The organism is Bacteroides sp. AM37-9 (assembly GCF_003603455.1).
In the GTDB taxonomy this organism is placed as follows: domain Bacteria; phylum Bacteroidota; class Bacteroidia; order Bacteroidales; family Bacteroidaceae; genus Bacteroides; species Bacteroides xylanisolvens.
This window is the reverse complement of sequence record NZ_QTNF01000010.1, coordinates 57672-115342: the sequence shown is the minus strand read 5'-3', so window position 1 is coordinate 115342 and position 57671 is coordinate 57672. Positions and strand designations below refer to the sequence as shown.

At 40.4% G+C, this 57671-nt stretch carries 51 protein-coding genes (2 of these 51 cut by a window edge); 26 read left to right on the top strand and 25 right to left on the bottom strand.

The genetic code is table 11. From position 1 onward, the window contains the following. From DW862_RS09135 to DW862_RS09110, 6 genes are all read left to right on the top strand, one after another. A protein-coding gene (locus tag DW862_RS09135; RefSeq protein WP_117683272.1) for a FecR family protein crosses the window boundary here: on the top strand, window positions 1–384 show its final stretch. The gene continues 495 nt to the left of window position 1, outside the view; 384 of the gene's 879 nt are visible here — the last part of the coding sequence; the start codon falls outside the window, past its left edge; it ends in the stop codon at window positions 382–384. A 1-nt stretch (window position 385) separates the two neighbouring features. Next, window positions 386–3088, top strand: a complete 2703-nt coding sequence (locus tag DW862_RS09130) for a TonB-dependent receptor (protein WP_120067904.1) — start codon at window positions 386–388, stop codon at window positions 3086–3088. Window positions 3089–3095: 7 nt separating this feature from the next. Further along, entirely contained in the window at window positions 3096–4094 is a 999-nt protein-coding gene (locus DW862_RS09125; protein ID WP_004307958.1) for a DUF4249 domain-containing protein, read from the top strand. 188 nt (window positions 4095–4282) lie between these two features. Beyond that, window positions 4283–4564 (top strand): LysO family transporter, encoded by a 282-nt coding sequence (locus tag DW862_RS09120; protein WP_004321999.1) that lies wholly within the window; start codon window positions 4283–4285, stop codon window positions 4562–4564. Beyond that, the gene (locus tag DW862_RS09115; RefSeq protein WP_004307956.1) at window positions 4561–5169 is read left to right on the top strand and encodes a lysine exporter LysO family protein; all 609 of its coding nucleotides are present in this window, start codon (window positions 4561–4563) and stop codon (window positions 5167–5169) included. The genes DW862_RS09120 and DW862_RS09115 overlap by 4 nt, the downstream gene beginning before the upstream one ends. 293 nt (window positions 5170–5462) lie before the next feature. Next, window positions 5463–5819, top strand: a complete 357-nt coding sequence (locus DW862_RS09110) for a hypothetical protein (protein WP_004316265.1) — start codon at window positions 5463–5465, stop codon at window positions 5817–5819. Window positions 5820–5894: 75 nt separating this feature from the next. On the opposite strand, the gene DW862_RS09105 is transcribed toward DW862_RS09110, so the two are convergent. The 11 genes from DW862_RS09105 to DW862_RS26155 form a co-directional block, all read right to left on the bottom strand. Further along, window positions 5895–7901, bottom strand: coding sequence for a glycoside hydrolase family 97 protein (locus DW862_RS09105; RefSeq protein WP_120067902.1), 2007 nt, complete (start codon window positions 7899–7901; stop codon window positions 5895–5897). 23 nt (window positions 7902–7924) lie between these two features. After that, window positions 7925–10033: a glutaminase family protein gene (locus DW862_RS09100; protein ID WP_120067900.1), complete on the bottom strand. Its 2109-nt coding sequence runs from the start codon at window positions 10031–10033 to the stop codon at window positions 7925–7927. 33 nt (window positions 10034–10066) lie between these two features. Continuing rightward, window positions 10067–11536 carry an endo-alpha-N-acetylgalactosaminidase family protein gene (locus tag DW862_RS09095; protein WP_120067898.1) on the bottom strand — a complete coding sequence of 490 codons (1470 nt, stop codon included), beginning with the start codon at window positions 11534–11536 and terminating at the stop codon, window positions 10067–10069. 27 nt (window positions 11537–11563) lie between these two features. Continuing rightward, window positions 11564–13603, bottom strand: a complete 2040-nt coding sequence (locus DW862_RS09090; RefSeq protein ID WP_120067920.1) for a hypothetical protein — start codon at window positions 13601–13603, stop codon at window positions 11564–11566. 92 nt (window positions 13604–13695) lie between these two features. Next, window positions 13696–15213 carry a DUF1735 domain-containing protein gene (locus tag DW862_RS09085; protein WP_120067896.1) on the bottom strand — a complete coding sequence of 506 codons (1518 nt, stop codon included), beginning with the start codon at window positions 15211–15213 and terminating at the stop codon, window positions 13696–13698. An 18-nt stretch (window positions 15214–15231) separates the two neighbouring features. Next, window positions 15232–17163 (bottom strand): RagB/SusD family nutrient uptake outer membrane protein, encoded by a 1932-nt coding sequence (locus tag DW862_RS09080; protein ID WP_120067894.1) that lies wholly within the window; start codon window positions 17161–17163, stop codon window positions 15232–15234. Window positions 17164–17196: 33 nt separating this feature from the next. Then, a complete protein-coding gene (locus tag DW862_RS09075; protein WP_371414106.1) occupies window positions 17197–20445 on the bottom strand; it encodes a TonB-dependent receptor in 3249 nt (1082 codons plus the stop codon). A gap of 280 nt (window positions 20446–20725) precedes the next feature. Beyond that, window positions 20726–21706 (bottom strand): FecR family protein, encoded by a 981-nt coding sequence (locus tag DW862_RS09070; RefSeq protein WP_120067890.1) that lies wholly within the window; start codon window positions 21704–21706, stop codon window positions 20726–20728. 73 nt (window positions 21707–21779) lie between these two features. After that, window positions 21780–22349 carry an RNA polymerase sigma factor gene (locus tag DW862_RS09065; RefSeq protein WP_120067888.1) on the bottom strand — a complete coding sequence of 190 codons (570 nt, stop codon included), beginning with the start codon at window positions 22347–22349 and terminating at the stop codon, window positions 21780–21782. Window positions 22350–22377: 28 nt separating this feature from the next. After that, the gene (locus DW862_RS09060) at window positions 22378–23445 is read right to left on the bottom strand and encodes a DUF2027 domain-containing protein (RefSeq protein ID WP_120067886.1); all 1068 of its coding nucleotides are present in this window, start codon (window positions 23443–23445) and stop codon (window positions 22378–22380) included. Window positions 23446–23959: 514 nt separating this feature from the next. After that, window positions 23960–24208 carry a hypothetical protein gene (locus tag DW862_RS26155; protein ID WP_207895143.1) on the bottom strand — a complete coding sequence of 83 codons (249 nt, stop codon included), beginning with the start codon at window positions 24206–24208 and terminating at the stop codon, window positions 23960–23962. A 377-nt stretch (window positions 24209–24585) separates the two neighbouring features. On the opposite strand from DW862_RS26155, the gene DW862_RS09045 reads away from it, so the two are divergent. Continuing rightward, window positions 24586–24801, top strand: coding sequence for a hypothetical protein (locus tag DW862_RS09045; protein ID WP_120067884.1), 216 nt, complete (start codon window positions 24586–24588; stop codon window positions 24799–24801). Window positions 24802–24815: 14 nt separating this feature from the next. On the opposite strand, the gene DW862_RS09040 is transcribed toward DW862_RS09045, so the two are convergent. Next, on the bottom strand, window positions 24816–25595 hold the full coding sequence (locus DW862_RS09040; RefSeq protein WP_022199913.1) for a response regulator transcription factor: 780 nt from the start codon (window positions 25593–25595) through the stop codon (window positions 24816–24818). Window positions 25596–25682: 87 nt separating this feature from the next. Between DW862_RS09040 and DW862_RS09035 the strand changes: the two genes are divergently transcribed. Continuing rightward, window positions 25683–26354, top strand: coding sequence for a DUF1349 domain-containing protein (locus tag DW862_RS09035; RefSeq protein WP_225472708.1), 672 nt, complete (start codon window positions 25683–25685; stop codon window positions 26352–26354). Window positions 26355–26942: 588 nt separating this feature from the next. Here DW862_RS09035 and DW862_RS09030 read toward each other — a convergent pair. Continuing rightward, on the bottom strand, window positions 26943–27995 hold the full coding sequence (locus DW862_RS09030; protein ID WP_007757852.1) for a winged helix DNA-binding domain-containing protein: 1053 nt from the start codon (window positions 27993–27995) through the stop codon (window positions 26943–26945). Window positions 27996–28242: 247 nt separating this feature from the next. Between DW862_RS09030 and aroA the strand changes: the two genes are divergently transcribed. The 6 genes from aroA (at window position 28243) to DW862_RS09000 (ending at window position 37829) form a co-directional block, all read left to right on the top strand. Continuing rightward, complete coding sequence (aroA, locus tag DW862_RS09025) at window positions 28243–29472, top strand: 3-phosphoshikimate 1-carboxyvinyltransferase (protein ID WP_165861903.1); 1230 nt, start codon at window positions 28243–28245, stop codon at window positions 29470–29472. Window positions 29473–29484: 12 nt separating this feature from the next. Continuing rightward, entirely contained in the window at window positions 29485–30054 is a 570-nt protein-coding gene (locus tag DW862_RS09020; protein WP_120067880.1) for a Crp/Fnr family transcriptional regulator, read from the top strand. A gap of 74 nt (window positions 30055–30128) precedes the next feature. Then, window positions 30129–30845, top strand: coding sequence for an SDR family NAD(P)-dependent oxidoreductase (locus DW862_RS09015; RefSeq protein WP_015531366.1), 717 nt, complete (start codon window positions 30129–30131; stop codon window positions 30843–30845). Window positions 30846–31473: 628 nt separating this feature from the next. After that, a complete protein-coding gene (locus DW862_RS09010) occupies window positions 31474–34707 on the top strand; it encodes a TonB-dependent receptor (RefSeq protein ID WP_120067878.1) in 3234 nt (1077 codons plus the stop codon). A gap of 13 nt (window positions 34708–34720) precedes the next feature. Beyond that, the gene (locus DW862_RS09005; protein WP_120067876.1) at window positions 34721–36733 is read left to right on the top strand and encodes a RagB/SusD family nutrient uptake outer membrane protein; all 2013 of its coding nucleotides are present in this window, start codon (window positions 34721–34723) and stop codon (window positions 36731–36733) included. Between the two features lie 346 nt (window positions 36734–37079). Further along, window positions 37080–37829: an N-acetyltransferase gene (locus DW862_RS09000; RefSeq protein ID WP_004299279.1), complete on the top strand. Its 750-nt coding sequence runs from the start codon at window positions 37080–37082 to the stop codon at window positions 37827–37829. Window positions 37830–37885: 56 nt separating this feature from the next. Here DW862_RS09000 and DW862_RS08995 read toward each other — a convergent pair whose 3' ends face one another. Continuing rightward, complete coding sequence (locus DW862_RS08995; RefSeq protein WP_061447771.1) at window positions 37886–38884, bottom strand: M28 family metallopeptidase; 999 nt, start codon at window positions 38882–38884, stop codon at window positions 37886–37888. Window positions 38885–39056: 172 nt separating this feature from the next. Between DW862_RS08995 and DW862_RS08990 the strand changes: the two genes are divergently transcribed. From DW862_RS08990 to DW862_RS08975, 4 genes are read left to right on the top strand one after another with little or no spacing between them, the layout of a single operon-like run. Next, complete coding sequence (locus DW862_RS08990) at window positions 39057–39500, top strand: phospholipase (protein WP_120067874.1); 444 nt, start codon at window positions 39057–39059, stop codon at window positions 39498–39500. A gap of 4 nt (window positions 39501–39504) precedes the next feature. Beyond that, window positions 39505–40314 carry a metal ABC transporter permease gene (locus DW862_RS08985; protein WP_120067918.1) on the top strand — a complete coding sequence of 270 codons (810 nt, stop codon included), beginning with the start codon at window positions 39505–39507 and terminating at the stop codon, window positions 40312–40314. 13 nt (window positions 40315–40327) lie between these two features. After that, window positions 40328–40741, top strand: a complete 414-nt coding sequence (gene tsaE / locus DW862_RS08980; protein ID WP_004307943.1) for a tRNA (adenosine(37)-N6)-threonylcarbamoyltransferase complex ATPase subunit type 1 TsaE — start codon at window positions 40328–40330, stop codon at window positions 40739–40741. Next, window positions 40738–40965 (top strand): immunity 17 family protein, encoded by a 228-nt coding sequence (locus DW862_RS08975; RefSeq protein WP_004307942.1) that lies wholly within the window; start codon window positions 40738–40740, stop codon window positions 40963–40965. The genes tsaE and DW862_RS08975 overlap by 4 nt, the downstream gene beginning before the upstream one ends. 67 nt (window positions 40966–41032) lie before the next feature. Here the strand turns inward: DW862_RS08975 and DW862_RS08970 are convergent, their stop codons facing one another. The 6 genes from DW862_RS08970 to DW862_RS08945 form a co-directional block, all read right to left on the bottom strand. Further along, window positions 41033–42343: a DUF58 domain-containing protein gene (locus DW862_RS08970; RefSeq protein WP_120067872.1), complete on the bottom strand. Its 1311-nt coding sequence runs from the start codon at window positions 42341–42343 to the stop codon at window positions 41033–41035. Window positions 42344–42524: 181 nt separating this feature from the next. Next, complete coding sequence (locus tag DW862_RS08965; protein ID WP_004306583.1) at window positions 42525–43499, bottom strand: MoxR family ATPase; 975 nt, start codon at window positions 43497–43499, stop codon at window positions 42525–42527. 11 nt (window positions 43500–43510) lie between these two features. Next, window positions 43511–44782, bottom strand: a complete 1272-nt coding sequence (locus DW862_RS08960; protein WP_120067869.1) for a DUF4350 domain-containing protein — start codon at window positions 44780–44782, stop codon at window positions 43511–43513. Beyond that, window positions 44779–45396 (bottom strand): DUF4129 domain-containing protein, encoded by a 618-nt coding sequence (locus tag DW862_RS08955; RefSeq protein ID WP_008640840.1) that lies wholly within the window; start codon window positions 45394–45396, stop codon window positions 44779–44781. Before DW862_RS08955 ends, DW862_RS08960 begins: the two co-directional genes overlap by 4 nt. A 16-nt stretch (window positions 45397–45412) precedes the next feature. Next, window positions 45413–46351: a hypothetical protein gene (locus DW862_RS08950; RefSeq protein WP_004316290.1), complete on the bottom strand. Its 939-nt coding sequence runs from the start codon at window positions 46349–46351 to the stop codon at window positions 45413–45415. Next, entirely contained in the window at window positions 46332–47294 is a 963-nt protein-coding gene (locus tag DW862_RS08945) for a stage II sporulation protein M (protein ID WP_004306579.1), read from the bottom strand. The genes DW862_RS08950 and DW862_RS08945 overlap by 20 nt, the downstream gene beginning before the upstream one ends. Window positions 47295–47395: 101 nt before the next feature. Here DW862_RS08945 and DW862_RS08940 point away from each other — a divergent pair, with 101 nt between their 5' ends. Next, window positions 47396–48121 (top strand): RDD family protein, encoded by a 726-nt coding sequence (locus tag DW862_RS08940; RefSeq protein WP_008025064.1) that lies wholly within the window; start codon window positions 47396–47398, stop codon window positions 48119–48121. A gap of 212 nt (window positions 48122–48333) precedes the next feature. On the opposite strand, the gene DW862_RS08935 is transcribed toward DW862_RS08940, so the two are convergent. From DW862_RS08935 to dnaE, 3 genes are read right to left on the bottom strand one after another with little or no spacing between them, the layout of a single operon-like run. Beyond that, the gene (locus tag DW862_RS08935) at window positions 48334–48669 is read right to left on the bottom strand and encodes a hypothetical protein (protein WP_004306577.1); all 336 of its coding nucleotides are present in this window, start codon (window positions 48667–48669) and stop codon (window positions 48334–48336) included. Between the two features lie 39 nt (window positions 48670–48708). Continuing rightward, window positions 48709–49023: a thioredoxin gene (trxA, locus tag DW862_RS08930; protein WP_004306576.1), complete on the bottom strand. Its 315-nt coding sequence runs from the start codon at window positions 49021–49023 to the stop codon at window positions 48709–48711. A gap of 59 nt (window positions 49024–49082) precedes the next feature. Next, a complete protein-coding gene (gene dnaE, locus DW862_RS08925; protein WP_008025066.1) occupies window positions 49083–52889 on the bottom strand; it encodes a DNA polymerase III subunit alpha in 3807 nt (1268 codons plus the stop codon). A 161-nt stretch (window positions 52890–53050) separates the two neighbouring features. Between dnaE and DW862_RS08920 the strand changes: the two genes are divergently transcribed. The 3 genes from DW862_RS08920 (at window position 53051) to DW862_RS08910 (ending at window position 54813) form a co-directional block, all read left to right on the top strand. Further along, the gene (locus tag DW862_RS08920; RefSeq protein WP_004316298.1) at window positions 53051–53737 is read left to right on the top strand and encodes a phosphatidylserine decarboxylase family protein; all 687 of its coding nucleotides are present in this window, start codon (window positions 53051–53053) and stop codon (window positions 53735–53737) included. Between the two features lie 10 nt (window positions 53738–53747). Further along, the gene (pssA, locus tag DW862_RS08915) at window positions 53748–54455 is read left to right on the top strand and encodes a CDP-diacylglycerol--serine O-phosphatidyltransferase (protein ID WP_004316300.1); all 708 of its coding nucleotides are present in this window, start codon (window positions 53748–53750) and stop codon (window positions 54453–54455) included. Between the two features lie 67 nt (window positions 54456–54522). Further along, window positions 54523–54813 carry a DUF4834 family protein gene (locus DW862_RS08910; protein ID WP_120067867.1) on the top strand — a complete coding sequence of 97 codons (291 nt, stop codon included), beginning with the start codon at window positions 54523–54525 and terminating at the stop codon, window positions 54811–54813. Between the two features lie 14 nt (window positions 54814–54827). Here the strand turns inward: DW862_RS08910 and DW862_RS08905 are convergent, their stop codons facing one another. Both DW862_RS08905 and DW862_RS08900 read right to left on the bottom strand, forming a co-directional pair. Then, complete coding sequence (locus tag DW862_RS08905; protein ID WP_008640836.1) at window positions 54828–55265, bottom strand: nucleoside deaminase; 438 nt, start codon at window positions 55263–55265, stop codon at window positions 54828–54830. Window positions 55266–55291: 26 nt separating this feature from the next. Continuing rightward, complete coding sequence (locus DW862_RS08900) at window positions 55292–55525, bottom strand: hypothetical protein (RefSeq protein ID WP_004299215.1); 234 nt, start codon at window positions 55523–55525, stop codon at window positions 55292–55294. A 67-nt stretch (window positions 55526–55592) separates the two neighbouring features. Between DW862_RS08900 and DW862_RS08895 the strand changes: the two genes are divergently transcribed. The 4 genes from DW862_RS08895 to DW862_RS08880 all read left to right on the top strand — a co-directional run. Further along, a complete protein-coding gene (locus DW862_RS08895; protein WP_008025070.1) occupies window positions 55593–55958 on the top strand; it encodes a YraN family protein in 366 nt (121 codons plus the stop codon). A 115-nt stretch (window positions 55959–56073) separates the two neighbouring features. Further along, window positions 56074–56430: an MmcQ/YjbR family DNA-binding protein gene (locus tag DW862_RS08890; RefSeq protein ID WP_004316305.1), complete on the top strand. Its 357-nt coding sequence runs from the start codon at window positions 56074–56076 to the stop codon at window positions 56428–56430. After that, on the top strand, window positions 56414–57172 hold the full coding sequence (locus tag DW862_RS08885) for a biotin--[acetyl-CoA-carboxylase] ligase (protein WP_120067865.1): 759 nt from the start codon (window positions 56414–56416) through the stop codon (window positions 57170–57172). Before DW862_RS08890 ends, DW862_RS08885 begins: the two co-directional genes overlap by 17 nt. A 66-nt stretch (window positions 57173–57238) precedes the next feature. Then, window positions 57239–57671 carry the beginning of a zinc-dependent metalloproteinase lipoprotein gene (locus DW862_RS08880; protein WP_008770697.1) on the top strand. 860 nt of this gene lie beyond the right edge of the window, so the window shows 433 of its 1293 coding nt (coding positions 1–433); the start codon lies at window positions 57239–57241; the stop codon falls past the right edge of the window.

The following is a 57671-nucleotide window of genomic DNA, read 5'->3' as shown; positions in this document are numbered from 1 at the left end:
ACGTTATTGACAGGTTCGGTGGCAGTCAGCAATAAAAGCAAGTCAGTTCGTATGATTTTGAAACCGAATGAGATTGCTATATATAATAAGGTGGAAGAAAAACTCACCCGCAAGGTTTTAGAAAACGTAGAAGATGAAATTTCCTGGCGGCAGGGAGAGTTTATATTCGACGACCTACCTTTGCAGGAGATTGCCCGCGAACTGTCCAACTCATTCGGAGCAACGATTCACATAGCCGACACGGCTTTGCAAAATTACCGGATCACAGCACGCTTCCGCAATGGAGAAGACCTGACAACTATTTTATCTGTATTACATAATGCCGGTTATTTCGACTACTCACAAAACAATAAACAGATTATTATCACTGCTAAACCAGACTAAAATGAATATTATATTCCAAGATCGCTTCCCTATCAGAACCATTGTTCTGATAGGGGTAGCACTCCTTATCACCACACAAATATACGCGCAAAATGCGGACGCCCGACTTTCGCTGACACTACGAAACGCCACATTGAAAGAATTCGTCAAACGGATTGAGAATTCAACCGGATATTCTTTTATCTACAGTGAGGAAATTACCATAAAACATAAAATCAATTTGCAGGTAAAGGATAAGCCTTTGCGTGAGATACTTGACCTTGCGTTCAAAAATGAGCAGATCAGTTATCAGTTCACCGGCCGACATATCCTTCTGCAAAAGAAAAAAGAATCAAAAACTGTAAGCCGCAAGTTCACTATCAGCGGATATGTCACTGATGGGACGTCTTCCGAGACGTTGATTGGAACCAACATCATTGAGAGTCATCAAAATCAAGGAACAACCACCAATCCTTACGGTTTTTACAGCATCACCCTGCCCGAAGGAGAAACCGAACTGCGTTTCTCCTATCTGGGCTATGCCACAGAAGTGCATCATTTTACGCTCTCACAAGATACATTATTAAATATCCGCATGCAGGGTAACACGCAATTGCAGGAAGTAGTCATCGTTTCCGACAAAACCGAGACAGGAACTATAGCCACCCAGATGGGATCTATCGAGATTCCAATGACGCAAATAAAAAATACTCCGAGCATACTGGGAGAAGCAGATGTAATGAAAGCCATCCAACTGATGCCCGGCGTACAGGCTGGAGTAGATGGATCTGCCGGACTGTATATACGTGGTGGAAGCCCGGATCAAAATCTAATCTTACTTGACGGGATTCCTGTATATAACGTAGACCATATGTTCGGATTCTTTTCGGTTTTTACTCCGGAAGCCGTCAAAAAAGTAACACTATTCAAAAGTTCTTTTCCGGCACGTTTCGGCGGACGACTTTCTTCTGTCATCGACGTCCGTACCAATGACGGAGATATGCAGAAATACCACGGCACACTTAGTATCGGACTACTAACTAGCAAAATCAACCTGGAAGGTCCGATTGTGAAAGGGAAAACGTCTTTCAATATTTCCGCCAGACGTTCGTATGTCGACCTCATCGCTAAACCATTCATGCCGGATGACGAGGAATACAGTTATTATTTTTATGACATCAATGCCAAAATCAATCATAAGTTCTCCGACCGGAGCCGCGTCTATCTATCTGCCTACAATGGAAAGGATCATTTTGCTGCCAATTATGATGGAAATACAGATTTCAAAGACGGAAGCAAAATGAATTGGGGAAACACGATTCTTTCTGCCAGATGGAACTATGTATTCAACAACCGTTTATTCTGCAATACGACAGTCTCCTACAGCAACTATTTATTCGACATCAACTCATATACCAACAATCAATATTTCGGCAGTAGCGGTACATCATTTACCAACCGGTATTCAGCCGATTACCGTTCGGGAATCAATGATTGGAATTACCAGATCGACTTCGATTATAATCCATCTCCCAAACACCACCTCAAATTTGGAACAGGATATATCTATCATCGTTTCCGCCCGGAAGTTATGACCTCTAAAATCTCCAATAAGACAGGAGATAAAATAGACCTGGACACAACCTACCACAGCATAGCCAACAACCGGATTTACGGACATGAGTTATCCGCTTACCTGGAAGACAACATCAAGATGAATGATCGTCTGCGCCTGAATCTCGGACTGCATTTCTCATTGTTTCATGTGCAAAAACAAAGTTACTTTTCCTTGCAACCACGTGTTTCCGCACGCTATCAATTGGGAAAAGATGTAACCCTGAAAGCATCTTATACCCAAATGAGCCAATATGTACATTTACTATCGTCAATGCCCATTGCCATGCCTACGGATTTATGGGTTCCGGTCACTAAAAAGATCAAGCCAATGCGCTCCCACCAATATTCATTGGGCGGATACTATACGGGAATCAAAGGATGGGAATTCTCGGTAGAAGGGTATTATAAGGATATGTATAATGTGCTGGAATATAAGGAAGGCGTCAGTTTCTTCGGTTCTTCCTCCGGTTGGGAAAACAAAGTGGAAATGGGCAAAGGACGTTCGGCCGGCATTGAGTTTATGGCACAGAAAACCCTTGGAAGAACAACGGGATGGTTGTCCTACACTTTATCCAAAAGTGATCGTCAGTTTGCCAAAGGCGGTATCAACAACGGTGAACGGTTCCCATATAAATATGACCGAAGACACAATATCAACCTGACAATCAACCATAAGTTCAGCGACCGTATCGACATCGGTGCTTCCTGGGTGTTCTATACAGGTGGAACAAGTACAATCCCTGAAGAGAAAACCGCTGTCATCCGTCCTAGTGACGGCACAAACAACGGATTTGGAGGAGGATATGGATATGGAGGTTATTTTGATTCAAACATAACTTCACCCACCATCGGAGAAGCTTCATATGTGGAGCATCGTAATAATTACCGGTTACCAGCCAGTCACCGGTTGAATGTGGGAGTCAATTTCAACAAAAAGACCAAACATGGTATGCGTACCTGGAATATCAGTCTGTATAATGCATATAATGCGATGAATCCTACTTTTGTATATCGCAGCACCAGCAAAAACGATCCCAACAAACCGATTATCAAGAAGTATACTATACTTCCATTAATTCCGTCATTCACTTACACTTATAAATTCTAAACCCATTATGAGAACTCGTATATGTTATCCATTTATCCTGTTAATAGCATTGCTGACAACAGTTTCTTGCGAAAACGAACTCCCTTTTAGTGTAAAGGACAATCCCCCCAAACTAGTGATGAACGCACTAATCAACGCAGACAGTCTGACCAACGTTCTCTATCTCAATTTCACGGGAAGAGGATACGCCACTCATGTAGAAAATGCCACGGTGGAAGTACGTGTTAACGGACAGTTATCAGAAAGTTTACGTCCGCTCCCACCCCAAACGGAAGGAGATATGCAATGCCGTTTCCATATTTCCAGCAAATTTACTCCCGGAGATGTAGTTCGTATTGACGCCCTCACAGACGACGGACAATATCACGCATGGGCTGAAGTGACCGTACCACAGCGTCCACATGAAATAGCTGATATCGATACGGTCACCATTCCAATGACAAAGTATTATTATACGCAGAATTTTCTCCGATACAAAATCAATATCAAAGATCGATCCAACGAAGATAATTACTACCGGCTTATCATGGATAAGCAAATGACAGTGAAAGACTATAATGAAGAAACAGGGGAATTTGTCAGCCGGACAATACATCGCTATCATTTTATATCCCGCGAGGATATTGTGCTGACAGACGGACAGCCCACCAACAGCGATGACGAAGACAACGGCATGTTCGACACCGTAAAGAATATATATGGTGTATTCGACGACTCACGATTCAAAAATACATCTTACACAATGACGGTTTACAACCAGACAGATATTGACGGATTTCCTGAATACGGCACCAATGTAAAGATGGATATTATTGTACGTCTTTTAAGCATCACGGAAACAGAATATTACTATCTGAAAGCACTTAACCTGGTAGATTCCGACGCTTACGATGAAACAATAAATGAACCAATCAAGTACCCCAGCAATGTACATGGAGGAATTGGGATGATTGGAATCAGTACGGAGACAAGTAAGATCATTCATATAGAAAAACCACAACGATGAAAACAAATCATAAATTATGGATAGCAGACTGCGATAAACCGTAGTTTTGAAGATTCACCGTCTGTCAATGCCGCTTGCGTGGATGATATGGTCGAATGTCTGTCAATAGCCATGAAAGAAATCGTGGAAGAGATTAGCCAAGATTTACATTTAATACTATCTTTGCAGCCAAAAAGCAGGCACTAACTATGTTTATCATTATTGGAATTATGCTGACAGGCATGCTTCTTGGCTACTTGTTACGCAGTAAAAGACTATCATGGATACACAAGATAATCACTCTCCTTATATGGATTCTTCTCTTTCTTCTCGGAATAGATGTAGGGGGTAATGAATCTATCATCAAAGGATTACACACTCTTGGACTGGAAGCTGTTGTCATCACGGTAGCTGCAGTCATAGGAAGTACTTTATGTGCATGGGGCTTGTGGTACCTATTATATAGTAAAGGAAAGGAGACAAAAGCATGAAAGGTAGTTTGATTATTGTCTCTTTTTTCATTATCGGCACTCTTTGTGGAGTTTACCATCTTATCCCATACGACTTCACCGACAGTAAACTTAGTTACTATGCCCTCTGCGGACTCATGTTCTGCGTAGGTATCAGCATCGGTAACGATCCGAACACCCTGAAGAGTTTTCGGTCCCTGAATCCCCGGCTTGTATTCCTTCCTATCATGACGATACTCGGCACATTAGCAGGCTGCGCCATAGCGGGAGCTTTTATGAGCCAGCGAAGTCCTTTAGACTGTATGGCAGTTGGAGCCGGATTTGGTTATTACTCGCTCTCCAGCATATTTATCACCGAATATAAAGGTCCCGAATTGGGAACTATCGCATTACTTTCCAATATCATGCGTGAAATTATCGCTTTGCTGTGTGCACCCTTATTAGTGAAATATTTTGGAAAGCTAGCTCCTATTTCTGTTGGTGGAGCCACAACGATGGATACCACTCTTCCTATCATTACCCGATATTCGGGAAAGGAATTTGTAATCATTTCCATCTTCCATGGCTTTGTTGTCGATTTCAGCGTTCCGTTCCTAGTCACATTCCTTTGCTCAATATCATTTTAACAGCAATAAATCCTAAAATAGAGAAATACTCTACTATCGTTTTCGCACACGTATTACAAAAATGTTTCATAAAAAGGTATTTTTATATCAAAAAGCAGATCATCTCTTGACTTACATCAAGAAATCAGCCTAAAAAGAATCTTTTCCTTTTCTTTATTTTTATGCTATAAAACATATTCTTATATTTGCATAGGTAAAAAGAAAAAACTAAGCGCTTAGACAGTATTTTCAATAGGTATTAGATTTGTTTTTAGGAATAGTTTTTAGGTATAACAATTAAAAAAGTAGGTATTATGAAACGTTTAGGATTAACATTAGTGGCAGCGCTCTGCCTTGCTGCTTCAACATTTGCAGCCGGAAATCAGCCTACAACTGCAAAATGGGAAGGTAACATCAATGTAAGTAAACTAGGCAAATATTTAAAGTTAAACTCCGATCAGAGTGAAGAAGTAGCCAATATTTGCGATTATTTCTCCACACAGATGTCAAGAGCTACAACAGCGAAGAAAGATAAAGAAGCAAAATTGCGCAACGCTGTTTATGGTAACTTGAAACTGATGAGAAAGACTCTTAGTGCTGAACAGTACGCCAAGTATGCAGCATTGATGAATATCACTTTACAGAATAAAGGTATTGAACTGAATAAGTAAAATGATTAATATGTAAAAGAGAGAGAGGGTGGAAGCCGGTTGGCTTCCACTTTTTTTATATCTCTTTATCCTCATCTATTCACATGGTTTTATCTTCATCGCATATCCGCCCCCCGGATACATTACAATTTTAAGCTTCTTATCAACTGGCAACTTTTTCATTATTTTACGATAGTCAGAAGCGTTTCTATCCGAATTCAAACCATCACAAAAGATTTCTACATAATAATCTGCATTCGGCAAAAAAGACAAATCAACCAGAGTCTTACGAATCGACCAATCATTCATACCTCCTACATACCATACATCTCCTTTACGACGAGCAATGTGAATATAGTGAGAAAGTTTACAATCCAGCGAACGAGTCTCATCCCAAACAGTAGGAACAGATGATATAAAATCAGTGCATTCTTGTTCTTTCATGTACCGGGTAGGTGAATCACATAACATATTCAAGGGAGAATTAAAGACTACATACCCCGCCATTTGACGGCATCGTGTACCTTGACTCATAGGGTTACTATAAACCGGATGATAACTTCCCTGAACTGTATTCTGCATCGCTCCTTGTGTATAATCCACAGGTCCTGCCATCATTCGTATAAACGGAAATTGCAAATCATAAGTAACCTGATCACATTCTACCGGCCTCCATTTCATTTGCTCCAATCCATGTACCCCTTCAAAATTCATCACATTCGGATAAGTCCGTTGAATCCCAAAAGGCTTACAAGCACCATGATAATTAAGAATCATGTGATATCTGGAACATAATTCCGCTGCTTCCCACATAAAGCGAATCATATCCTGATCATCCCTATCCAGAAAGTCTACTTTAAAACCTTTCACTCCCATTTCTGCATAGTGCTTCACCACTTTTTCCATATCCCGGTGAAATGCCCAATAACCAGCCCATAAAATAATATCTACATTCCTACTTTTAGCATAAGAGACCAACTCTGTCAAATCAATTTCAGGAATAACCTGCAACATATCCGCCTGCTGATTTACTGCCCAACCTTCATCCAAAATGACATACTCAATCTGATTTTTAGCAGCAAAATCAATATAATACTTGTAAGTCTCATTATTTATTCCTGCCCGAAAATCCACTCCGGAAATATTCCAATCATTCCACCAATCCCAAGCGACCTTGCCTGGTTTAATCCATGAAATATCTTTCAGTAAGGAAGGTGCCGCTGTCAAGTAAACCAAATCATTATCCAGCAATTCCCTATCCTGCTCGGTTATCGTAAATATTCTCCAGGGAAACGTACGCTTTCCATTAGTGCGGGCAATATAATCATAACGTTTCATCACTATTTGCTGTAGTTGATTATGTCCTCCCTGCTCTGTTTTCTCTGGCAAAGGCGCCCAAACACCTTTCATTGAAAAGCTATCAGGATTACTTTGCAGAAACATACCGGGATAATCCCAAAGGTCACTTTCTGTAATACATACCTTTTCAACATTATCCGGTAGCTCCACTAAAAAAGGATAAAAAATTAACCGTCTATTATTCAGTTGGGGTAACAGTTGATTATCATAAGTATTCTCAAAAGAATTTAAATACTGACTAAACAAATTGTTATCATCTCCATAATTACTGTAAGCGGCATAACCTTTAGTTCCTGATGGAAAATGAAAAACTGCTTTCTCATTATTAATAACAATCTCCTTTTCCTTGAAATCTGTTACAAAACGATAAGCGACTCCCTGATTATAACAACGGAAAACAACTGAATAGTTACCTTTAAAACTAGCAGTCAATTCATTATAAATATTACTAACTTCCTCTTTTATATATATGGGAGATGAAATTTTCTCTGCCACCGAACGCCTGTTTATACTCTTTATTTTTGGATTTTCTCCTAATATACCAATAAAACGGACATCCATGCCAATTGCAGACGGTTGAAGCACTGTCGTTCCATTCCGCGTAATGGCGATCTCCAATTCTTTACCTATCATAACCTGAAGTTCGGTTTTCATATCCGGTGATTGTACATGTAATACTTTTTGTCCCCAACTTACTACAGGTGACAACAAAATACATAACAACAGTTGATACTTGATTTTCATTTTATCAATCGAATTATTTATTTTTATTCACCCTTCAGACGTCTCTCCAGCATTTTCATGAAATAACCACCGACTACTGAGCGCGCGCGAAACACCTTCACTTCGGGGCGGTCCGTATACATCCAGTCAGTCATCGGTACACGATCAGGGGTTGTAGCCATAAACAAATAAACAGGATCTATAAACTTCTCGAATGTTTCCATATCCGGAGCTAAAGTGGCTGTCCATATAATCCAATCAGTCTTGGTATAAGTTTCACGATTATCCAACGGCAGACCATATTTATTCTGCACTGAAAGATAATAAGGTATTTCTGTCTGTACTACTTTGTCTGGAAATATCCGCCAATCCATCAGTTTATCCCATACCAAATTATATTTCTGACTCCATGTTCCCGGTTTGTCAAACGCCAATCGATAATGATCTCCGTCATCAGCCATCTTCATCCATTCCAAAGCCATCTCTTTTGCTTTTTGCATATAGCTTTCACTTAGTTCTTTATTACCCAGATTACCAGCCAGATACCCATAAGATGCTACCCCTAAGATTGCTTTAATGGAAAGATTAGCATTATGGGCCAAATGCCCGGCAAAATCATCTGTACAGAGTTGGTTTGCAGGATCAAGACCATTATTAAGTAAATAATCCGCCCAAGCAGTCAATGTTTTCCAATGTTTTCGGGCATAATCTGCATTTCCTTCTACAGCGGCAATCGACGCTGTTAAAATCAACATATTACCAGATTCTTCTATTGGCATTTCTCCAACATATGTTTCACCATTAGCAAGCGGGTAAGTTCCAACATCATGGGCTGCAAACGGTTTAGTCCATCTGCCACTCTCATTATAATAAAAAATAGGATTCAACATACCTTTAACCAGTTCCGGATTATAAAGCAGAAACAAAGGAGCTGAAGGATAAGTAATATCCACTGTACCAATAGATCCATTACTGGAATTTTCTTTTGAAAGGAACAGTAAATCTTTATTAGGAGCTTCTACCAGTTTATGTGCCGCAATTGCCTGACGATATGCTAAAGCACAAAGTTCGGCATATTTACGTCCTCCTGTTTCAGCCGCCTCTTTCATTAACTGATAATCGAAAGCCATACATCTCTTCATTAATTTCTCATAATCCGAATTCGCCTTATGAAATTGAGATAGGATTGTTTCTGTTCCCTTCCGATTCCAGTAAGGGCGCAAGTTCTCCCCAAAATACTGAATTGAGAATATATCATCATATCCAATTAAGAAACGCCCTTCCGACTTTCTAATAGCTCCCAAAGAACAAACTAAAGCCATTCGCTGGTTTTCTCCTTTAGTGTTGGCTACACCACTATAAAAATCGGTATCTCCCTTTAAAAAACTTTCGCGAAGCTCATTAGGATTTCCAACAGCAGCAAGAGTATTATGACCGTCTGCACCTAAATAGAAATATCCCCAATCAATACGAACATCATCGCCTTTCGTACCAAGGATATTCTGTTGCTGCGTACCACTTTTGAGAAAAACAAAACCATCTTTAGTAAAAGTCTCTGAAACAGACAACTGGTTTGGAAGATTCATAGCCCAACGCGGAGACACTTCTATATAAAGTTCCACATTGTGTGTGTTACCATCATCAGCTTTCATTTCATAAGAAAGATAATTTACCGGGCGGGCTACTAACTCAAGATCATCCATCAAAAAAGGGGCGGTAAAGGTCAAATCCAATTGAACCGGGCCACAAGCAAACTGATAAATCGTTCTTGTCGGCTGTACATCGACAGAGAGTTGACGAGCCGTCTGTGTGAAATAAGATACCCTATCCTCTTCAACAGACAAACTTGAAGTATCGCCATTCATACTCACCATCAGATCATCATCTTCTATTCCCATAAAACGATATGGTACTCCATCTACTTTCACAACACCTATCAAAGGAAAATTTTGCCCTGTCCAATGTTTCAAAGAAGAATCATACAGATTATCCCCAAAGGACCAAACACTAGTGTAAGGATCTATCGTCACTAAAGGATAAGCAGGAGCACGCAACTCATTCTTATCAATATGATATGCCTCTTTATTATTGCAACTTAACAATAATAAAACCATTAATACTCCCGGAAAAATCCAGGATTTTATAATCTTCATATAGAGTTTAAATATTAAATGATGATTTTATTTTTATTCCACAGGTTGGATTGAATACATTTCGTTTGCATTCAGTGTCAGAGTGATCTGTCCATTGCTAACCGCTAAAATTTGGGCACTCCCTAACCCATTCTCGGTTACAGGATATATTGTCACCTGTTTTATTCCAGTCCAATCAGAAGGCAATGTCCATTTCATAGCAGAGTAGCCTTTCTCTGAAAAAGCGATAATCTCCTTGTGGTCTTTTATCCATGTCACAGGAATAAACAAATTATTATCCCGACGTACCAGGTTTCCGTCTTTTATAAGCGTTTTATTTTGTCCGTTTACAACTAATCCATCAGAATAGATTACGGTTTTAGTATCAGCATTATAACTTTCTACTTTATATTTATTCAAGTAAGCCCATTGCAAAGTAGTGATACAGAATTGCTTTTTAAATTCCGTAAAATTCGTATTTGTACTTATTATTTCTTCGCCATGCATATTATCACCAAACAGGAAAGCTGTATCCCATATAGTTCCATACAAACCACTACGTCCTCCACAAGCCAGTTCCGGACTAATTGTACAACGTTCTTCAGCCGTCAGATCGCTATACCACGCTGCCGGTTGTAAACCATAAAAAGCATCAGTACGTTGATACCCCTTATAAAACTCACTTGTTACATCTATCCCCTTATCGCGCCAATAACGAAAAATCTTCCTCATTACTTCAGTCGTCATTTCTTTCGAATACCCGTGATAAGGACTTTCGCGCGGTTCAAATGCATCAATATGCACAGTCTTTGAGGAAGTCAGATCCAGCAGTTCTATCACTTCGTCTATACGTTTCTTGGTATATCCTTTCTTCCATTCATTAACCAGGCATACTTGAAAGTTAGGCATATTATTATAAGATCCCCATTGTAAAAAAGTGCCGTCCGCATTTCGACAAAGCAAATCTTGTTTCACATACGTATGCCATAACGGACTATTCGTATAAGCATCCGTCAAATTGATGTGAACAGAAATTATTGTATTATACTTGGCAGCCTCTTTTTTCAACCAAAGATAACTATCACGCGCAGTCTTATCTTCCGGTCTTTTTAGTGCTTCATTAAATACATTAAAGGCTGGATATTTGTCATCATGTCCATTAAATTGCCACCCCACGAGATATAGTATTTTTGTAATACCACGCGTTAGATTATCAATCTTCTTCACATTATCTAATACATCATTATATCCCAATTTCTTAATAGTACCTCCTTGAAGGTCAGGTTGCGCAAGAAACATTTTCATCAACATAGAAGTATGATAAGAAAGCATATAGGGACGTTCCGGTTTCCCGGTTTTTGTATAGTCATATTTCTCTCCCGAAATATTATCAACAAACTCCTCATCTTCTTCATTCTTTACTACTGAAGTTCGTTCTTCATTGCTACAAGCACTACTAACTGTTGATACCATAACAAACAGCAAGAAATATATAAGGCATAGACGATAACTAAAATTCTTCATTATAATATTTATTAGATGGTTATTATATTATTTTAATCGTACTTGGACGGATTTTCCAACCGTTGAAGAGTATGATTTCCAAATCTTACCTTCTCTCTTTATTAATATCTTAATCCCATTACCATTCCGAATGACACGAATATCAAAAGGTTTTGTATCAAACGCGTACACATTTTTGAGTTCCATAAAATCCCATTCATCCGGTAGTTGGGGGGTCAACACAAATGTATGTAACCCCGTCGGACGGATGCCAAACATACCCTCTATGATAATTCGACAATAAAGACCGCTTTCTGCAGACAAATGGCGCTGATTACCTTCCGGCCAGGCTTCTATCGGATAAGGTACATGATTACCTAATAATCGTTGTGCGGAATAACGTTGTAAATACCGGGTTGCTTTCTCACGCTCACCAGCAGCATAAATACCCCTTAAAGCATATAAAGCAGGCCGATCCCAATAAGTAGAAGTGCCCGTTTGCGACAATAAACCATTCTCCGTCCATAGATGTGGAGAGAGCAATGCATTGACAGTCCCTTCCTTACGGTCAAAGATACCAGCCACCAATGGCACGCATATCCAAGAACGAAGTAGATCGTTACCTTTATAATAACGGTATGTTTCATACCCTTCTATATTCGCTTCAAAATAGCGGGCTATATTCTTTCTTAGTATTTTTGCTTCTTTCCGGTATCCATTAGATAGTGACACAGGCTTTCCCAGTTCTTCACTTAAATAGCTGGCAGAAAGAAGAGCGTCATAGTACAAAGTAGATGTATTAAGATTTGCATCTCCTGCCGGGAAGCGATTCTCCATCTCATCGGTATCTGAAATTACCACACCTTCATCATTAAGTTTTCGTTTACAATACATCAGACACCATTCTATCAAAGGCCACAATTCATTTGCAACGTTAATGTCTCCTAACTCCAAAGCAAAACGTGCTGCACCATAAGCAATCATCGCCGCATCTCCACGATCACCGGCACCATTCCAAATATCTTTTCCTTCTGCTATTATTGAACTCGGAATCGGATTATATTCAGGATTCATAAAACGTGCAAAATGCCGATAAGAATTGATAGCCGCCTCATTACCCGTTTCATACCCAAGAAAAGGAAAAAAAGGATTAACATATTCCGCCTGATCGTTTGCCCAAATAGCTGCATAATAAGCTTCACCGCCCGGCCCATGCATCAACCCGCCACTTGTACGATAAATGCTTTCCGATGCACGGATTTTAGCAAAAGCAAAAGCCGTATTCAAGGTTGTATCAGGAGAACAAAAATCCAGATTATTCCACACTTGTTTTATAAAGTTATCTCGTGAACTAAATTCTGCATCTATATTCGGCAATAGTTCCGTCTGACCTCTTTTATAAGCCTGAATCGATGCCCCAAAAGTGATGGATTCACCACTTCCAAGCAAAAATACGTCCTCTTTACCTACAACAGTAGAAGCCACTAATGTATAACTTCCATCCACTCCCTGATCCGACTTTGTCTGATACACAACACGAGAATGAGGAAGCAATACTTCCACCTTTTCATTTCCCATATTCTTAACAGTATATCGCTCGCACAACATCGGCTTGTCAACAGAAGGAAAAAAGACGCGAGTTAATTCTATCGCAGGAACAAGCTCTCCGCCTGCCTTGGTTCCTCTTGTATGTCCGACTGTAAACTCACTGACTACCGTCAACTTTCCATCCAATCGTATTGACTTTACCTGCTCATTATTCAAGGTTAATCCATTTACCTGTAACATAGCCAAAAAATCAACAGAAAAACGACGGGTCAAGCTAGCATGAGTATCATTAGGAATCGTACGCAACATAGGCCATACCACCGAACGTTCCAAGGAAAAAGTACCATCAGCATTCACACCATAACGAAGCACGGTAGCGACCATTTCACCCCCCATTTCTATATGATCATAGTGGGGAATATTCTGTCCTATACTCCATTCTATCGATTGGTCCGGTTGAATCTGCCAACGAGACTGTCCATCCATTTCACAGAATAGTAATAACCCCACAAATAAAAAAACTAGTTTAGCAATTTTCATTCTTTGTATATTTAAATGCAAGAACATAAAATGTATATTTATAAATCCCATCATCGTAATCATCATATCCATACAATGATGGGAATATTATTTTAATCGATTGGTTGTCCGTCAACAGAAGTCACTTTCTTCATAGAAAACTCCCAAATAGCCGTACGATCAGCATTTCCACTTGGAATAGCTTCCATCTTCACATATCTAGTTTTCAACTGATTATCAAGCATATCATTCGGTATTTCTCCCCAATACAGACCATCTTCCGGGAAACTAATAGAAGCAACTTTGATCCAGTTGACAGTAGCGTCATACTCTTTCAGGCGATTATGCAGTCCCCGATATTCTTCTCCTTCTCCCTGATACCCCGAAAGTATATTCCAGTCATTATCAGACAGGGCAGCATTTACATCATCGGTAGTAATATAGAAGTTAGCACCACCAGCTTTTACATCCCATTTGGAGAACGCACCTAATTGTGCTATGAAATAAGGATATCCAAGATCAATTACAACATACGGATTTCCATAATTTCCACCATGACTATCATTCACATATCCCATCCAACCGAAATTATTAGAGGCATTACCATCGAACAGATAAGAATAAGCATGTCCCCATGGTTCATAAGTCAATGTTCCATAAGCAACTTTCCACTTCGATTTATCCGTCACTTCTGCATTGGTATAAGTATGGAAACCACAAATCAATAACATTTCATCTTTATCTGTATTTGCAGTTTCAGAAAGAGCTAATAATCTGATAGGCAGCACATAAATCACTCCACTATTATTCTTCTTAGCTTCATAAATCTTATCCGGATAAAAAGTTATATTAGCAACAATACTTGTGGCAGATTCCCCCATTGAAATAAGACTATTCGGCAATTCATACATATCAGATTCCAAAACTTTATATGGTATTCCTTCAGGAATACCATATTTTTCATCCAAATCAGCTTGAGAAATTAAATCCAATTGTATATCAGTAGCCAATGCACCTTTCTTCACAATACTAACCGGTACTACATGATAAGTTTCAGCACTGTTTAATATCAGTTGTTCTCTACTCTCTCCAAACGATACGACTACAGGAGACACATTGCATCGAAGTAATACTTTATTTTTATCAGCATTAACTGAATCGCTAGCACTAACTAAATGTACCGGCAACACATATTCGACATTAGCTCCTCCCTCTTTAATAGCACCATAGATTTTCTTAGGTTTAAAAGTAACACGAATTGTTTTTCCTGTTTCATCCCCCAAAATAGATACAGCCTCATCTACTATCACATACATATCCTTGGACAAGACCCGATAATTAGTCCCTTGTTTATCATTATACTCCACATCTACTTCATCCTGTGTTAGTACTTCCAAAAAAGCATTTGCTTCCAAATCTTTGCGCAAACCACCTTTTATCACTGTCAACTGATACTCGTATGTCTCTTCTTCCACAGACATGATAACCTCTTGCGAACCAGTTTCCTTTATTGATAAAATCTTATGATATTCATCCGGAACCAGTTCGTCATACTTTCCATCCAGATCATTACAAGATAGAAACAGACCCAGACATCCTAACAACCAGATATTCAGAATATATTTTTTCATACTTCAGCATTTTTCAAATTAATATTTAGGAGCTTGTTTCAAATGCGGATTATTATAAATTTCGCTAGCATTGACAGGAAGCAAATACATACGATCATCCCATTGAAATGGCTGATCCACTTTCGTCCGTCGATTAAACTCTTCAAAAGTAGGATTCTCCTTTTCTATTGCATTCAATCCTTCACGAACTCCCGCCTTAAATAATTGTGGAGCAATCATCCAGCGACGTGCATCGTAATAACGGTGCCCTTCAGCAAACAATTCAACAAAACGCTCATTACGTATCCAATCCATCAACGGCATTTCATTTAAATCTTTTGCTCCTATTGCAGAAATACCTGCACGTTCCCGCACTTCATTCAAATTATCCAACGCAGGCTGTTGCTCGCCTAAAGCAGCATGACATTCAGCCAAACTCAAATATAACTCTGCCAGCCGAATGAAAGGAGTAGGTACTGAACGATAATTATACCCACCATCCTTCCGAAATGTCAAATCAGGAGCTGCCCATTTCTTCAGGAAATATCCAGTTGTACAATTATCCCGGTTAAACTTACTCGGATTATATCCCTGCTTTAAAGAATTTCTCACTTGTACAATGAGGGGAGAACCATCACATATCTTCTGTCCAAATTCATCACCATCAAACGATAGCCATGCATAAAAACGAGGTTCACGTTTCGTATTCAATTTTATAATATCTTCTCTACCTGCATATCCGGCAGATTCGAACCAGCTATCTTTTGACAATTGCGAATCATTTTCCGGTAGTTTTCCGTCAGCCGTATAAAAATGCTCCACAGCATAAAGTAATGGAGACATCGCACATACACCTCCCCAAGCAGAACCATCATTCTTTGTTACTACCCAATGAGGAACAGCTTCTACTGCATTAGTACTTAACCTATCAGTCACTATTCCCCAAATCACTTCCCGATTTCCTTCCGTTTCTGCAGAACACATCATATAGCGCATTTGCATAACCTTTTTCTTAAAATCATCACTCGTACCCGGGATATTGGGTAGATTCAATTGATGCATAGTTCGAAGGCTCTCTGAAGTCTGCAGATCAAACAAAGCCCTTCCTCCTTCAGCCAGTGCTAGATCCAATGCCTCCTGACATGCCGTTTTGGCACGTACCCATTTATCACGGCTATAGTTCAAGCTCACCAATTCCTTTCCATACCCCGGTGTTTCATAGTTTGTATTTTTCCATCCTGTAAAAGGAAAGCCACCATTCCATAAAGGAGAAGCTGCATATAAAAGTACCCTAGCCTTCAAAGCCTTACTGGCAACGGAAGTAGCACGTCCCAAATCATTGACATCCACTGTTGCAGGTAAAACTTTAGCGGCTTCATCCAACCAACCCACTATCTTATCGACACAATAATCAAAATGAGAGCGCCCGGGAAATTCGTACTTAGGTGTATTCGGCAAATAGTAATGTTCGATTATAGGAATAGGACCATATGCTTCCAACAAACGGAAATGATAATATGCCTGTAAAAACAAAATTTCAGCTTTCCAACGCTGCCTGTCATTCTGAGAAACACCAACCGGATTCAGTTCATCCAATGTCTTTAAAAACAAATGACAATGCCCCAGATAATCATAACAAGAATTCCAAGGTAAAGCAGCCGGGCCCCAATTTGAAACATAAGTAGACGAAAGTTGGTCCCAACTAACTTGTTGTCCCAGATACCCCCACAATAATGGATTCACAAATTCATCTGTAGAACTCTCCAATGCGCCCAAATTATTACAGGGTGCACTATAATTTGTACCTGAATAGCATGAATAAAGAAAGCCGATAGCATCATCTTTATCACGCATCGTATCATCAAAATCAGCCGTTTCAGGAGGTACCACATCCAAATAATTACAAGCTGTAAAACAACAGACCGGCAATATTATTTTTGCCCAATATAACATGTGTTGAATGATCTTCATAGTCTATATTATTATTGAAGTATTTCTAACTGATTAAAAAGTAAACTGAGCCCCGATATTAATAGCACGCTGTAGTGGATAAGCACTATAGGACAATTCCGGATCCCAAAGTTTAAACGGACTCCATACCGCCAGATTATCTCCACTAAGATAGATGCGGCAAAACGAAAAAGAATATCCTAATTCCAACGTTTTGAAACGTAAAAAATTACCATTACGCATCCAGAAACTACTAGGTTTCATATTATTAGCTACTTGAGAATTATTGACTCCCAATCTGGGATAAGCAGCCTCCGGATTAGGACTGGCTTCCGACCAATAATTATCGGCTATAAATTTCATCAGATTCCGGTCCTGATTCCCTACGTCTGAACAGAACGGAGCAATGTTGTCTATCATTAGTGTACGTTGGGCGGAACCATTGAAGAAAACACCGAAATCAATGTTCTTATATGTCCAGTTCAAACCAAACCCATATTGAATACGAGGTATACCTCCATAACGAGATAACATAACTTGGTCCTCTGTCGTAATAGCACCATCACCATTCACATCCCTGTATTTTATATCACCAGGCATTACTGTACTCCCCAAATTCTTTTGTGAAGGACTATTCCGTATATCATCCTCATCTTCAAATAACCCATCTGCAATATAGCCATATGTACATGACAGAGGTTTACCTGTTTTCGTTTGCCATACATAAGGGTAATCCGGTTCGTCATTATACACATATTTATTTTGTGTATACGTAAAATTACCACGTAAATCTACAAACATATCCTTTATTATTTCTTTCTTCCAGTTCACGCTTAATTCAAAGCCTTTATTATCCACTTTCCCAATATTGCTCCATGGAGTAGCATGAGCATATCCCATAATAACCGGCCATGAACCACGCTTCTGCAAAATACGGTCGCGACGGTCATGGAAATAATCGAAAGTGATACTCACCTGATCAAAAAGATTTAGATCTACTCCAATATCAAATTTTTTAGCACGTTCCCACGAAGCATTCTCCACTGCATATCCTTCTATTCCCGGACCTTTTTTAGATATATAAACTCCATCATAAGGACCGGTAGAGAATATTCCGCTTCCATCGATATTGACATTATTAATATACAAAAAATGAGCGGCACCAGCCAAAAGTCCTGTTTCATCACTTCCTACAAGACCATAAGAGCCACGAATTTTGAAGTGAGTTACAGCTGTTGAAAGGGGCTCCCAGAAACTTTCATTACTCACCGCCCAACCCAATGACATTGCTGGAAAAAACTCGAATCGATGTCCGCTAGCCAAACGTTCCGTTCCATTATAACCAAAATTAAATTCAGCAAAATATTTATTCTGATAATCGTAGGTAAAACGTCCGGATAATCCTTGATTCCTCTGTGGCAATACATCACTGCGATACTCACGCTGCATATACATTAACATACCGGAAACTGTATGGTCTTCACCAAAACGTCGATTATAATTAACACGTGCATCAAAATAAAAGGTTCTGTCAGAATAACGATTGATCGTCCCCTGTTTAATATAATCTGTTCCTTTCTGTAATAACTCAAGATAGAAAAACTCCGGATCAGAGGGATCCCAGGTATAATCCATCACTTTATAAAAATAAGGGGAAAGTGTATTTGTGTATGAAGAACTACTGTGGCTTTTCATATTTACAAGTACCGTTGCGCTCAACCCCTTAGTAATAAAATCAAGCTCTTGGCTGATACGCAAAGAAGCATTTATAGTAGAATAGTTACTCTCACTAAATGAACTCATCATAGCAGCATAGGGATTTACATTCACAGTCGACCCGGTAAGTATCGAGTTACCAAACCGAATATGATTATCGCCTTCTTCTGTCGGATAGGTGGCAGGAAAAGCCACCGGATTGGCATTATAAACAGCATTAAATATGTCAGTGGTAGAAATACCAGGACCTTTCTGGTTTCCAAACTGTGCATTCAGGTGCAAATCTATCTTTGTGGTAGAAGTAGGTTTATAAGATATGTTATTTTGAAAAATATAATTCCAATCGTTGATGTTACTATCAAAAGAATAGGTGCTCGGTACATCCAGTAAACCTGTATCATGATTTGCCTGAATTCCCATATAATAAGTTACTTTAGAACCACCACCCTGCATATTGATATTTGCACGCTGATTCATATTAAAATCCTTAAACATCAGACCATACCAGTCTACATTCGGATAAACATAGGGATTGATTCCATTCCGAGTATACTCTATAACTTCATCAGAATACTTAGGAGTAGCCGATGGAGTACGTGTAGTCAGAGCTTCATTATACAAATTCATCCACGTAGGCCCATCCACATACTCAACCCGGTTCATCGGTTTCACAAAAGAATTCTCTACTGTTACGTTAATTCTTGTACGAGTATTCTCCATTCCCTTTTTAGTAGTAATCAACATAACTCCATTTGCACCACGTGCACCATAAATAGCAGTGGCAGAGGCATCCTTCAAAATTGAGAAACTCTCGATTGATTCAGCGGGAATACGGTCCAAATCACCAGCTGATATTTCCACATCATCCATAAGAATCAATGGAGTGGCCCGTCCACCAAAAGTTCCAACTCCACGAATATAAAATTCGGATACAGAACCTGGTTCTCCACTAGTAGTAGATGAAATAACTCCCGCTAATTTTCCAGCAAAATTACTTGTTAAAGAAGAACTGGGGGCTCGTAGTTCTAACCCTTTTACAGTAGCAATAGAACCTGTCACAGACACTTTCTTTTGAGTTCCGGCACCCACAACAATCACTTCCTCCAATTCATTGGAGGATCCCATTTTCACTTCAATAAATCCCAAATCTCCTACAGGGAGCAAACGCTTATCGTAACCAATATAAGAAACTTCTAATACACTTTTATTCGTACATTCCGGAAGAGAGAACTTTCCGTCCAAATCTGTTATTACGCCTACGTCTTTCCCCCTAATCTTAACACTGGCTCCAATCAATGGTGTATTATCGGAACCATCCGTCACTATTCCGCTGATTATTCTTACGTCGTCTTTCTTATTATCTTTCCTGCTTTCTCTGATAATAGCAAATGAATTTCCATTTCTTCGATATGTCAACCCTGTAGATAAAAGTATCTTTTTCAGGAAAGTTTCAACAGGCATTTGTTTTACAGAAATAGTTATTTTTCCAACCTTTGCTAAATCAGTATCACGATAAGTAAACCTGTATACAGTCTCCTTTTCAACTTGATTTAAAACATGCTGTATACTTGTATTTTTCACAGACAATGTTATATATTCTTTTTCATTCTGTTGTTGCGCAAACAAACTCAATGGAATAAAAAATAAAAAGATATAAAACAGAATCAAATAATTATTGCTACTTTTGTAAAAGTTGCATTTAGAAGAGTTATACTCTTTCTTGACATTTTTCATTATATTATCATATAAGGTTAATACTATAATAGTACTCACAATTGTATTAACTAGAGGGGAACCGTTAGTCTGCCAACTTTTCGGTTCCTTTTTTTATGGTGCTCTTTCTTTCATCCTATTTTATTTAAAGTTATTACTCTGATTGAATCACTATTTTACCATCCTTCTCCATATAGGTAAAATCATAATGCATTTGAAGGATCTTCAATACATCATAAATATTATCTTCTTTAAAACTTCCGGTAAACAAGTCCGAATTATACTCATTCTCTAATATTTCAATTTTCATTCCATAACGTTTTTCCAGTTTATTCATGATGTCTGAGAAACAAGTTGACCGAAATACTAATTCTCCTCTCATCCAAGCAGTTTCAAACTCACCAGATGTCGGTGAAACATACAATGAATCACTCAATTTACTATAAACTACCTTTTCATGCGGCTTCATAACAATTGCATGAGCACGATCACCTGTAGTGGTCAGTTTGACGCTCCCTTCTATCAGCATCGTTTCCACATGTTCTTGTTCAGGATAAGCACAGATATTGAACTTTGTACCTAACACTTCAATATTCACATTCTCCGTGTGTACATAAAATGGTTTCTTCGCATCTTTGGCAACTTCCAAATAAGCTTCTCCTGAAAGATATACACTTCTATTTTTTAATCCGAAATCAGAGGGGTATGAAAAAGAAGTAGTAGCATTCAGATAAACTTTCGTACCGTCCGGCAATATCAGCTCCGTTTTGTCTCCACTCTCTACCTGTACTGTCAACTGCGAATTTAACAGACTATTTAGTTTTTCATTATTATAATAGAAATATATTTGAGTTCCTAGCAAAACCGGTATGATAACCGCAGCCGCAACTTTGAGAAAAGTATATAAGAAATGAGGCTGATGGGAATGGGCTGCCGGGCTTAATTTTTTCATAAAATGACTAACACCATCCGGCACGGTAACCGATGTTCCATAATTTTCCCAAACATCTGACAATGTTTGCGTTAATTCTTCGTCAGACATCTTTGCAACAGAGTCCTTTAATTCTTTACCTTCTTGAGAAGTGATAGAATTACGCACAAATTTTTCTAATAAAGTATGTGTCTTTCTTTCCATATATTAGCTGTTTCTATATAGTTAATACGAAACCGCTAATATAATCTACTATGAAAAAATTAGTTTTTTTCGATCAATAAAAAAAAAGAGTGAAAAAGAAGAGAAGAGTACCTTTTATTTCCTTCTTTAGAAGCCGTAAGGCTGTAGAAAGTTGATTATAGACAGTTTGTTCACTTATTCCCAATTTGCTAGCTATCTCTGAAGAGGTTAATCCTTCCTCCTTACTCATCTCAAAGATTTCTCGTTGCCTCGAAGTCAATTTCTCCTTTGCCCGATTTAATTCTTCTACAAAAAGATCAAAATCCAGTTTTCTTTCAATCTCGGTAGGAGTACTTAATACAGCCTCATCACAATAATTCAGATAGTCTTCAAAAAGGGGTTCACTAAGTCGCTTGCGGAATTCATCAATAATCAGATTCCGGGATATTTTGAACAAATATGATTTAAAAGAAAGATCCGGATCAATAAGCTCTCTATTGATCCAGACCTTTATAAAAGTGTCCTGGACAATACTACCAGCCAAATCAGCAGAACGTGTCATTCCTAACACAAAGCCATACAGATTCCCTGCATACATTTTATATAATGCATCAAAATCACGATATGAACCTAAACGTAGCCTTTTTAGCTGTTCTTTATCCATGTGTTTGTATCCTTGGAGACAGTGATATTTATTTAATAGTCACCATCGTAGCCCCAAACCCATATTCCTGGAAAGAAGCATCCTGATAACGGCAATTACTATATTTCCGTTTCAATTCATCAATGACAGCCTTTCGAAGTACCCCATCTCCCTTGCCGTGAATAAAGACAATCTTCTGTTCACGCTTATTCTTATAAGTTTCCATCACTTCGCGAAACTTATCCAATTGATAATTCAGTATTTCAGCATTGCCCATCCCTTGAGTATCATCCAGCAAAGAATCAATATGAAGATCTATTTCAATAATTCCGCTCTTTCCGCCATGAGTAGTATGGTTTGGTTTCACAATAGGTTGTGACTTCGGTTTATCTACAGATTTCTTCTGCAGCAGAGCCTCTTGAATCTCCTCCGCCGAAACATATACTTGTTTGGCAGGCATATCATCTTTCACAATGTCATAAATCAAAGCCGGTTCTTCAAAGAAATCAGAATCGCTAAAGGTATGAAGTTTATAGAACTTCACGGTATCGATCCGTATCTCCACACTAACAGCCGGTTTGATAGCCGCAGGCTTACCGTCCTTGAAAGCGATCAACTGAACAGCCACCCGCTCCATATCATTCAATACATCTTTGGTGAACTCTTCCAACAGCAATTTTGTATTAGGCTCCACCAAACCATGCGAACGGTTCTTCCATGCTTTTCCTTCTGCACTCAAATAAGTGTAATACAAATAATAATTGCTATCATTTACCAGATAAGTTTCAAAAGGAGTAGTCATCATCGCTTTTGCGTCTTCGGGCACATAAGCCAGAAATACATTCAAAGTATCTCCTCCACGCACCTCCGGCTGACGTTGAATAACAGGCATCTCCGGTTTTACCGGTTTAACAGGTTCTTCCGGTTTCGGCGCAGACGAACCGGGTTTACGCCTCATATTATAGTCATCTGTTTCAATCACGACACACTCGCGTATCGGCATCGGAATATCAAACCCATCTACATCTTCTACCAACACAAAATCCTTTCCCTGGAATCCAGTTACGATTCCACCGCCTACCTCACTAAGAAAGCGTACTTTATCTCCTATTTTCATTATTGTATATCCAATTAAAATTCAAACTCAAAAAAACGAGTAACAAAGATAGAGATTTCTATGAAATTAAATGGAGATTCGGTTCTAAAAACAAACCGTCTGCCTTTATTCCTCTTTTTATTGTAACTTTGCCTCTGGAAGTTACGAAAAGAGTGTAATTTATTGGAAATGAGCGTAGGTTAATTGCTCATGATAGTAATAGGTTACGAATTAGTTAGTTATCTACTGCATTATCCTTCTGCGCGTTGCGTAACCTTCAAAGAACTCTTCGTATGCAAAAATAGAAATTAAACGGGAGATTTAGAAATAAATCTCCTGATTTTTTATCCTCACATATAAGTTTTTCCGTAAAAGCGGTTTTGTCCGTCGGCACACCATCGCCCAAAGAGATTTTGGACGAACGTATGCCGACTACCGCATAAGCGGAGAAAAGGGCTTTGCCTCACGCCTAAACAGAAGTTTAGACTGATGATGCAAGGCCCATTTCTTTTGCGCTTATGCCAGAGAGGTGCTTTTACGGATTTCGGACGGTTTTTCTTTTTCGCTGTCCATTTGAGCCGGAAGCGGAAAGCCGTGCATGACCGCCCGCTCCATGAATGGAACAAGCCGTCACCCACGGCAGGCAAACCTGAAAGAATGATTTTATATCTCCGACCGGACACGTCCTGCCGGATATATAAAACCATACTTTCCACACGGTGGTTTGCCCGGTTTCACGCTTCCGGCTATCTCCCTTTTTCTTTTGTGGACTTCTTTTTTTCACGGATTTCTCTTTTGAAATTTTCTGTCTAATCTGCCTCCACTTCCGTTTACCTCCATTTCCGCGCCTTTCAGTGAGCCGCATCAGGCAGTCATTTCCGTTCTGGGCGCAAAGGTAATTCCGGGATTGGACGGGAAAGCAAGGTCAAGCCTCCTGTTTTCAGGAAAAATCTCCAGCACTGCGGGTAGTATTTTTCCCGAAAAACCTTGCATTCCCTAATCCCTACCTTTTTAAGCACCCGAAACGAAAACGACCGATGCGACAGAAAGACGCATTAAAAAAAGTGTCGGATAAACGAGAGGCAGATAAGATAGTTTGAAACTCAACTCCCTCAGCTCTTGAATCCGCATTAAAAACAAAAAAATCAAAACAGCGAAGATATGATGGCAACGGCAAATTTCAGACAAGTGGCGCAATACATAGGACTTGCGATATGCGGTTTAATCGTGCGCACCGCCTTCGGGATATTGGGCATCCTTTGGGGCGTCATCACGGAGATAGTAAACGGAGTGTTCCGAGTGGCGATAGGCGTAATCGTGGCTATCCTCTCAACCATCGCATTCTTCGGCTTCATCCTTTGGTTATTCACCCTTTAACCCATCTTATTGGATTACAAATCCAACAGTTTCATCAATTCAGCAGCCCGACACGCTTCTATCGAATTACTGACAGAGAGTTTCTCCAAAATATTCTGCCGGTGTCGATTGACTGTATTCACACTAATATAAAGGGCAGCTGCTATTTCTTTACTAGATAGTCCTTTACGTATACAGCGAAGTATTTCCTTTTCGCGTTCGGATAGGATATTGCGATGTTCTTCCGAAAAAAAGAGCGTTTCGACCTCTCCACGTTCCATATGGGTAATAGTGGGACATATCCCCTGCTCCGTTCGTTGATCTGCAGACAAGGTATAAAGACAAAAAATCAACCATACACTTCCGGAAGGAGTATTTTCCATTATCTGCACTAGGTTATCAATATACTGATAGACTCCTTTCTCATTCATCATACGTATTCTGCATCTTCCCCGGTACTTCAACCGTTCTTCGGAAGACATCGAAAAGGTCTTCTGAAAAAACTGATACTCCAATAACCGCTTTTCTACCAAGTCTTCAGGATGAATACGCCGATAAATACAATCTTCATCCATAGAATCAATCACACTCAAAGCAGCTTCTTCGGGAGTTAAGCCTAGAAAATGCGCCCAAGGATGAACGGCAATGTAACTTTTCCTATTCGAAAGATCTGAAATAACAGCACATCCACCATTAATCTCCGTCAATGAATGAATAAAGCGTTGATGTTGCTCTACAACTCCATTGTCCAATATTTCATCGGCTATCAGTTGTGTCGCATAAACTTCATCTATTTCCTTTTGTAATACGTCCATCTTATAAAATGGTTATTATTCAGTATTGTTGCACACGGAGGTATGACCTATCTTTGCACCACAAAGATAAAGATAATCAAATAAGAAATGATCATGAAACATTTAAAAATCAAAATGATGTCAATAGCCTTTATGGCAGTAACAACTTCTTCTATGGCACAAAGTTTGAATAAAATGAATTGGCTGAACGAGCCTCAACAATGGGAAATAAAAGATGGCAAAACCTTAGTGATGGATGTTCCTGCAAAAACAGACTTTTGGAGGATTTCTCATTATGGGTTCACAGTGGACGACGGACCTTTCTATTATGCGACTTATGGTGGAGAATTTGAAGCCAAAGTAAAGATAACCGGCAACTATGTCACCACCTTTGACCAAATGGGATTAATGCTGCGCATCGACCATGAAAACTGGATAAAAGCAGGTGTGGAATACGTTGATGGCAAACAGAATGTAAGTGCCGTAGTTACGCATCGGACTAGCGACTGGAGTGTAGTACAATTGCCGGATGCTCCCCGTTCGATATGGATAAAAGCAGTCCGTCGCCTGGATGCAGTAGAAATATTTTTCTCACGTGACGACAAAGAATATATTATGATGCGCACGTGTTGGTTGCAAGATAATTGTCCTGTCATGGTAGGATTAATGGGAGCTTGTCCGGACGGGAAAGGGTTCACCGCTACATTCGAAGAGTTTAAAGTGACTCCATTAGCCGATCAACGAAGGCTGGAATGGGCAAAAAGGCAAATGAACAAATAAAAATCAGTCCTGATGCTATTTATTTAAATAGAGAGAAAGCTCTTTATAATATAAATATGGTAGTATATCTTACTTTAAATGTTCTATTTTTAATATGATGAGTATAAATAGCATCACACGGATTTCCTCTTCCAGCAGTTCTGTTGTATAAAATAATGCAAGAATATACAGTTTCAGAGGAGTTTTTTATTCAAAAACAGTCAAAAGATACACTATAAATAAACTTATTGACAATCGTTTCTTTAAAAGGAATAACCAGTTCCTTTTAAAGGAACGACTCATTGATCGGTGAGAAACACTTTATTCCTTTAAAAGGAGCATATAAAACTTTATTTTAAGTGCTATCCCAGAGCTAACCTACACCTGAAACAGCCAACACTCCACATATCAAATTGAGACAAAACAAAGGCAAGTTCTATACATCTATTCTATAAAAGACGCAGACTAAAACAAATTGTCCCAAAACGCAATCGATTTATTTCTTTTCTAAATTCGAAAACAGCAAATCCTTCTCATTTTCAACTCATGCCTAAATATATACTGCATATATAGAATTATACAACGATAAAATATACGTTTTTTCATATATTATCGCCAAAACCGTATATACTTATCTTTCTCACGGTCCAACGCACCTTCATCAACACAATCATCCAACCGGAACCATGAATGTTCTATCAATGAGCCTCTCTTTTTAACAGACTTATCCCAGTTTCCTATCACTTGTCCTTCATGAAGAACAATCGGATAAAACAGACCATTATTGGTAAATGCTTTCGAGTAATGCTCTTTAGGTAAAACGTCTGTCCGGTCTTTATAGCCAAGCAAATATTCATCATAAGAAGGAAGAAGATGCAAACTGCCGGTAACTTTTCCACGAGTCCGGCAATCTTCATGAATATACCATGTCTGTCCATTCCATTCTTCTGCCGTTAATTCCGAATCAATCAAATAAATAGCTTGACGTGCATCTGTAATAGGCAGCCCCGACCACCAGACAAAATCTTGCAAAACAGCAGGAGCATGACTACGAAAATAGCTTCTAGCCAAACGAGCCAAAGATTCATCTTTGGTCAATTCCGGCACCGGTGGAACACGCTCTTCCAAAAGCGCATACGTACATTTACTTCCTTTATCTTCCCCACTACATACAATCCCCACCTGCTCCGCACGAGCCATAAAGCGGGTCATACGATGATTATCCGCTACAATCCCCGAACGGTTAAAATGCTCGGCAATCTCCTGCCTCGTCAGGCTTTTCTTCCCACAAAGAATTTTCTCCAACAGATTATGACTTTTCGTATAGAGTTCTTCAGAAATTTCCAAGTCATGCCCTTTCGCATAAGACTCATTAGCAGATATAATACGCCCGGCGGAAAGTTTCAACATCCACCGGATATCTTCTGCTGCTACGAGATGCCATGTCGGACGCATTACATGAGTCCGCAGGATTTCACCATCACGGAGCGCTTTTTCCACTGTCTGAATCGTTGCTGACTTCAAACGCATTCCTACTGCCCATTTAACCATGGAATAATTCTGTGCCTGCATAGCTCCCATCCAGGACACAAGTTCCTTGGGTTGAGAGAAAAGAGGACTTAATAACTGCTGGTTGAGTAAACGTATATTCGGTATTTTCATTTTAATTTATTGCTATTTTATCAATATAAAACAATAAGGCACACAACGATTTTAGTTTCGTGAGCTTATTATTAGTATATTGCAAATATAAAATTTCTTTCCATACAAATCATTGTTAATGGTAAAAAGAATAAATAAGAAGATACAGATATTGACTCAACTCCCTAGCCAAGAGTCAAAACCAGTTGGAAGTCTCCGAATAAATCTCTACTTTTGTACACCATAACAAAGAATAGATCAAGAAATGATGCTCTATAAACTCATCCCTCCTTCAGTAGTAACAGCAACTATCCAGTTGCCGGCTTCTAAAAGTATCAGTAATCGTGCATTAATCATCAATGCGCTGGGCAAAGGTATTTATCCTCCTGAAAACCTGTCCGATTGTGACGATACACAGGTGATGATAAAAGCTCTCACCGAAGGGAAAGAGACGATTGACATCATGGCTGCGGGCACTGCTATGCGTTTCCTTACCGCCTATTTAAGTGTGACCCCGGGGGAACGGACAATCACAGGAACAGCCCGTATGCAGCAACGTCCGATACAGATATTAGTCAATGCGCTTCGGGAATTAGGAGCTGAAATAGAGTATACCCGCAATGAAGGATATCCTCCCCTCCGCATCAAAGGTGCAGAATTGAAAGGAAACGAAATAACACTGAAAGGAAATGTCAGTTCCCAATATATATCTGCTCTATTGATGATAGGTCCGGCACTCAAAGACGGTTTGACTTTGCATTTAAGCGGTGAGATAATTTCCCGTCCTTATATCAATCTTACATTGCAACTGATGCAGGACTTTGGAGCCAAAGCCGCATGGACTTCTCCCAGTAGCATTTCCGTTGCTCCACAACTCTATCAGAGCATTCCTTTCAAAGTGGAAAATGACTGGAGCGCAGCTTCCTATTGGTATCAGATTGCCGCCCTATCTCCCAAAGCAGAAATTGAATTATTGGGGTTGTTTCATAACAGTTATCAGGGAGATAGCCGGGGAGCAGAAGTTTTCTCACGCTTAGGTATAACTACCGAATTTACATCGCAAGGTGTGAAACTGAAAAAAACAGGCAAAGCGCCGGAAAGACTGGAAGAAGACTTTGTCGACATTCCGGATTTGGCACAGACATTCGTTGTTACCTGTGCCTTGCTGAATATCCCTTTCCGTTTCACCGGATTACAAAGCCTGAAAATAAAAGAGACTGACCGTATTGCCGCCCTGCGAGCCGAGCTTAAAAAGCTGGGATATATGATCAAGGAAGAAAATGACAGTATATTAATGTGGAATGGCGAACGATGTGAACCGGAAGAAACTCCGGTGATTGAAACCTACGAAGACCATCGGATGGCAATGGCATTTGCACCGGCAATTATCCGCCATCCCAATTTACTTATTGCCAATCCGCAAGTCGTTACCAAATCATATCCCGGATATTGGGAAGATTTGAAACAGGCCGGATTTCAGGTTATAAACGAAGGCTAATTTTCATACGCTGTGGAAGATTTCAACAAATATACTTCCCACATCAACTACTCCCCTATTGTAGATTTTGTATTACAACAGGGGAAGCAGACCTATTATAAGAAAGGAGACTACTTTTCCCGCCAGGGAGAAGTATGCAAAACAATGGGGTTCGTCAGTTCCGGTTCTTTCCGGTACTGTTGTACCAACAGTGTAGGCGAAAACAGCATTGTAGGCTATACTTTCGATCATTCTTTTGTTGGCAACTATCCGGCTTTTCAGTTACAGGACAAATCAAATGTAGATATACAAGCCTTGTGTGACTGCTCGGTATACGTAATCAATTATCAGCAAATGGCAGACTTCTACGATACCAACGACGCTCACCAAAAATTGGGGCGTCGCATCGCAGAAACGTTATTGTGGGAAGTCTACGACCGGATGATTTCAATGTACAGCCTGACACCGGAAGAACGCTATCTTGAAATTATCAACTGTTGTCCCGACTTACTGAAACTGATAACTTTAAAAGAACTGGCTTCCTATCTTCTGATTCGTCCCGAAACATTAAGTCGTATCCGAAGAAAAGTCGTACAAAAATAAATTCTTGATTTCAATCAAGAGTTTATTTATTCCCTACCCTTACTTTTGCGGGCAAACAAAGTATATTGTATTTCATGAAAAAAATTATAATTATAGGTGCAACTTCCGGCATCGGTCGCGGATTGGCAGAAGTCTATTCTCAAGAAGATTATCTTATCGGCATTACCGGTCGCAGGGAAAATCTATTAGAAGAGGTATGCGCCCGGGACAAAGACAAACTATTCTATCAAGTGTGCGACATCACCGATACACAAGCTACCATTTCATCCCTCAAAACTCTCACTCAAAAGATGGGTGGAATGGATATATTGATTATCTGTGCCGGGACCGGAGAACTAAATCCCGAACTCTCCTACCAATTGGAAGAACCTACCTTACTAACGAACGTGATAGGATTCACCAACATCGCAGACTGGGGTTTCCGATATTTCGAACAGCAAAAAAGCGGGCATCTGGTTACTATTTCCTCTGTTGGAGGTACACGCGGCAGTGGCATCGCTCCCGCCTACAATGCGTCGAAAGCCTATCAAATCAACTATATGGAAGGATTACGACAAAAAGCAACTAAATCTCCTTATTCTATTTACACTACCGATATTCGTCCCGGATTTGTAGACACCGCTATGGCAAAAGGAGAAGGATTGTTTTGGGTTACTCCCGTTGATAAAGCTGTGAAACAAATTAAAAAGGCTATTTCTAAAAAGAAAAAAGTAGCTTTCATTTCCAAAAGATGGAGATATGTAACTATCCTGTTTCGTCTGTTGCCATCTGCTATTTATTGCCGGATGTAATGATAGATACTCCATAGCCAACACATATTTGTCTAAGTAAATCTAATAAAAAAACACCTGCCCCAACTGTTTATACAGATATTGGTATCTACCAAATTCTAGTTATGTATATAAGTCTATACGGGAATCATATTAATGATAATAGCTAACTCACAAATAAACAGCTCTCTTACAATTGGAGGACACTTTTAGGGTTCAGTAATCAATGATGAAAAAATAAGTTCTTTCAGAACTAGGATGGTTTATAAAATTAGAATTAACGGCACAAATATATAATATATTTTAATACATAGCATGTATTTTCAAAAATAATATCAAATTCTCATTCATTTTTTCTTTTTAAGAATACCCAAAGCCGTATTTTATCTTCATATTGAAATGAAACTACTTGTTTATTTCATCATCCTTGTTATTTCATCTAACACAAACAGGTACGAAATAGATATAAAATGGGTATAAAACAAGTAGAAAAGATCGCTTAAAAGATGACTCTTTTTTTGAATTTAAGGCTTTGAATCCAACGTTTTACGCACGGAATAAGTTCTGAAAGAACTTATTAAAAGTAATTCCGGATTCTAGGAAAAACTCTAAATTCAATGCTATGTTAAAACAACTAAAGTCAGTTAGTATGTTGTTGTTCCTACTGACAATGTCAGTAGAAGCAGCTTATCCGGAAACTGGTGAAAGCACTCTAAAAGTTTCCGTTGTACAACAGGGTACTACTTGTAAGGGTGTAGTAAAAGATGCAGCAGGTGAAACCATCATCGGTGCATCCGTCGTAGCCAAAGGTACGACGAACGGTACAATCACCGGAATCAACGGTGACTTCTCTTTAAACAATGTAAAAACCGGAGATATTATTGTAGTCTCTTTTGTTGGTTATCAGACTCAAGAAATCAAATTCACAGGACAATCATTGAATATCATCCTTAAAGACAATACACAAACATTGGATGAAGTTGTTGTGGTTGCTTTTGGTACACAAAAGAAAGTGAATGTAACAGGATCTGTATCTACGGTAGGAGCAAAAGAAATTTCGGCACGTCCCGTTAACTCTACCATAGAAGCTTTGCAAGGTATGGTTCCGGGTATGAATATCTCTACTGGTGATGGTGGTGGCTCCTTAGGTTCAGACAAAAAATTCAATATTCGTGGTGTTGGAACAATTGGAGCTGGTTCAAAGGTAGAACCATTGGTGCTCATTGACGGTATGGAGGGAGACATGAACGCCATCAATCCACAGGATATTGAGAATATTTCTGTACTGAAAGATGCAGCCGCTTCCTCCATTTATGGCTCGCGGGCACCAGGTGGAGTCATCCTGATTACAACAAAGAAAGGTAAATCGGGAAAAACGGTAGTTAACTATAATAACAACTTCCGTTTTGTATCTCCCTTGAATATGCCTGAAATGGCGGATTCATACAATTTTGCTCTGGCAGTCAATGACCAGTTAACTAATGGTGGACAGACTCCCATGTATAGCGCCACCAAACTTCAACAAATTCTGGATTTTCAGGCAGGAAAAAGCACACAATATATGTGGCCGACCGATGCGGGAAGATGGAATTCATTCGATGATCCCCAACGGCAAGACGTGATGCCTACCGGCAATACCGACTGGTTAAAAACGTTATTTGGCAATAGCTTTACCCACGAGCATTCATTGAGCGTAAATGGTGGAACGGATAAAATACAATATTATCTTTCTGCGAATTATCTGGACCAAGGAGGTCTCTTGAAGTTTGGAGATGATAACAAACAACGCTACTCCTTTACTGCAAAAATCAATGCGGACTTAACCAAATGGTTGAAAATAAGTTATAGTATGCGTTTTAACCGGACGGATTATGAAGCTCCTTCATTTGCCGGAGGCGATATCAAAAGTAATGTATTCTATTTCGATGTATGTCGCTACTGGCCTGTCATTCCGGTAGTAGACCCAAACGGATTCTATACTGTCGAATCCAAGATTTACCAATTAACAGAAGGAGGCCGATATAAATCACAAAAAGACGTGATGGCACACCAGCTTGCTTTCATCGTGGAACCCATCAAAGACTGGAAAATTAACGTAGAATTGAACTACCGTTCCAACTATAATTTCGACCATACCGATTATCAAACCGTTTATGGTTATGATGTGAGTAAAAATCCCTACATTATTGCCAATCAAACTTCCAGCGTTACAGAATATGCTTATAAGAGTAATTTCTTCAATCCGAACATCTTTACCGAATACGGCAAATCATTAGAAAGCGGGCACAACTTTAAAGTGATGCTGGGTTTTCAGAGCGAACTATTCAAACAACGTGATATTACCGCTTCCCAAGACGGTATCATGTCGGAAGTGGCTACCTTGAACACCACGCAGACAAATGCACAAAACAGAGGAGGGTACTCCGAATGGGCTACAGCCGGCTTCTTCGGACGTGTTAATTACGACTACAAAGGACGTTATCTGGCTGAAGTAAATATGAGATATGACGGCACTTCACGTTTCCTTCGAGATAACCGCTGGAATCTATTCCCATCATTCTCCTTAGGATGGAACATGGCCCGTGAAGCATTTTTTGAAGATCTGACCGATTTAATCAGCACATTCAAGATACGTGGTTCATGGGGTGAATTGGGCAACCAAAACACAGATAACTGGTATCCATTCTATCGAACTATTGATATTAACAAAGACCAATGGGGCAATTACGCACTAGGCAGTTGGCTAGTAAATGGCGTAAAACCAAATATTTCCAAAGAATCCGCGCTGGTATCTTCCTTACTGACATGGGAAAAGACACAAACACTGGATTTAGGTTTCGACTTATCTATGCTCAACAATCGTTTGAATGTAACATTCGACTATTTCCAGCGTAAATCTAAAAACATGGTAGGCCCCGCCCCCGAACTACCCAATCTCTTAGGCATTGCCGTTCCCAAAGTAAACAACCTCGATATGACTTCCAAAGGTTGGGAAATACAGGTGAACTGGCGCGACCAGATACGCGACTTTAAGTATGGAGTTACCTTATCTTTGTCAGACAATCAAGTGGTTATTGATAAATACCCCAATCCGTCAAACACAATTTTAGATAAAGACAATAATAATACGTATTATGCAGGCGCTCACGTAGGTGATATATGGGGATTCCAAACAATCGGCATCGCAAAGACCGATCAAGAGATGAAAGATCATTTGGCCGGTATGCCCAATGGCGCACAGGATGTACTCGGTTCCGGCTGGGGAGCAGGTGACATCATGTATGCGGATTTGAACGGTGACGGCCAGATCAGCAGAGGTAACAAAACACTGGCTGATCATGGTGATTTGAAGAAAATAGGCAACAGTACACCACGCTACAACTTTGGTTTGAATCTGGATGCCGCCTGGAAAGGGTTCGACCTTAAATTATTTTTCCAAGGAACGATGAAACGTGATTATATGCCGGGGAGTGGTTCTACAATGTTCTGGGGAGCAGTAGGCTACTGGCAAACCAACTTTTTCAAACCTCATCTGGACTATTTCCGCGGAGAAGATACGACTAATCCGCTAGGAGCTAACCTGGGTGGTTATTATCCGCGTCCTCTCGAGAATGATAGAAACCGTAATCCACAGACCCGATATTTGCAAAATGCGGCTTACTGCCGTCTGAAAAACGTTACTTTAGGTTATACATTACCTAAATCTTTGACAGAAAAATTCTGCGTAAACAATCTGCGATTCTTTGTTTCAGCAGAGAATTTATTTACTATTACCAGTCTGGCCGATACGTTTGACCCCGAAACTGTTGGCATCGGTAACTGGGACGGATGTACCTATCCGCTATCCAAGACTGTATCATTCGGTTTAAGTGCAACATTTTAAATGATAAACGATTATGAAAAAACATATTAAACTTTTGACAATAGGAACATTGCTATTGGGCGGACTGACCGGTTGCAATGATTTTCTCGACAGGGAACCACTGGATAAAGTAATTCCCGAAAAATATTTTGCATCCGAAAGTGATCTGGCTGCATACACAATCAATGCTTACCCATTTGAAACAGTGACCGATGCGTATGGCATCAATTTCTTCGGCAAAGATAATGATACTGATAACCAAGCCAGTGGTGACTCACCGGCCTTCTGGATACCCGGGCAAAAGAAGGTGCCGTCTGGTGAAGGCGAATGGGACTGGAGCAAAATACGAACCTGCAACTATTTCTTTGATAATACTTTACCGAAATTCGAAGCAGGCACTATTACCGGCAATCAGGATAATGTGAAGCATTATATCGGAGAAATGTACGTGATCCGGGCATACAATTATTATAAATTATTGGTTTCTTTAGGAGATCTACCTATTATCACTACTGCATTGCCCGACATAGAAGAGACTTTGGTGGAATCCAGCAAGCGCCAGCCGCGTAATAAGGTGGCACGCTTCATTCTGGACGATTTGCAAAAAGCAACAGAATTGTTGCTTGATAAAAGTCCCGGTGGCAAGAATCGCATCAGCAAAAACGTAGCTCACTTGCTACGTGCACGCGTTGCCCTCTTCGAAGCAACTTGGGAAAAGTATCACAAAGGAACAGCTTTTGTACCCGGTGGAAAAGGATGGCCGGGTAATCCCGCAGATGTAAGCGGTTTTAATAGTGATGCAGAAGTGGCTTATTTTCTTGATGAAGCAATGAAGTCATCAAAAGTGGTAGGCGACTATATCGTCGGAAAACTGGCAGACAATACCGATACCCCCGAAGGTATGAACGCCAGTCTGGTTTCCATCAATCCTTACTACACCATGTTCTGCGATGAAAACATGGAAGGATATGATGAAATACTGATGTGGAAACAGTTCAAGGAAGGATTGGTAACCAGCAACTTGCAAATGGAGTTGGCACGCAATGGCGGTGGTTCCGGATGGACTCGTGGCATGGTCAATTCGTTCCTGATGCGCAATGGACTTCCCATCTATGCAGCCGGTTCCGGTTATAATCCCGATTGGGAGAAAGAAGGAGTAAATTCCACTTTACAGAATCGTGATTCACGCATTGTTATCTTTACCAAAAAGCCGGGTGATGCCAACACCGAAAATAAAGGTGATGTGAATTATTACGGTGATGACGGAACTCCCAGTTATTGCTCAATCCGTTTCATTTATGGCGATAAAGGAAGTTTGGCAACAACCGGATTCATCATCAAAAAAGGCAAACACTACTCCAGTCACATGGCAAATGACCATAGTGCGGGAACATCAGGTGGTATTGTTTTCCGTGCGGCAGAAGCCATGTTGATTTACATGGAAGCTTCGTATGAAAAAAATGATAGAATCGACGGAACAGCCGACGGATATTGGAAAGCTTTACGCCGACGCGCCAAAGTGGACGAAGACTATAATAAGACAATCGCTGCAACACAGATGAGCGAAGAGGCTAAAGGCGATTTCGGTGCTTATTCTCATGGCCAATTGATAGACGCGACGTTATATAATATCCGCCGTGAACGCCGTAACGAACTTTGTGCAGAAGCTTTGCGCTGGGAAGACTTGAAACGCTGGCGTGCATGCGACCAGTTAATATCCAAACCTTACCGTGTAGAAGGTATGCTATACTGGGGAAGCAACTATGAAACGCAACTGGCAGATTTATGTAAAGTAGATCCGGCAGAAGGTAATATGTCCTCACCTGATTTAAGTAAATATATTCTTCCATACGAAAAAATCACGAAGAATAATCTGATTGCCGGGCAGAAGGGATTCCTCTTTACACCTGCTCATTATCTGAATCCGATAGGTATGGCTGTATTTCGTCAGACAGCCTCGGATAAGAATGATTTTACAAGTTCAGTCGTTTATCAGAACCCGGGATGGAAGATTGAAGGCGACACTGGCGCACAACCTGTAGAATAATAAAAAGATAAAAGAACAACTCTTTGAGTTTACAAATATATCGACCTTAATATTATATATCTGTTATCTTTTTATTTTTATAAACTTCATTGTCTCGCTCCAGATTAGGTAGAACTGCGGTCAATCTAATCCTAAGTTAGGCAATGAAGTTTTACATTCGCATGAGTTCTCGTTCAACATCCTCTGTAGATGTATAAAAAGTCTTTGTGATTTCCATAGTCACCCAACAGAGATTATCCGCAAAATTCACTACATTTGTATTTGCTTATCTGTCAACCGGGCTAATCAAGTATTACAATTACTACACTATCCGATTGATAATATCTAACTTGAAACAAAGGTGTATATGAATACTGACTTTACAAACTTAACAACAGAAAATCTTTCTAATGAGCATTTATGCTGCATCATCCGCAGCAAAAAGTCTCATCCTGGTATTGAAGCAAAACGGCAATGGCTTTCCGACCGGCTGAATGAAGGCCATGTCTTTAGAAAGTTAAACGCCAAAGCTACTGTTTTTATTGAATATGCCCCTCTTGAAACAGCTTGGGTTCCCGTCATCGGCGACAACTATTATTATCTGTATTGTTTATGGGTGCTAGGTAGCCCCCGAGGAAACGGATATGGGAAAGCATTAATAGAGTACTGTATAGCTGATGCCAAAGAAAAAGGTAGATCCGGCATTTGTATGCTTGGGGCAAAAAAACAGAAGAGCTGGCTTTCCGACCAATCATTTGCAAAGAAATTTGGTTTTGAGGTGGTTGACACTACTGATAACGGATATGAATTGCTTGCTCTTTCTTTCGACGGAACAGTACCGCAATTTGCGCCAAATGCCAAAAATCTGAAAATAGAAAGTGAGGAACTGACGATTTATTATGATATGCAATGCCCCTACATCTATAAATACATTGAAATGATCAAACAATATTGTGAAACAAATGATGTCCCTGTTTCTTTTATTCAAGTAGATACGCTACAGAAAGCAAAAGAGTTACCGTGTGTTTTTAATAATTTTGCTGTATTTTATAAAGGAAGTTTTGAGACTGTGAATTTGCCACCTATCGACTATTTAAAAAGAATACTCAAAAAATAAGGAATACAATCCTGACTTTTCCCGCTAATTATCAGGATTGTATTTTATCTGCTTCATTAAAAAGACTTCTCATTTGCCATCTTCCACATATTGAGAAAAGAGGCTTTGGTGATTTCTACGACCTTATCCCAATTCAATCGGTCGGCATGATCGGAAGGCTGGTGATAATCAGGATGCCCGTCCGTATGATACCAGATGATCGGAATACCTACTTTGGCAAACGAACCGTTATCACTTCCTCCTATCGGATTTTCCCAGGCGCGGTAATCCGGTTCCAATTGCAAACCGTATTTTCTGATATCCTCTTTCAACCAATCCCCAAAGACCGGATGGGCGGCTGTGTAGAAATAAACGACTTGTTTGGGTTGTTGAGGTTTGTTGTTACGACCAATCATGTCAAAGTTCAGATAGCCTTTGATTTGAGATAGGAAAGGACAAGTTTGTACAAAATATTTAGAGCCTAGCAGTCCTTTTTCTTCTCCATCCCAAAAAGCAAAGATTACATTTCTTTCGGGTTGCTGTCCACTGGCTAAAAAGGCTCTTGCAATTTGCAGCACTGCCGATACACCGGAAGCATTATCGTCAGCACCATTGTATATTTGGTCGCCATCAAGTACAGGATCAATACCTAAATGGTCGAAATGAGCCCCCACAATCACATATTCTTTGGTATTTTTACCGGGAATCATTCCCAATACATTCCTCATGGTAAGCTTCTGATGAACTTCCTGTTTCAGTTTTGCTATGGAATCAGGATGTACTTCCAGACGTCCTTTTTTCTGACGTTCTTTACGGTAAGCATCAAAAGGCTGGAAATAGCTGTCAGCCAAAGGCGATACTCCCATCCATTGCAACAAAGAAACAATATATTCCGAAGTCACACGCGAACCGTGAAACCCCGCCTCACGCCCTTGCAATTCATCACTAGCCAAAAAATTGATAGTAGCTTCGGCAGAGGAACGGTTGATTGTATTCAAGGCCCTCTCAATAGGAGATTGGGCAAAAGTAATGTTTCCAACCAACAGTAACGCTAATAGTAAATAATCTCTCTTCATTGTACTTCAAATATCTTAAGTCATTTTCATTGATTGGTGAAATTTAATTCACCCGCCAATGTTTATTTTGTAGGTAACATACAAAAGTACGAAAGAAATAGATAGCATACATGATAGAATGCAAATTTATAAGTAACTTTGCACAAAATTGATTGGTAACTGTTATATTGTCATGTGGATACTTATTATAAGTCTGGTGTTGCTGGGTGTCATTGCGCTGATAGCCGGAATTATCCGCAACAAAAGACTGCAAAAGAAAATAGAAAAGGGCGAACTGGACCGTATGCCGGAAGTGAAGGAAGTAGATGTGGAATGCTGCGGACAACACGAAGTATGCGAACGGGATAGCCTGCTGGCAGCTGTCAGCAAAAAAATAGAATATTACGATGACGAAGAACTGGATCAGTTCATTGGCAGGGCAGGAGATGCGTATACAGAAGAAGAAACAGAAATGTTTCGGGATGTATTGTATACGACACTGGATGTAGAAGTGGCCGGATGGATACGTAGCCTTCAGCTCCGTGGCATTGAATTACCGGATGATCTCAAAGACGAAGTTTTTCTGATTATCGGAGAAAGAAGAAACGTAGAAGTAAAAAAGGCAGATGACAGGTGATGTGATGGATTTACTACAATATACATTCTTTCAACACGCCCTATTGGGAAGTCTGCTGGCAAGCATTGCCTGTGGGATTATCGGTACATATATCGTAACCCGCCGCCTGGTATTTATCAGCGGAGGAATCACTCATGCTTCTTTCGGAGGGATCGGATTAGGATTGTTTGCCGGAATTTCCCCGATACTCTCGGCAGCCGTTTTCTCGGTATTATCGGCTTTTGGTGTCGAGTGGCTTAGCAGACGGAAAGATATGCGCGAAGATTCTGCCATTGCAGTATTCTGGACGTTAGGGATGGCACTCGGAATTATGTTCAGCTTCCTGTCGCCGGGATTTGCGCCTGACCTGTCGGCTTACCTCTTTGGCAATATCCTGACCATCAACCAAATCGATTTATGGATGCTCGGCATATTGGCACTAATACTGACCGGATTCTTTTATCTGTTTATCCGCCCTATCCTATATATTGCTTTTGACCGTGAGTTTGCACGTTCGCAAAAGATTCCGGTAGAGATATTTGAATATGTGTTGATGATGTTCATTGCGCTGACAATTGTAGCCTGCCTGCGAATGGTAGGCATCGTATTGGCCATTTCTCTTCTCACCATTCCACAGATGACAGCCAACTTGTTCACCTATAGTTTCAAGAAGATTATCTGGTTATCAATCGGCATCGGTTTCTTGGGCTGCTTGGGTGGATTATTTATTTCTTATCACTGGAAAGTCCCTTCGGGAGCTTCCATCATATTCTTCTCTATCCTGATTTACGCTGTTTGTAAAATCGGAAAGAGTTGTTGCAGGAAAAAGTCATAATAATAGATAGTATATGGAAATCAAAATTCAATCACTGGAAAGTATCCATGAAGCAGCCCGTGAATTTATCGCTGCTATGGGCGACAACACTGTATTTGCTTTATACGGAAAGATGGGTGCCGGCAAAACGACATTTGTCAAAGCGCTCTGCGAAGAATTGGGCGTAACGGATGTTATCACTTCTCCTACTTTTGCCATTGTCAACGAATACCGTTCGGACGAAACCGGAGAATTAATCTATCACTTCGATTTTTACCGCATCAAGAAACTAAGTGAAGTGTACGACATGGGCTACGAAGACTATTTCTACAGTGGTGCTCTCTGCTTTATCGAATGGCCGGAACTGGTAGAAGAACTACTTCCGGGAAATGCCGTAAAAGTAACGATTGAAGAACTGGAAGACGGAAATAGAGTGATCAGACTATGACCGGACAATATATCGTACAAGGAATCTTTGCGCTGGCAGGAATCGTCTCCCTGCTGGCGTCATTGCTGAACTGGGACTGGTTCTTTACAACGCGCAACGCACAAACCATTGTCCGGAATGTAGGACGCAACCGGGCAAGACTCTTCTATGGGATACTGGGAATTATCATCATTGGAATGGCTATATTCTTCTTTGTGGAAACACGGAAAGCCATCACTCTTTGAGACATTTTTTCAGACAAAAGAACATAAGTACAAAAGACTACAAAAATATGTTCTTTTGTTCTTATGTCTAAAGCAACTGTCGTGACTTCATCTCCAGATACTTATTAATCACATCAATCGAAAGATTCTCCGGTGTAGTTAATAAAGAATAGATGCCATGTTGTTTCAAAGTAGATACAATCAGCCGCTTCTCGTAAGCGAACTTTTCTGCAATCACGTGCCGATAGTAGCTTTCCGTATCTTTTGCCGGTTGGGCGATATATTCCTTCAAATCGACATCTTCAAAAAAGACTACGAGCAAACGGTGCTGGCGGTTTAGTTGTTTCAGGTAAGATAATTGACGGTTCATTCCTCCTATGCTCGAGAAGTTAGTATATAGTACCAGCAGGCTACGCTTACTGACATGTTTGTTCAAATGAACGCAAAGAGCCGAGAAGTCTGTCTCCCCGAAAGTGGTCTGCTGACTATAAAGACTTTCCAGCAATGTCTGCATATATCCCGATTGCTTGGAAGCAGGCACAAAAGTATCGAAGTGTTCATCGAAAGTCACTAATCCGGCTTTATCTTCTTTCTGCATAGCAACATACGAAAGCACCAGCGAAGCATTAATTGCATAATCCAGCAAGGTCATTCCACGGAAAGCTTGCTGCATCACTCTACCTTTATCGATCACATTATAAATCTGCTGTGAGCGTTCGTCCTGATACACATTCACCATAAGTTCATGCCGGCGGGCACTTGCTTTCCAGTTAATCGTACGGTAATCATCCCCCTTTACATACTCTTTAATCTGCTCAAACTCCGTATGATGCCCAACCCGGCGAATACGCTTTATTCCCAATTCAGTCAGATTATCACTTATTGCCAACAATTCATATTGATGCAGCATCAGATATGACGGGTACACTTTGATATCCAAAGGTTCTGCACAAGTATAGCGCCGGGATATAAAGCCGATTTTTCCGGTCACAAAAACTCTAATATGACCGAAAGAGTAAACACCACGATGAGTAGGTCGAAGACGATAGGTAACTGTTTTTCCCTCGTTTGCTCCAAGCTTCACCTGAAAGTCGACATCACGTTTCTGAAAGATAAAAGGGATCTCATCTATGATTTCTAAAGATACAGGATGTGGATAACTACTTTCTACCCGAATACTTACTTCATTTTCGTCGCCATTAGAGAAACGGTCGGCACACTGGCGGAAAGCACGGATTCCACGAATACGATAAAGAGAATATACGTCTGCCAGTACCACCAAAAACAAGACAAAGAGTGCCCACTGCCCGATAACAAAGAACGGGGCAAAAACATATCCGCTACCCAACAACAGGATAACTATGACAAGGGCAATATAGAAACGACGAGTTAGAAACAAATGATTTATGATTTATGATTTATAATTTCTTGGGTTTACGATTTCTTCAACTTACAATTTACGTACAGTTTATAATTTACGATTTATGATTTTTTCGATTTATGTTATGAATAGTGTCAGACATCCAACGCGCAGCCCAAATCATAAATCATAAATCAGAACTCATAAATCATAAATCTTTTCATTTTGGTACTTCCACTTTATCAATTAAGCGTTGTGTCACTTTCACCGGTGAATAGCCTTCCATTTCAGCTTCCGCAGTCAGGATCAGACGGTGCTGAAGTACATAAGGAGCTACAAACTTGATATCTTCCGGTGTCACAAAATCACGTCCCTGCAAAAGAGCATACGCTTTCGACGATTGCAGCATGGCTACAGATGCACGTGGAGAAGCTCCCAAATATACAGCTTTACTGGTACGGGTCTGCTGTACAATCAATGCGATATATTGGAGCAACGTGCGGTCTACAAATACCTGATTCATAAAAGCACGAAGCGACAACAGTTCTTCTTTGGTAATAGCGGGAGTGATGTCGTCCAACTTCACCAATGCGGCATTGGTATGATGACGTTCCAGGATATTCACTTCCTCTTCCAATGAAGGATAATCCATCGTTATCTTCATCAGAAAACGGTCGAGCTGTGCTTCGGGAAGTTTGTATGTTCCCTCCTGCTCTACCGGATTTTGGGTAGCCAAAATCGTATAAAGATCTCCCATCCGGTGAGTCGTTCCATCAATACTGATCTGGCGCTCTTCCATTACCTCAAACAAGGCAGCCTGTGTTTTGGCAGGAGCACGGTTGATTTCATCGACCAATACAATATCCGCAAAAATCGGTCCCTGATGAAAATCAAAACCGTTGGTTTTCATATTAAACACAGTCGTACCTAATACGTCACTCGGCATTAAGTCCGGAGTGAACTGAACACGACTGAAGTCTGCATCAATCAGACGAGCTGTCAAACGGGCCAACAGTGTCTTCGCAACTCCCGGAACACCTTCTATCAATACGTGTCCATTCGCCAAAATCGCTGTCAGTACCAAATCGACTGTCTGCTCCTGCCCTACTATGACGGAAGCAATCCGGTCTTTCAACTCTTGTATCTTCTCGGAAAAGAGAGTTAAATCTACTCGCTGTTCTGTATTCTCTTCCATAAATTTCTTCTTTAGATATGATTGATTATTTCATTCATTTTATCGATATATACCTTCATCTGCTCCGCATCAATAACACGTCCTCCGTAAATCACGGGTCTGACTTCGCGGATAAATTTAGCAATCTCTCCGGCATCCATTCCGGTTTTCCGGGCAATCCGGTGGAAAGAGCGTTCATCGTCGGCCACTTCTTCAATATCCACTTGAATCTCTCTCCGAAGTTCTTCGGCTAAATAGGAAAACTTCTTGCGAACCAAATCCGCGTGGTCTTTCTTCTGAAAGTAAAGCGTGCCTATCAGTTCGGTAAATTCAAGAGATTTATTGGCCGGCTCGTGAATAACAGGGATCACCCGTTGCCGCCTCTTCGCTGTGAATATCATAAAGAGTATGATGGTAATCATCGTCAGATACAAAGCCCAACGAAGCGGTTCATGTGCTAGAAAATAACGGAAAGGTGATTGCTGCACCTGTGCCGTTTCTTTCATGTACCCCTCCGTGCGAACGATGGGAAGCTTCCCCATCTGCGACAACAAACGGAAGATATAGGTTGCATTTTTGCCGTCCAACATTCCGTAATTGGTAAAAATCAAAGGAGTGGAAACTAAAATAACTTCTCCTTTCCCCCACCGACGGGACATTGCTACAGGCATATAAACAAGACTATCCGTTGTCAACGAGTCCGCCTCGGTTTCATACCGGAACTCATTCGACTCAAAAACTCTTTGTGCCAACACCCTTTCCGGAAGTGAATCTCCCCCAAAATAAGAGGAACACAACTGGGGATAAAAATAGAAAGTCTGATGGGGATAAACCGTCGAATCTCCTATCCAATGCAAGCTATCTTTTTTCAAAAATGAAGTGGCATATTTCTTCAAAGCCATCGGACTGAAGTAAGAATAGTAAGACCTGAACTGCAAGGTATCTTCCAAATATCTGCCGAACAAGGTACTCACTAACATGATCTTATCTCCGCGTTCCGCCATTTTCAACAGAGCGTTTACATCGACGTCCGACAATCGCAAATTATCAGAGATAACCAATATACCTTTGCGTTGCGTCGTATCTTCCTGCTCCAATTGATAGAGGCTTTTCCTCGAAAAAGTGTAGCCCTGTGGCAAAGAAGAAGACAATACGCTATCGAACACTGCACATCCGAAAGGTTGCTCGTCATTATGTCCGAAAGTGGGCTTCCACACAAAATTCTTCGGTAAATTATATTCTATTGCAAACATGATGAATAGAAAAGCGACAATAAAGACAATGAACCAGCGACTTCCTTTCATGCGACGCCTCCTTTCTCTATTTCTTCCTGCAAGACCTGCATTGTCCGGAAGAGTTCTTCCGTCGCCTCAAAGTTGCCATAACGTACCCGCAGGAAATGATTGGTCAGTTGCCTGAAAGCCGGTAGCCGGACTTCATTGATATACTGGGTAGGCGTTTTATAAAGTTGCCAGTCAATACGTTCAGCGTCACTAAGTTGTTTCAAAGTTTGCAGATAGAGCAAACGTACTGCTTCCCGGTAATTCTGACGGGAAAGCGCTTCCGCAATCCCTCCCGGAAAATCTACTCCGTAAATGGTGTCTTCTTCAACTGTATAAGGCAACACATTTTTATGCGAGACCATAAACAATTCCGGGCGTTTCCGATAGACAAACCAAACAATCAGCAACAAAAGAAGAATGGCAATACATACCAGAATAAGCCCTGAATACTCTTCAGCAAAATGACTGCCGAATATTTTGCGCAACAACTCCCCAAACTGCCGACTGATCCACTCAAAGACATTCATCTCCGGAGTAATCAGTTCACGGTTATAGTTGTATGCCGGATCAGACTGCCAGAGGGCAATCTGCGCCGTATCACAAACTAGTGTATCAGCCGGGGAAGTGAGATTCATCTAGTAGAGGTTTGGTTTAGAGTTTATCAAAATTGTCAATATCACTTTCTACCGTTATGCTGTCCACCACTTCCGATGCATGACCATACTGATAAACCAGACCGACGATACCGAATATAGCCGATAAGTAAGAACCATACAACATCAGGATAGAGAACAAATATTGCGCAAAGTTCAGTCCGACTGATGAAGAGGTTGCACCTCCGTCACTCATCGTAAAGATCATTTTTACAATATAGATCACATACCAGGGTATAGAAACGATTCCTTGTAACACACTGGCAATAATCCCCATCACAATTAAAATTAGAAAGACGCCTCCCCAGGTAGCAAATCCCAACCGGAATGTTTTTGCAAATGCCTCACCCAACGAAATGTCTTCAAATAAGTAGATGGGAGCCATTAATGCCAAAGGAACCATAAAGGCGAATAAAAGCGGGATGGTCAGAATGAGTGTGAAAGGTGTCAATACAGCCAATAAGACAATAAAGATCACCGCAAAGATGAATAAAAAGCTGCAGGCGATCCCCATCAAAAACAGTCTTTTAATATTACGGAGCAACAACGATTTTATATCGCCGAATACAATCCCGTTCAGGCGTTCTTCCCGTTCATTATACAATCGTACCATCGCATAAATCAAGGAAGTCATCAACAAAGCTCCCAAACATGAAAAAAAGATAACTCCTGCATAATTCAGTGCAAATGAAGGTCCCAGAGCAGCTAAAGGATTATCACTTATTCCTCCGGAGGCCTGCATAGCAGTAATATCTGTCATACTTCCCATTAAACCACTAAAGTTTGCGGCTTGAATTAAGCATATAGGGAGTATCAGATAAGTTGAATACTTAAACAATTGTTTCCAATTCTCTTTTATAAAATCAAAAGAAGCGTTCAACTTCTCACCGAAAGGACGTTTCACATACATCGCAATCTTAGGTTTCTGTGATTCCATGTTTTTTTCTATTTGGTAAATAAATATAGTAGAATATAATAAATGCCAGAGAAGTGAATATCACGCCAAGCCTCAACACATCGGGAAGCTCTGTGTGCCGGGTAAGAAAACCTTCTATAAAGCCTGCCATAATGAACACCGGAACAGTGCCGATCACTATTTTCAAGCCTCGCTTCGCTCCTCTTCTGAAAGATTCCAGTCGGGAATAAGTGCCGGGAAACAGCCAGCCGTTGCCCAAAGCCAATCCGGCGGCACCGGCTACGATAATCGCCCAGATTTCAAGCGTTCCGTGCAACCAGATGGCAAGACTGGATTCCCACAACAAATCGTGTTGATAAAAGAATGTTTGAAAAGCTCCTACCATGATACCATTGGAGAGAAGCATATACCCTGTTCCAAAACTAGTCAGCAATCCCATTGCAAAGCAGTTGAAAGAGACCATCACGTTATTAAGTGTAATGCCCAAGAACATCGGTACTTCGGAAGAACCATTATATACGGCCATCGGCTCCCCATTGGCAATATTGTCGAGTGTCATATCCACATAACCGTTTCCCAATATCAGCCGGACAAAATCCGGGTCATTCGCTGCTGATAATACGCCGATTAATGCGCTGGCAACAAAAATCAAAAAGGAGGTCAGTAATTCGCGCCGTGCATCGTGCATGGTTCGTGGCACTTCCTGTGTCCAGAAGGTAATAATCCGTGTCCACTTCTCGCGTTTATTGCGGTAGATTTCGTTGTGCAACGCTGAAGCCAGATTATTCAGATAAATAGTAATACGGGAAGTTGGGAAATGTGTTTGGGCAAATGCCAGGTCAGCTGTCAAGTCCGTATACGCATCGGCTAGTTGGTCGGGGGACAGACTTGCCGCCCGCTCCACAACTTTCTCTGTCTCCTTCCATTTTTCAATGTTCCGACGAATAAACGTTACTTCTTTCATGCTTTTCAATAGATTTCGGATAAGTTTTGTCCGAAACCGGAAGCAAAAATAAGAGAATTATGATATATTTGCAACGGAATCCTAAAAATGTTTAACCTGAAATGGCAGAATCTACGATAATAACCGGACAATTCGTTCGTATCAGCCAAACGCCCGCCAGTATCGGCGAACGACTGATGGCTTTAATCATCGATTATTTTCTGATCGGGCTTTACATCTTGTCCACTATTACGCTCTTGTCCAAATTAAGTTTACCGTCAGGATTCAGTTTGTTCTTTTTTCTGTGCGTCGTTTATTTACCGATTCTCGGTTATTCTTTTCTTTGCGAGATGTTCAATCACGGACAGAGCTTTGGCAAAAAACTCATCAATATCCGTGTCGTAAAAGTAGACGGTTCTACTCCAAGCATCGGCTCTTATCTGTTACGATGGCTTCTTTTCCCAATTGATGGTCCCATCACAAGTGGCCTTGGACTTCTGGTCGTTTTATTGAATAAGAACAATCAACGATTAGGGGATCTAGCTGCCGGCACTATGGTGATTAAAGAGAAAAACTATCGTAAGATACATGTCAGCCTGGATGAATTCGATTATCTGACCCAAAATTATCATCCGGTATATCCGCAATCGGCTGATTTATCTCTCGAACAAGTGAATGTAATTACCCGGACTTTGGAATCCAGCGAAAAAGACCGGGCAAGACGTATCACGGCACTTGCCAAAAAAGTACAGGAATTACTTTCCGTTACTCCCCGTGAGGGTAATCAAGAGAAATTTCTTCAGACGATACTTCGCGATTATCAGTATTATGCATTGGAAGAAATATAACCAGAATACGCTGTTTCAGACTATTCAGGCAAGGGATTATTCTCACTGTAGTGAGAATTAATTCTCATAGCAATGAGTATTTTTTCTCATAGCTGTGAGAACTTTTTCTCATAGCATAAAACTGTTTGAGAAAAAGCCCGCAAAAAAAAAGGGGTATACTCACAGAGCACACCCCTTATCTTAATTTTATCTGCAATGAGACCGGACGTCGTTTAGTCCACCTGTCCCAGAGAGTTTCCGTATTCCATTTCTCCCTGAACCACAAAGAGGACTTCTTCAGGATCGTATTCCCCTATTTCATCCTTTTTGGCTTCTTTTACAATGTAAGCCACAACCTCTTCCAAATCGATGTTGACATAGCCGTCTTCATCGGGTTGAGCGTCGAGAATACCACTTTCAGAGTAATACTCGTCGATTAAATCGAGAAAATAATACAATTCATCGTCCGAGAACTTCTCTTTCAGTTCTTGAGGCAGATAGTTTTTGATAAACTCGATGGTCTTTTCGTCATCGGCATCTGCTAATAAAAAATCGTCTTCCAGTCCCATTTTTTTAAGTATTAAGTGATAAGTATTAAGTATTATCGACTATAAAAGCTTCTTCACCTTTTCTGCGAATACCGGTTTGCCAACTGCACCTACCTGTTTGTCTACTATCTCACCGTTCTTGAAAAACAATACAGTAGGAATATTACGGATACCATATTCAGCAGCCATATCACCATTTTCGTCTACATCGCACTTACCGATGATTACTTGTCCTTCAAACTCCGCAGCCAATTCTTCAATGATAGGAGCCACCATCTTGCATGGGCCACACCAAGGAGCCCAAAAATCTACAACAACCGGTTTTCCTTCTGCAAGAACCTCTTTATAGTTGCTGTCTGTAATTTCTAAAGCCATTTTTTTAAGTATTAATTATTAAATGTTATTTCGTTAGCTTATTCTCGCCACAAATATAATCAATTTATATGAAATCCCAGTTCCGGACGTTCCTTTAAATATGTTATTAAATCCCGACCCACCGAAAGCTTAATCGGACGGGAAATCAAATCAATTGACATGTGGCTTACATCGGCATCATCCGTCACTTTAAAATACAGTTCCGTATTTCCCGGATGTTCTTTGGTCAGAGTGGCAAGCTCAGTAACCAAAGCCGAGTTCAAGACTGACAGAGGAATGATAATCGTGATCTTCTGTACCAGTTCTTCTTTCACGTCGGGAAGAAGTTCCATAGAAGTGATTTTCACCTCCAATTCATCCTGTCGCCATTGTTTCGCTTGACAACGGGCTTTAATATATAGGAACGTTCCTTCGTTGAGATATCCCTGATAAGTCACCCAGTCATTTCCCCAGAATGGGATTTCGGTAGAACCGGAATAATCTTCAATCTTAGCAATACCATACGGATTTCCATTCTTGCTGACTCCACGACGAACACTAGTCACAATCCCTCCCATCGTTATTTCACGACCAACAAGTGCAGCTTTATCTTCCAAATCCGCCATCCGTGTATTGCAGACATGTTCCAATACGATAGAAAATTCATCCAACGGATGAGCAGAAAGATAGATACCTACCAAATCACGCTCACGATTCAGACGATCGAGATCACTCCAACGTTCTACACCTTGAGGTATTTCAGGAGTTGCAACATCAATAACGTTTTCACCACCGAACAAAGAGTTGAAAGCAGCTGCCTTATCTGCCTGATAGCGGTTACCATAGCGCATCAATGTTTCCAGAAATACTTCACCCTTAGAATTTACAGCAAAGTATTGCTCCCGCTTCAGTTCCGGGAAACTATCAAACCCTCCGGCTAATGCCAGACACTCCATATTCTTCTTGTTGCAGGCATTCAGGTTGACACGTTGCACAAAGTCGAATATACCGAGGAAAGGACCATTCTTACTACGTTCCTCCATAATACTATGGACAGCAGCTTCACCCACCCCTTTGACAGCCCCTAGTCCAAAACGGATATTACCATCATGGTTTACTGTAAACTTCAGGTTACTTTCGTTTACATCCGGCCCCAGCGTCTGAATACCCATTGCCTTACATTCGTCCATCAGTTTCGTAATATCGGTAATGTTCGACAAGCTTCGGCTCATCACAGCAGCCATATATTCAGGAGGATAATTAGCTTTTAGATAGGCTGTTTGGTAAGCTACCCACGAATAACAAGTAGCATGTGATTTATTGAAAGCGTATGACGCAAACTTTTCCCAGTCGGTCCAGATTTTTTCAAGAACTTTCGGGTCATGCCCGTTCTTTCGTCCACCTTCAATAAATTTAGGTTTCATGTGGTCCAGCTTGTCACGCAGCTTCTTACCCATCGCTTTACGGAGTGCATCAGACTCACCGCGGGTAAAGTCCGCCAATAAGCGCGACAGAAGCATCACCTGTTCCTGATAAACCGTAATACCATACGTATCCTTCAAGTATTTCTCCATTACCGGAATATCATACTCAATCGGCTTACGCCCATGTTTACGGTCGATAAAATCAGGTATATAATCCATCGGCCCCGGACGATAAAGAGCATTCATGGCAATCAAATCTTCGAATGTAGAAGGCTGCAATTCGCGCAGGTACTTCTGCATGCCGGCAGATTCAAACTGGAATGTACCAATCGTCCGTCCGTCACTATATAATTTATAAGTAGCCGGATCGCAGATGTCTATCGCATCGACATCTACTTCAACATTACGGCTTAAACGGATATTTTCAACGGCCTCTTTGATAATAGACAAAGTTTTCAGACCAAGGAAGTCCATCTTAATCAATCCGGTATCTTCAATCACCGAACCTTCATACTGGGTAACAAGCATTTTTTCGCCCGTTTCCTTATCATCAGCAGTGCTGACAGGTACCCAGTCGGTGATATCGTCACGACAGATAATCGTACCACAAGCATGTACACCTGTACCACGTACGTTACCTTCGAGCATCTTAGCGTACTTGATCGTATCCCGTACCAACGGATCGGATGATGCTTCCGCAGCTTGTAGTTCGGGAACATATTCAATCGCATTCCGCAAGTTCAGTTTCTTATCAGGAATCTTATCCGGCACTAATTTAGCCAATCGGTCAGACTCCGATAAAGGCAGCTTTTGCACACGGGCAACATCCTTGATAGCTAACTTGGTAGCCATTGTACCATAAGTGATGATATGAGCTACTTTTTCCTGACCATATTTATTCGTTACCCAACGAAGTACCTCTCCACGACCGTCATCATCAAAGTCCACATCGATATCGGGCAAGGAGATACGGTCCGGATTCAAGAAACGCTCAAACAGCAAATCGTACTGGATAGGGTCGATTTTCGTAATTCCCAGACAATAGGCCACCGCCGAACCGGCAGCTGAACCACGTCCCGGACCGACCGACACACCCAATTCCTTACGTGCCGCATTGATAAAGTCCTGTACAATCAAGAAGTATCCTGGGAAACCCATCGTTTTCATGATATACAGTTCAAAGTTCATTCGCTCTTTGACTTCTTCCGACAGAGGTTCACCATAAATTCTCTTAGCTCCGTCAAAAGCTAGTTTCGCCAAGTAATCTCCTTCAAGTTTAATACGATAGAGTTTATCATAGCCACCCAAGCGTTTGATTTTTGCTTTCGCATCCTCTTCACTCAATACCACATTACCGTGCTCATCTTGAGTAAACTCATCAAACAGGTCTTTTTCCGTAAACTTCGCCCGATAGCCTTCTTCCGTCCCAAAATCTTCGGGAATAGCAAAAGTAGGCATGATAGGTGCATGGTCGATGGAGTAATATTCTACCTTGTCAAGAATCTCCAGCGTATTGCTCAACGCTTCGGGAACGTCGGCAAAGAGTTCGTTCATCTCTTCGCGTGTTTTCATCCATTCCTGTTTGGTATAAAGCATACGGCTAGGATCATCCAAATCCTTACCGGTACTCAAACAGATCAAACGGTCGTGCGCTTCCGCATTCTCTTCATCTACAAAGTGAACATCATTCGTACAAATTAGTTTGACATTGAACTTCTTAGCATATTCAATCAGATATTTGTTCACATTTACCTGCAACGGATAACATTCGTGATTAGCACGGGGAACAGTCGCTTTATGACGCTGCATCTCCAGATAATAATCATCCCCAAACAGGTTCTTATACCATTGTATGGCTTCTTCGGCTTCTGCAAATTGCCCGGCAGTAATCCGCTTCGGCACTTCACCACCGAGACAGGCCGAACAAACAATAAGTCCTTCGTGATATTTTTCCAGTTCGCTACGATCAGTACGCGGGCGCATATAATATCCGCGTGTCCATGCGTGCGATACTAATTTAATAAGATTATGATAACCTTTTTCATTCTTAGCCAATACAATCAAGTGATAACCACTTTGGTCGGGCTTACCCTCTTTTAAGTCCATAGTGCGGCGCGCAACATACATTTCACAACCGATGACAGGTTTGAAAAGCTTGTTTTCCGCTTCCACTATCTTAGCTTTGCAGGCAGCAATCTCCGCTTCTTTATCTGCGCACTCTATTGTGCCGGCCTCAATTCCTGCAATTCGCTTCTTCAGGTCTTTGACTTCACCTTTCGGACCGCTGTTCTTTTTATTAACGTAGTTCGTAAATTCCTTAATACCGAACATATTTCCATGATCGGTCACGGCAATACCCTTCATCCCATTTTGCATGGCTTTATCGACCAGACGAGCTACACTAGCCTGACCATCCAACAGAGAATATTGAGTATGGACATGTAAATGAACGAAATCCTGCATAATGATAAGTAGTTAATTTGAAGGCATAAAATTACTACCTCTTGGGTTATAAACAAAAATAATCCTCAAAAAGTTATCAACATTCGCATTTCTATGCTCATTTACTTGCTGATTTTTTAAATTAAGTATATTTTTGCAGACAATATCATTAAACAGCATTCATGGGCCGACTAAAGAAATTGAAGAAAATACGTATTCACCGCGAAGGAACACATATATTATGGGCAAGCTTTTTGCTATTGCTATTGATTAATGCGGCTCTTTATTGGGGAATCGATTGCAAAATACCTTTTTATGTGGTAGCAGTAGCGAGTATAGCAGTCTATCTGCTGATGGTGAATTTCTTTCGATGTCCGATCCGTCTCTTCGGGCAGGACACTGAAAAAATTGTCGTAGCACCCGCCGATGGAAAAATCGTCGTCATCGAAGAAGTGGATGAAAACGAATATTTCCATGACCGCCGCTTAATGGTATCTATTTTCATGAGCATCGTGAATGTACATGCCAACTGGTATCCGGTAGATGGTACTATTAAAAAGGTAGCGCATCATAATGGCAATTTTATGAAAGCATGGCTGCCGAAAGCCAGCACAGAAAACGAACGTTCTACGGTAGTGATCGAAACTCCGGAAGGAGTGGAAATACTCACCCGGCAAATCGCCGGAGCAGTGGCACGCCGTATTGTCACCTACGCTGAAGTAGGAGAAGAATGTTATATTGACGAACACATGGGATTTATCAAATTCGGTTCCCGCGTGGATGTGTATTTACCCATTGGCACGGAGATTTGTGTCAAAATGGGACAATTAACGACCGGTAACCAAACGGTTATCGCCAAACTTAAATAATTCTGTCACAATGACAAACGTTATTAAAAATAGTATTCCGAATACCGTAACCTGCCTGAACCTTTTCTCCGGTTGTATTGCTTGCGTCATGGCTTTTGAAGCAAAATATGAACTGGCTCTACTTTTCATCGCTTTAAGTTCTATTTTTGATTTCTTTGACGGATTGTTGGCTCGTGCACTCAATGCACATTCCATTATCGGAAAAGACCTGGATTCATTGGCAGATGATGTCAGCTTCGGAGTTGCTCCCTCACTGATCGTATTCTCCTTGTTCAAAGAAATGTACTATCCGGCAAATATGGAGTTCATCGCTCCTTATCTACCCTATTTGGCATTCTTGATTTCTGTTTTTTCGGCCTTGCGTCTGGCTAAATTCAACAATGACACACGGCAGACCAGCTCTTTTGTCGGACTCCCAGTACCAGCCAATGCTCTGTTTTGGGGGTCATTAGTGGCAGGGGCACATGACTTCCTGATATCAGACAACTGCCATCCTGTCTACCTTCTTATACTTGTCTGTCTGTTTTCCGGACTATTGGTATCAGAAATACCGATGTTTTCTTTGAAATTTAAAAACCTGTCATGGAATGACAACAAAATCAGTTTTATATTCCTGATTATCTGCATTCCTCTTCTTCTATTTCTTGGAATTAGCAGTTTTGCCGCCATTATTGTATGGTATATTTTACTTTCACTTTTTACAAGAAAAAGTAAATAAACAATCTCTTGGCACGTTTGTTGTACTATGAGTTTTATCAAAGTAACAACATAAAAATCATAGTCCGATGCATATACTTTTATTCATACTCATTTTTATCATTGCCATTTTCGTATTTGGCCTTTCTATTGTCGGCTTCATACTAAGAACGATTTTCGGATTAGGACGTAGTTCTTCTTCATCCCGCCCGAAACAAACGGAATCAGGACGTACAAGCCAACAAAGCTATAGCCAAACGAATCGCCGTTCAAATGATGATGAAGAAGAAATATATTCCGAGAATGTTCCGGAGAAAAGACATAAAAAAATATTCACCCAGGATGATGGCGAATATGTAGATTTTGAGGAAATCAAATAGCCATTACACTGCTTTCATTTCCGTTTCGCTGCAAAAAACTCTTTCATTAGTGCAGCGCATTCGTCAGCCATTATCCCTTTTACAACCACTGTTTTAGGATGTAGAGCCGAACCGGCATATTTCTGATAGCCGCGTTTTTCATCTTCGGCACCAAACACAAGCTTGCCTGTTTGTGCCCAAGCAATAGCCCCTGCGCACATCACGCAAGGCTCAACGGTGACATACAGGGTACATTCGTTCAAATACTTACCACCAAGCACGTTGGCAGCAGCTGTAATAGCCTGCATCTCGGCATGAGCCGTTACATCATTCAATGTTTCTGTGAGATTATGGGCACGCGCAATAATCCGCTCTTTACAAACCACGACAGCTCCAACGGGAACTTCTCCCCGCTCGGCAGCCTTACCTGCCTCTATCAAAGCTTGTTTCATGAAGTAAATATCGTCCAGCATTCCCCTCTTTAATTTTTAATTTTCAACTATCGCCTCATATCATGTTCACCAAAAAGGGTGGGATAATCTTCTTCCATATTCTTATGGATAAACATGAGAATTGTTTCACGAAGCCAACGTGACTTGTTCGTTATCTTATATTTCTCAAGATAACGATCTACAATCAGCTGTTCTTCGTCGCTCAATAAAATGCTCATCCGTCGTTCCCTTTTGGTACACTCGACATGCATTTTCAGGCACTTCTTACTCCTTTTTCTCATATCTTCTGCAAAATTACTTTTACTTCTGTAAAAACAAAGAATAAAAGCAGTAAATTTGCAAAAAAAGATGGCTGAACATAATGATTTAGGAAAATCCGGAGAAAATGCCGCCGTAGCTTATCTTGAGCAGAAAGGTTATCTTATTCGTGACCGGAATTGGAGAAGAGGACATTTCGAACTGGACATTGTAGCTGCAAAAGACAATGAACTGATTGTAGTAGAAGTGAAGACGCGCAGTGACACTCTGTTTGCGGCCCCGGAAGATGCTGTAGATTTACCCAAAATAAAACGTACAGTACGTGCAGCAGATGCCTATATCAGATTGTTTCAAATTGACACTCCTGTACGCTTCGATATCATCACTGTAGTAGGCAACGACGGGAATTTCAAAGTTGAACACATAGAGGAAGCGTTTTATCCTCCTTTATATTAAAGAATGCTGTGGCTTTACATATTCATCATTATAAAAGCCGTGAAATTCGTGCAATCTGCGCTTAAATTTATGATATAAACTAATTATGAAAACATACTATAATTATTAATTTATTATGAATGTAGAAACTGTCAGAGAATACTGCTTGAACAAAAAAGGAGTCACCGAATCTTTTCCTTTCGATGATGTATCACTGGTTGTAAAGGTAATGAACAAGATGTTTGCTCTCATTGACCTGGAAGAAGCTAATCACATCGCACTAAAATGTGATCCGGAAAAAGCAATCGAATTGCGTGAACATTATTCGGGAATTGAAGGGGCTTATCATTTTAATAAAAAGTACTGGAATAGTGTCCGCTTTGACAGTGACGTAGACGATAAATTGATGAAAGAGCTTATTGACCACTCTTATGATGAGGTAATCAAGAAATTTACTAAAAAGTTACGCGCAGAATATGATGCCCTCCCCTGATACATTCCCGGTTCCATTGATTCATATCAACGAGACGAACTCTACCAACAATTATCTGCAATCTCTCTGTTCTGAACAGAAAGTGGAGGAACTAACTGTCGTTGTCGCCGATTTTCAAACTTCCGGTCGGGGACAGCGTGGAAATTCGTGGGAATCAGATCCTGGCAAGAATCTTCTTTTCAGCACCGTTATCTTCCCCGGGTTTTTGGAAGCACGACGTCAGTTTCTTATTTCACAGATTATATCTTTAGCTATTAAAGAAGAATTGGATACCTATACCACCGACATTTCTATCAAATGGCCGAATGATATTTATTGGAAAGAAAAGAAAATATGTGGGATGTTGATAGAAAACGATCTGATGGGGCGGAACATCAATCAAAGTATTGCAGGCATCGGAATTAATATTAATCAGGAAACATTTCACAGTTCTGCTCCTAACCCCGTTTCACTGCTACAAATCACAGAAGAAGAGCATGATCTATTTGAAATACTGAAAAATATCATGCTGCGTATCCAATCTTATTATAGCTTGCTCAAAAAAGGCGATACGACATCAATAGCCTGTCAATATGAAAAATCTCTTTTCAGAAGGGAAGGGATGCATCGATATAAAGATGCCAATGGAGAATTTCTTGCACGAATCGTTTGTGTAGAACCTGAAGGAAAGTTGATATTAGAAGATGAGAAGCTGATTAAAAGAGGGTATATGTTTAAGGAAGTAGAATATTTACTGAAATAAGCTATTCTATTCCAGATCAAAACATTATCTTTGAAACGTGCGTTTTTATATAAAACTCTTTCATTTATGAAAACAAAATTAATTTTCCTCCTTCCATTGTTATGGATATTAATAGGATGCGATGATTCAGATTCTGCAACATTGCATATATCAGAATCGAAGTTTGATAACATCAGCGCAAGCGGTGAATCATTAACGATAGATATTACTTGTAGTTCCTCATGGACTGTTACAAGTAATAAACAATGGTGCATTCCCAATACACAAAAAGGAGAAAACGATGGAAAGTTAATCTTATCTATTAATGCAAATCTGGAATCCAAATCCAGAACAGCAACTGTCACTATCATAAGTCATAAGGTTAGCAAAACTGTTCAAATCATTCAAAATGGCTCTACCAATACGGCTGAAGAATACCATTATGAACTCCCTGTAATCTTTCATGTATTGTATAAAGAAGATGAGAATTCTCTACAAAAAGTAAATTCAAGCCGTTTAT

What these genes read in the sequence shown, in the direction of transcription:
- dnaE (WP_008025066.1), bottom strand. Translation starts at nt 52,889, where the DNA reads ATGCAGGATTTCGTTCATTTACATGTCCATACTCAATATTCTCTGTTG.
- DW862_RS09130 (WP_120067904.1), top strand. Translation starts at nt 386, where the DNA reads ATGAATATTATATTCCAAGATCGCTTCCCTATCAGAACCATTGTTCTG.
- DW862_RS08895 (WP_008025070.1), top strand. Translation starts at nt 55,593, where the DNA reads ATGGCTGAACATAATGATTTAGGAAAATCCGGAGAAAATGCCGCCGTA.
- DW862_RS08965 (WP_004306583.1), bottom strand. Translation starts at nt 43,499, where the DNA reads ATGGAAGAGAATACAGAACAGCGAGTAGATTTAACTCTCTTTTCCGAG.
- DW862_RS09125 (WP_004307958.1), top strand. Translation starts at nt 3,096, where the DNA reads ATGAGAACTCGTATATGTTATCCATTTATCCTGTTAATAGCATTGCTG.
- DW862_RS09095 (WP_120067898.1), bottom strand. Translation starts at nt 11,536, where the DNA reads ATGAAGAATTTTAGTTATCGTCTATGCCTTATATATTTCTTGCTGTTT.
- DW862_RS08910 (WP_120067867.1), top strand. Translation starts at nt 54,523, where the DNA reads ATGCATATACTTTTATTCATACTCATTTTTATCATTGCCATTTTCGTA.
- DW862_RS09080 (WP_120067894.1), bottom strand. Translation starts at nt 17,163, where the DNA reads ATGAAGATCATTCAACACATGTTATATTGGGCAAAAATAATATTGCCG.
- DW862_RS09035 (WP_225472708.1), top strand. Translation starts at nt 25,683, where the DNA reads ATGATCATGAAACATTTAAAAATCAAAATGATGTCAATAGCCTTTATG.
- DW862_RS08950 (WP_004316290.1), bottom strand. Translation starts at nt 46,351, where the DNA reads ATGGAATCACAGAAACCTAAGATTGCGATGTATGTGAAACGTCCTTTC.
- DW862_RS08995 (WP_061447771.1), bottom strand. Translation starts at nt 38,884, where the DNA reads ATGAAGAGAGATTATTTACTATTAGCGTTACTGTTGGTTGGAAACATT.
- DW862_RS09085 (WP_120067896.1), bottom strand. Translation starts at nt 15,213, where the DNA reads ATGAAAAAATATATTCTGAATATCTGGTTGTTAGGATGTCTGGGTCTG.
- DW862_RS08960 (WP_120067869.1), bottom strand. Translation starts at nt 44,782, where the DNA reads ATGAAAGGAAGTCGCTGGTTCATTGTCTTTATTGTCGCTTTTCTATTC.
- DW862_RS08890 (WP_004316305.1), top strand. Translation starts at nt 56,074, where the DNA reads ATGAATGTAGAAACTGTCAGAGAATACTGCTTGAACAAAAAAGGAGTC.
- DW862_RS09060 (WP_120067886.1), bottom strand. Translation starts at nt 23,445, where the DNA reads ATGAAAATAGGAGATAAAGTACGCTTTCTTAGTGAGGTAGGCGGTGGA.
- DW862_RS09070 (WP_120067890.1), bottom strand. Translation starts at nt 21,706, where the DNA reads ATGGAAAGAAAGACACATACTTTATTAGAAAAATTTGTGCGTAATTCT.
- DW862_RS09110 (WP_004316265.1), top strand. Translation starts at nt 5,463, where the DNA reads ATGAAACGTTTAGGATTAACATTAGTGGCAGCGCTCTGCCTTGCTGCT.
- DW862_RS09000 (WP_004299279.1), top strand. Translation starts at nt 37,080, where the DNA reads ATGAATACTGACTTTACAAACTTAACAACAGAAAATCTTTCTAATGAG.
- DW862_RS08945 (WP_004306579.1), bottom strand. Translation starts at nt 47,294, where the DNA reads ATGAAAGAAGTAACGTTTATTCGTCGGAACATTGAAAAATGGAAGGAG.
- DW862_RS08940 (WP_008025064.1), top strand. Translation starts at nt 47,396, where the DNA reads ATGGCAGAATCTACGATAATAACCGGACAATTCGTTCGTATCAGCCAA.
- tsaE (WP_004307943.1), top strand. Translation starts at nt 40,328, where the DNA reads ATGGAAATCAAAATTCAATCACTGGAAAGTATCCATGAAGCAGCCCGT.
- DW862_RS08920 (WP_004316298.1), top strand. Translation starts at nt 53,051, where the DNA reads ATGGGCCGACTAAAGAAATTGAAGAAAATACGTATTCACCGCGAAGGA.
- DW862_RS09120 (WP_004321999.1), top strand. Translation starts at nt 4,283, where the DNA reads ATGTTTATCATTATTGGAATTATGCTGACAGGCATGCTTCTTGGCTAC.
- DW862_RS09010 (WP_120067878.1), top strand. Translation starts at nt 31,474, where the DNA reads ATGTTGTTGTTCCTACTGACAATGTCAGTAGAAGCAGCTTATCCGGAA.
- DW862_RS08900 (WP_004299215.1), bottom strand. Translation starts at nt 55,525, where the DNA reads ATGAGAAAAAGGAGTAAGAAGTGCCTGAAAATGCATGTCGAGTGTACC.
- trxA (WP_004306576.1), bottom strand. Translation starts at nt 49,023, where the DNA reads ATGGCTTTAGAAATTACAGACAGCAACTATAAAGAGGTTCTTGCAGAA.
- DW862_RS08985 (WP_120067918.1), top strand. Translation starts at nt 39,505, where the DNA reads ATGGATTTACTACAATATACATTCTTTCAACACGCCCTATTGGGAAGT.
- DW862_RS08990 (WP_120067874.1), top strand. Translation starts at nt 39,057, where the DNA reads ATGTGGATACTTATTATAAGTCTGGTGTTGCTGGGTGTCATTGCGCTG.
- DW862_RS08955 (WP_008640840.1), bottom strand. Translation starts at nt 45,396, where the DNA reads ATGAATCTCACTTCCCCGGCTGATACACTAGTTTGTGATACGGCGCAG.
- DW862_RS09005 (WP_120067876.1), top strand. Translation starts at nt 34,721, where the DNA reads ATGAAAAAACATATTAAACTTTTGACAATAGGAACATTGCTATTGGGC.
- DW862_RS08975 (WP_004307942.1), top strand. Translation starts at nt 40,738, where the DNA reads ATGACCGGACAATATATCGTACAAGGAATCTTTGCGCTGGCAGGAATC.
- DW862_RS09015 (WP_015531366.1), top strand. Translation starts at nt 30,129, where the DNA reads ATGAAAAAAATTATAATTATAGGTGCAACTTCCGGCATCGGTCGCGGA.
- DW862_RS08885 (WP_120067865.1), top strand. Translation starts at nt 56,414, where the DNA reads ATGATGCCCTCCCCTGATACATTCCCGGTTCCATTGATTCATATCAAC.
- DW862_RS08905 (WP_008640836.1), bottom strand. Translation starts at nt 55,265, where the DNA reads ATGCTGGACGATATTTACTTCATGAAACAAGCTTTGATAGAGGCAGGT.
- DW862_RS09090 (WP_120067920.1), bottom strand. Translation starts at nt 13,603, where the DNA reads ATGAAAATTGCTAAACTAGTTTTTTTATTTGTGGGGTTATTACTATTC.
- aroA (WP_165861903.1), top strand. Translation starts at nt 28,243, where the DNA reads ATGCTCTATAAACTCATCCCTCCTTCAGTAGTAACAGCAACTATCCAG.
- DW862_RS09100 (WP_120067900.1), bottom strand. Translation starts at nt 10,033, where the DNA reads ATGAAGATTATAAAATCCTGGATTTTTCCGGGAGTATTAATGGTTTTA.
- DW862_RS09105 (WP_120067902.1), bottom strand. Translation starts at nt 7,901, where the DNA reads ATGAAAATCAAGTATCAACTGTTGTTATGTATTTTGTTGTCACCTGTA.
- DW862_RS09115 (WP_004307956.1), top strand. Translation starts at nt 4,561, where the DNA reads ATGAAAGGTAGTTTGATTATTGTCTCTTTTTTCATTATCGGCACTCTT.
- DW862_RS09065 (WP_120067888.1), bottom strand. Translation starts at nt 22,349, where the DNA reads ATGGATAAAGAACAGCTAAAAAGGCTACGTTTAGGTTCATATCGTGAT.
- DW862_RS08935 (WP_004306577.1), bottom strand. Translation starts at nt 48,669, where the DNA reads ATGGGACTGGAAGACGATTTTTTATTAGCAGATGCCGATGACGAAAAG.
- DW862_RS09030 (WP_007757852.1), bottom strand. Translation starts at nt 27,995, where the DNA reads ATGAAAATACCGAATATACGTTTACTCAACCAGCAGTTATTAAGTCCT.
- DW862_RS09045 (WP_120067884.1), top strand. Translation starts at nt 24,586, where the DNA reads ATGATGGCAACGGCAAATTTCAGACAAGTGGCGCAATACATAGGACTT.
- pssA (WP_004316300.1), top strand. Translation starts at nt 53,748, where the DNA reads ATGACAAACGTTATTAAAAATAGTATTCCGAATACCGTAACCTGCCTG.
- DW862_RS09040 (WP_022199913.1), bottom strand. Translation starts at nt 25,595, where the DNA reads ATGGACGTATTACAAAAGGAAATAGATGAAGTTTATGCGACACAACTG.